The 57,671-nt window shown below is 45.3% G+C and carries 49 protein-coding genes and 2 pseudogenes (2 of these 51 only partly in view); 40 read left to right on the top strand and 11 right to left on the bottom strand.

What is annotated here, in order from left to right; translation table 11 throughout:
- A protein-coding gene (gene ppx, locus B7360_RS06810) for an exopolyphosphatase (RefSeq protein WP_085343056.1) crosses the window boundary here: on the bottom strand, nt 1-23 show its beginning. The gene continues 1,483 nt to the left of window position 1, outside the view; only the first 23 of its 1,506 coding nucleotides appear in the window; its start codon is at nt 21-23; its stop codon lies off the left edge, out of view.
- On the bottom strand, nt 7-2,097 hold the full coding sequence (gene ppk1 / locus B7360_RS06805; RefSeq protein WP_005391598.1) for a polyphosphate kinase 1: 2,091 nt from the start codon (nt 2,095-2,097) through the stop codon (nt 7-9). Before ppk1 ends, ppx begins: the two co-directional genes overlap by 17 nt.
- A gap of 207 nt (nt 2,098-2,304) precedes the next feature.
- Here ppk1 and B7360_RS06800 point away from each other — a divergent pair, with 207 nt between their 5' ends.
- The 5 genes and pseudogenes from B7360_RS06800 (at nt 2,305) to phoU (ending at nt 7,763) form a co-directional block, all read left to right on the top strand.
- Nucleotides 2,305-4,509, top strand: coding sequence for an ABC transporter permease subunit (locus tag B7360_RS06800; protein WP_085343054.1), 2,205 nt, complete (start codon nt 2,305-2,307; stop codon nt 4,507-4,509).
- Between the two features lie 30 nt (nt 4,510-4,539).
- Nucleotides 4,540-4,771: pseudogene (locus B7360_RS25370) on the top strand (phosphate ABC transporter, permease protein PstA); the annotation flags it as partial.
- Nucleotides 4,772-4,836: 65 nt separating this feature from the next.
- Nucleotides 4,837-6,213, top strand: a pseudogene (gene pstA, locus B7360_RS06795) (phosphate ABC transporter permease PstA); the annotation flags it as partial.
- 2 nt (nt 6,214-6,215) lie between these two features.
- Entirely contained in the window at nt 6,216-7,034 is an 819-nt protein-coding gene (pstB, locus tag B7360_RS06790; RefSeq protein ID WP_005381745.1) for a phosphate ABC transporter ATP-binding protein PstB, read from the top strand.
- A 30-nt stretch (nt 7,035-7,064) separates the two neighbouring features.
- Entirely contained in the window at nt 7,065-7,763 is a 699-nt protein-coding gene (phoU, locus tag B7360_RS06785; RefSeq protein ID WP_005381744.1) for a phosphate signaling complex protein PhoU, read from the top strand.
- A gap of 62 nt (nt 7,764-7,825) precedes the next feature.
- Here the strand turns inward: phoU and ppk2 are convergent, their stop codons facing one another.
- From ppk2 to B7360_RS06770, 3 genes are all read right to left on the bottom strand, one after another.
- The gene (ppk2, locus tag B7360_RS06780; RefSeq protein ID WP_085343051.1) at nt 7,826-8,602 is read right to left on the bottom strand and encodes a polyphosphate kinase 2; all 777 of its coding nucleotides are present in this window, start codon (nt 8,600-8,602) and stop codon (nt 7,826-7,828) included.
- A gap of 70 nt (nt 8,603-8,672) precedes the next feature.
- On the bottom strand, nt 8,673-9,416 hold the full coding sequence (locus tag B7360_RS06775; protein WP_101911810.1) for a copper homeostasis protein CutC: 744 nt from the start codon (nt 9,414-9,416) through the stop codon (nt 8,673-8,675).
- A 283-nt stretch (nt 9,417-9,699) separates the two neighbouring features.
- Nucleotides 9,700-10,311, bottom strand: coding sequence for a peroxiredoxin C (locus B7360_RS06770; protein WP_005381738.1), 612 nt, complete (start codon nt 10,309-10,311; stop codon nt 9,700-9,702).
- 199 nt (nt 10,312-10,510) lie between these two features.
- Here B7360_RS06770 and B7360_RS06765 point away from each other — a divergent pair, with 199 nt between their 5' ends.
- The 3 genes from B7360_RS06765 (at nt 10,511) to aceA (ending at nt 15,085) form a co-directional block, all read left to right on the top strand.
- Complete coding sequence (locus B7360_RS06765; protein ID WP_005383681.1) at nt 10,511-11,416, top strand: hydrogen peroxide-inducible genes activator; 906 nt, start codon at nt 10,511-10,513, stop codon at nt 11,414-11,416.
- Nucleotides 11,417-12,022: 606 nt separating this feature from the next.
- Nucleotides 12,023-13,651 carry a malate synthase A gene (aceB, locus tag B7360_RS06760; protein ID WP_085343047.1) on the top strand — a complete coding sequence of 543 codons (1,629 nt, stop codon included), beginning with the start codon at nt 12,023-12,025 and terminating at the stop codon, nt 13,649-13,651.
- A gap of 120 nt (nt 13,652-13,771) precedes the next feature.
- Entirely contained in the window at nt 13,772-15,085 is a 1,314-nt protein-coding gene (gene aceA / locus B7360_RS06755) for an isocitrate lyase (protein WP_005381733.1), read from the top strand.
- 124 nt (nt 15,086-15,209) lie between these two features.
- Here the strand turns inward: aceA and B7360_RS06750 are convergent, their stop codons facing one another.
- Nucleotides 15,210-15,659, bottom strand: a complete 450-nt coding sequence (locus B7360_RS06750) for a CBS domain-containing protein (protein ID WP_005391583.1) — start codon at nt 15,657-15,659, stop codon at nt 15,210-15,212.
- 323 nt (nt 15,660-15,982) lie between these two features.
- Here B7360_RS06750 and B7360_RS06740 point away from each other — a divergent pair, with 323 nt between their 5' ends.
- The 6 genes from B7360_RS06740 (at nt 15,983) to secF (ending at nt 23,107) form a co-directional block, all read left to right on the top strand.
- The gene (locus B7360_RS06740; protein WP_085343045.1) at nt 15,983-17,149 is read left to right on the top strand and encodes a trypsin-like serine protease; all 1,167 of its coding nucleotides are present in this window, start codon (nt 15,983-15,985) and stop codon (nt 17,147-17,149) included.
- A gap of 270 nt (nt 17,150-17,419) precedes the next feature.
- Nucleotides 17,420-18,472, top strand: a complete 1,053-nt coding sequence (gene queA / locus B7360_RS06735) for a tRNA preQ1(34) S-adenosylmethionine ribosyltransferase-isomerase QueA (RefSeq protein ID WP_085343043.1) — start codon at nt 17,420-17,422, stop codon at nt 18,470-18,472.
- Between the two features lie 150 nt (nt 18,473-18,622).
- Nucleotides 18,623-19,771, top strand: a complete 1,149-nt coding sequence (gene tgt / locus B7360_RS06730; protein ID WP_085343041.1) for a tRNA guanosine(34) transglycosylase Tgt — start codon at nt 18,623-18,625, stop codon at nt 19,769-19,771.
- A gap of 166 nt (nt 19,772-19,937) precedes the next feature.
- On the top strand, nt 19,938-20,267 hold the full coding sequence (yajC, locus tag B7360_RS06725; RefSeq protein ID WP_005381725.1) for a preprotein translocase subunit YajC: 330 nt from the start codon (nt 19,938-19,940) through the stop codon (nt 20,265-20,267).
- A 21-nt stretch (nt 20,268-20,288) separates the two neighbouring features.
- Nucleotides 20,289-22,145, top strand: coding sequence for a protein translocase subunit SecD (gene secD, locus B7360_RS06720; RefSeq protein WP_006741889.1), 1,857 nt, complete (start codon nt 20,289-20,291; stop codon nt 22,143-22,145).
- 14 nt (nt 22,146-22,159) lie between these two features.
- Nucleotides 22,160-23,107 (top strand): protein translocase subunit SecF, encoded by a 948-nt coding sequence (gene secF, locus B7360_RS06715; RefSeq protein ID WP_005391572.1) that lies wholly within the window; start codon nt 22,160-22,162, stop codon nt 23,105-23,107.
- Between the two features lie 197 nt (nt 23,108-23,304).
- Here the strand turns inward: secF and suhB are convergent, their stop codons facing one another.
- The gene (gene suhB, locus B7360_RS06710) at nt 23,305-24,108 is read right to left on the bottom strand and encodes an inositol-1-monophosphatase (RefSeq protein WP_012842115.1); all 804 of its coding nucleotides are present in this window, start codon (nt 24,106-24,108) and stop codon (nt 23,305-23,307) included.
- Nucleotides 24,109-24,339: 231 nt separating this feature from the next.
- Here suhB and trmJ point away from each other — a divergent pair, with 231 nt between their 5' ends.
- The 20 genes from trmJ to B7360_RS06610 all read left to right on the top strand — a co-directional run bounded on the left by trmJ (nt 24,340) and on the right by B7360_RS06610 (nt 43,125).
- The gene (gene trmJ / locus B7360_RS06705) at nt 24,340-25,059 is read left to right on the top strand and encodes a tRNA (cytosine(32)/uridine(32)-2'-O)-methyltransferase TrmJ (RefSeq protein WP_006741887.1); all 720 of its coding nucleotides are present in this window, start codon (nt 24,340-24,342) and stop codon (nt 25,057-25,059) included.
- A 125-nt stretch (nt 25,060-25,184) separates the two neighbouring features.
- Complete coding sequence (gene iscR / locus B7360_RS06700) at nt 25,185-25,691, top strand: Fe-S cluster assembly transcriptional regulator IscR (RefSeq protein ID WP_005381720.1); 507 nt, start codon at nt 25,185-25,187, stop codon at nt 25,689-25,691.
- Between the two features lie 28 nt (nt 25,692-25,719).
- Nucleotides 25,720-26,934, top strand: a complete 1,215-nt coding sequence (locus B7360_RS06695) for an IscS subfamily cysteine desulfurase (protein ID WP_005391556.1) — start codon at nt 25,720-25,722, stop codon at nt 26,932-26,934.
- Between the two features lie 38 nt (nt 26,935-26,972).
- On the top strand, nt 26,973-27,356 hold the full coding sequence (gene iscU / locus B7360_RS06690) for a Fe-S cluster assembly scaffold IscU (RefSeq protein ID WP_005381718.1): 384 nt from the start codon (nt 26,973-26,975) through the stop codon (nt 27,354-27,356).
- A gap of 70 nt (nt 27,357-27,426) precedes the next feature.
- Nucleotides 27,427-27,750, top strand: coding sequence for an iron-sulfur cluster assembly protein IscA (gene iscA, locus B7360_RS06685; protein WP_005391554.1), 324 nt, complete (start codon nt 27,427-27,429; stop codon nt 27,748-27,750).
- A 55-nt stretch (nt 27,751-27,805) separates the two neighbouring features.
- Nucleotides 27,806-28,321, top strand: coding sequence for a co-chaperone HscB (gene hscB, locus B7360_RS06680; protein WP_085343040.1), 516 nt, complete (start codon nt 27,806-27,808; stop codon nt 28,319-28,321).
- A gap of 21 nt (nt 28,322-28,342) precedes the next feature.
- Nucleotides 28,343-30,196 carry a Fe-S protein assembly chaperone HscA gene (hscA, locus tag B7360_RS06675; protein ID WP_085343038.1) on the top strand — a complete coding sequence of 618 codons (1,854 nt, stop codon included), beginning with the start codon at nt 28,343-28,345 and terminating at the stop codon, nt 30,194-30,196.
- Between the two features lie 13 nt (nt 30,197-30,209).
- On the top strand, nt 30,210-30,548 hold the full coding sequence (gene fdx / locus B7360_RS06670; protein WP_005391548.1) for an ISC system 2Fe-2S type ferredoxin: 339 nt from the start codon (nt 30,210-30,212) through the stop codon (nt 30,546-30,548).
- Nucleotides 30,549-30,591: 43 nt separating this feature from the next.
- A complete protein-coding gene (gene iscX, locus B7360_RS06665; protein ID WP_005391546.1) occupies nt 30,592-30,786 on the top strand; it encodes a Fe-S cluster assembly protein IscX in 195 nt (64 codons plus the stop codon).
- 161 nt (nt 30,787-30,947) lie between these two features.
- On the top strand, nt 30,948-32,246 hold the full coding sequence (gene pepB / locus B7360_RS06660) for an aminopeptidase PepB (protein WP_005391544.1): 1,299 nt from the start codon (nt 30,948-30,950) through the stop codon (nt 32,244-32,246).
- 94 nt (nt 32,247-32,340) lie between these two features.
- Nucleotides 32,341-32,766, top strand: a complete 426-nt coding sequence (gene ndk / locus B7360_RS06655) for a nucleoside-diphosphate kinase (protein ID WP_005391542.1) — start codon at nt 32,341-32,343, stop codon at nt 32,764-32,766.
- Nucleotides 32,767-33,144: 378 nt separating this feature from the next.
- Nucleotides 33,145-34,272 (top strand): bifunctional tRNA (adenosine(37)-C2)-methyltransferase TrmG/ribosomal RNA large subunit methyltransferase RlmN, encoded by a 1,128-nt coding sequence (locus tag B7360_RS06650; protein WP_005391540.1) that lies wholly within the window; start codon nt 33,145-33,147, stop codon nt 34,270-34,272.
- Between the two features lie 435 nt (nt 34,273-34,707).
- Nucleotides 34,708-35,658, top strand: coding sequence for a cytoskeleton protein RodZ (rodZ, locus tag B7360_RS06645; protein ID WP_074190947.1), 951 nt, complete (start codon nt 34,708-34,710; stop codon nt 35,656-35,658).
- 6 nt (nt 35,659-35,664) lie between these two features.
- Nucleotides 35,665-36,783 carry a flavodoxin-dependent (E)-4-hydroxy-3-methylbut-2-enyl-diphosphate synthase gene (gene ispG / locus B7360_RS06640; RefSeq protein WP_005391537.1) on the top strand — a complete coding sequence of 373 codons (1,119 nt, stop codon included), beginning with the start codon at nt 35,665-35,667 and terminating at the stop codon, nt 36,781-36,783.
- Between the two features lie 26 nt (nt 36,784-36,809).
- A complete protein-coding gene (gene hisS, locus B7360_RS06635) occupies nt 36,810-38,078 on the top strand; it encodes a histidine--tRNA ligase (protein ID WP_085343036.1) in 1,269 nt (422 codons plus the stop codon).
- A 126-nt stretch (nt 38,079-38,204) separates the two neighbouring features.
- Nucleotides 38,205-38,819 (top strand): YfgM family protein, encoded by a 615-nt coding sequence (locus tag B7360_RS06630; RefSeq protein ID WP_085343034.1) that lies wholly within the window; start codon nt 38,205-38,207, stop codon nt 38,817-38,819.
- 12 nt (nt 38,820-38,831) lie between these two features.
- On the top strand, nt 38,832-39,992 hold the full coding sequence (gene bamB / locus B7360_RS06625) for an outer membrane protein assembly factor BamB (protein ID WP_085343032.1): 1,161 nt from the start codon (nt 38,832-38,834) through the stop codon (nt 39,990-39,992).
- A 167-nt stretch (nt 39,993-40,159) separates the two neighbouring features.
- Nucleotides 40,160-41,656: a ribosome biogenesis GTPase Der gene (gene der / locus B7360_RS06620; RefSeq protein ID WP_046874335.1), complete on the top strand. Its 1,497-nt coding sequence runs from the start codon at nt 40,160-40,162 to the stop codon at nt 41,654-41,656.
- Between the two features lie 59 nt (nt 41,657-41,715).
- Nucleotides 41,716-42,591, top strand: a complete 876-nt coding sequence (locus tag B7360_RS06615) for a metal-dependent hydrolase (protein WP_085343067.1) — start codon at nt 41,716-41,718, stop codon at nt 42,589-42,591.
- 309 nt (nt 42,592-42,900) lie between these two features.
- Entirely contained in the window at nt 42,901-43,125 is a 225-nt protein-coding gene (locus tag B7360_RS06610) for a zinc ribbon domain-containing protein (RefSeq protein WP_012842112.1), read from the top strand.
- A 13-nt stretch (nt 43,126-43,138) separates the two neighbouring features.
- Here B7360_RS06610 and xseA read toward each other — a convergent pair whose 3' ends face one another.
- A complete protein-coding gene (xseA, locus tag B7360_RS06605) occupies nt 43,139-44,470 on the bottom strand; it encodes an exodeoxyribonuclease VII large subunit (RefSeq protein WP_085343030.1) in 1,332 nt (443 codons plus the stop codon).
- Nucleotides 44,471-44,701: 231 nt separating this feature from the next.
- On the opposite strand from xseA, the gene guaB reads away from it, so the two are divergent.
- From guaB to B7360_RS06580, 5 genes are all read left to right on the top strand, one after another.
- Nucleotides 44,702-46,168, top strand: a complete 1,467-nt coding sequence (guaB, locus tag B7360_RS06600) for an IMP dehydrogenase (RefSeq protein WP_005391524.1) — start codon at nt 44,702-44,704, stop codon at nt 46,166-46,168.
- Between the two features lie 99 nt (nt 46,169-46,267).
- The gene (gene guaA, locus B7360_RS06595) at nt 46,268-47,821 is read left to right on the top strand and encodes a glutamine-hydrolyzing GMP synthase (RefSeq protein WP_005391523.1); all 1,554 of its coding nucleotides are present in this window, start codon (nt 46,268-46,270) and stop codon (nt 47,819-47,821) included.
- Between the two features lie 166 nt (nt 47,822-47,987).
- Entirely contained in the window at nt 47,988-49,511 is a 1,524-nt protein-coding gene (locus B7360_RS06590) for a Na+/H+ antiporter NhaC family protein (protein WP_085343028.1), read from the top strand.
- 211 nt (nt 49,512-49,722) lie between these two features.
- Nucleotides 49,723-51,426 (top strand): chitinase, encoded by a 1,704-nt coding sequence (locus B7360_RS06585; protein ID WP_085343025.1) that lies wholly within the window; start codon nt 49,723-49,725, stop codon nt 51,424-51,426.
- Nucleotides 51,427-51,608: 182 nt separating this feature from the next.
- Entirely contained in the window at nt 51,609-52,199 is a 591-nt protein-coding gene (locus tag B7360_RS06580; protein WP_005391518.1) for a GPR1/FUN34/YaaH family transporter, read from the top strand.
- 99 nt (nt 52,200-52,298) lie between these two features.
- Here B7360_RS06580 and B7360_RS06575 read toward each other — a convergent pair whose 3' ends face one another.
- A complete protein-coding gene (locus tag B7360_RS06575) occupies nt 52,299-53,846 on the bottom strand; it encodes a sodium:alanine symporter family protein (protein WP_012842106.1) in 1,548 nt (515 codons plus the stop codon).
- A gap of 307 nt (nt 53,847-54,153) precedes the next feature.
- Nucleotides 54,154-55,410, bottom strand: a complete 1,257-nt coding sequence (locus B7360_RS06570) for a D-amino acid dehydrogenase (protein WP_085343023.1) — start codon at nt 55,408-55,410, stop codon at nt 54,154-54,156.
- Between the two features lie 106 nt (nt 55,411-55,516).
- On the opposite strand from B7360_RS06570, the gene B7360_RS06565 reads away from it, so the two are divergent.
- Nucleotides 55,517-56,434 carry a LysR substrate-binding domain-containing protein gene (locus B7360_RS06565; RefSeq protein ID WP_085343021.1) on the top strand — a complete coding sequence of 306 codons (918 nt, stop codon included), beginning with the start codon at nt 55,517-55,519 and terminating at the stop codon, nt 56,432-56,434.
- A 63-nt stretch (nt 56,435-56,497) separates the two neighbouring features.
- Here the strand turns inward: B7360_RS06565 and B7360_RS06560 are convergent, their stop codons facing one another.
- On the bottom strand, nt 56,498-57,671 hold the 3' portion of the coding sequence (locus tag B7360_RS06560; RefSeq protein ID WP_085343019.1) for an amidohydrolase. The gene runs 566 nt beyond the window's last position; only the last 1,174 of its 1,740 coding nucleotides appear in the window; its start codon lies off the right edge, out of view — the gene reads right to left on this strand; it ends in the stop codon at nt 56,498-56,500.

Below are 57,671 nucleotides of genomic sequence, written 5' to 3'. Positions count from 1 at the left end.
TCTTGTTCAAGTATTTGAGGCATCTGAATTTTGTTTTCTAGTTTGCTTTTCTATATTTTTAAGATAGTCATAGATAGCGATTTGAGAACGAACTTTTTTGCGATTACCTCGTGGTACATAAGCGTTGCTCATTTCCTTATCTATAAAACGAGCCTTTACTGTATCGGTAAAATGGATATTCGTTATATCAATAATTCTCTGTTTCAAACGTGGATCACGGACTGGCGCCGCCACCTCAATGCGGTGATCGATATTTCTTGTCATCCAGTCAGCGGAAGAGATATAGACTTGCGGATCGCCATCGTTATGGGTAATCACCACGCGCGGGTGTTCCAAAAAGCGGTCAACAATACTGATGATGCGAATATTGTCGCTGATCCCCTCAATGCCCGGTACTAATGAGCACATGCCGCGAATGATCATATTTATTTTCACTCCCGCCGTACTTGCTCCATATAGCTTATTGACGATGCCCTTATCGACTAGATTATTGACCTTGATCGTAAGAGCGGCTTTCTTTCCTAGCTTGGCATTCGCAATTTCATTATCAATTAAGCGGTAGATTTGGGTTCGAGAATTACGTGGAGATACCATGAGGTGGTTGAACTTCACTGGGCGGTATGGATTCTCAATATAACCGAAGACATTACGAACTTCGTTAGTGATTTCTTGATCTGCGGTAAGGAGAGAGAAGTCGGTATAAATTCGTGCCGTCTTCTCATGGAAGTTGCCTGTGCCGATGTGCGCGTAGCGAATAATCTCTTCACCTTCACGGCGACTGATCATCAGTAGCTTTGAATGAATCTTAAGGCCAGGCGCTCCGAAGATGACGTGCACACCAGCTTCGGTCAACACTTTTGACCATTCGATATTGGCTTCTTCATCAAAGCGAGCCTGCAGCTCCACGACCACGGTGACGTTTTTGCCGTTGTGCACGGCATCAATTAACGAGTTCATCAAGCGAGAATCTTTCGCGACACGGTAAATGTTAATCTTGATACTAAGCACTTTCGGATCGAAGGAGGCTTGGCGTACCAACTCACTAATGTGGTCAAAAGTGTGGTAGGGGTAATAGAGTAGAATATCTTTCGCTTTAATCGCATCAAAGCTGTTAGCGTAACCTTCGAAATCGGCGCATTTCATTGGCGGAAGCGGTTTATTTTCAAGGTACTCTCGCCCAACATTTGGAAACGCAATGAAGTCTTTAAAATTGTGATAGCGGCCGCCGGGAATAAGGTTATCGTAATTAGAGATATTGAGCTTGTTACAAAGAAACTCTAGCATTTGGGGCGGCATATCACGTTCGTAGACGAAGCGAACGGGCTTTGCTGTCAGTCGCTGATTGACACCCTCTGACATTTGTTCAAGCAAGCTGTACTCGATTTCATTGCGTAAATCGTATTCGGCGTCACGCGTCATTTTCATCGCATAGCCGCTAAGCTCATCATAATCAAAAAAGCCTTTGAACAGCTCGTCCAAACAATGGCGGATAATATTATCAAGTAAGATGATGGTTTTTCGACGCTTTCCTTTCTGTTCTGGTACCATCACAAAGCGGGGAAGGTGATCGGTCGGAATTTCGATCAGAGCGTATTGGTAATGTTCTTCTTTACGTAGCTCTACGGCGATGTAAGCGTACTCGTCTTTGAGAAATTGCAGAACATCGATCTCATCTTTCATTAGCAGAGGAGTGATATGCGGCATGACCTCTCTACGGAAGTATTTCGCGATCCACTTTTGTTGCGATTCATCCAGTTGTTGCTCGTTGACCAAGAAAATGCGACGTCGCGCCATTTCTCGAATCAATTCGCTGTAAAGCTCATCAAATTGTTCGTTAAGCTTGAGTGCTTTCGACTGCATTTTGGTTAACAGTCGTTTAGGGCTATCACTGCCACCGCGCTCTTGGCTGATTAAGATTCTGCGCTTCACGTCCGCAAAGCGTACTTTGTAAAATTCATCTAAATTGTTGGAAAAGATCCCAAGAAAGCGAATACGTTCGATCAAAGGGACGGTTTTATCGGCAGCTTCTTGTAATACTCGTTCGTTGAAAGACAACCAACTAAGTTCTTTTTCTATATATAGTTTTTCTGCGCTCATAACCTTACCTAGCCAAAAGTGAAGTAATACGTACTCATCTTGGAAAAATGGATGAGTGAGAACATTATGAGATTTTCATTACAGATTTATTTCATACCACGCATTGCATAAGAGTTGTATTCTTTTCAGGTGTTTAATGTGATCTGTAATATAATTGTCATCTTAACGACATATTCTAGTACTAAGTCAAAAAAGGTAGAGATTTAAATGGCACAAGCCGAGTTTTCATTGCAGGAAAAAGATAAGAAACGACTGATAAAAGATCGTTTAGTTCGACTTGCAGTGACATCCGGTGGTGTCGGCGTACTCGCGGCGCTTATTTTGATGTTTGTCTACCTCGCCATGGTGATCATTCCGCTTTTTTCTGATGCGGAGATCAAAACCAACCAAGCCATTCGAGCCACCCATATTGAAACACCACTGGCGATTTCGGTGGATGATTACGCTCAGCTCGCGTTCGTTCTAACCCAAAGTGGTGAGATTCAATATTTGTCGATGGACGATCCTACGAAACCTGCGGTGTATAAACAGCAAATCGTCCAGGAACCCGTCGCTTTCTCTCAATCTGCTCCTGGACTAGGTTGGTATGGGTTTGTTGATGGGCAGGGTAAAGCGCACCTTTTCAAGCCTGAATTTAATGCCACGTTGAGAGAAAATACACGTCCTCCGGAAGTGATTGAGCTAGACACCAGCATGGATCTGACGCTGAGTACGCCTCAAGATCCTGTGACTCAGTTTGTGTTTGCAGCTTCAACGCCGTTACCAACAATTGTTTGGCAGACACAAAGCGGTGAAGTGAAAGCTCGCTGGCAAGTGGCTTCGTCTTTGGGTACGCCTCCTACAACGATCGATTTTACGTTCTCTTCAGGCTTTAACACGCCTCAGCAAATGTTATTGACACCTGACGGTGAAACGCTTTATTTGCGCGATGGCTCTGAGTTGATCGTGTTAAAGAAAACCGCACGTAAATTTGCTGTGCGAGAGGTGGTCGATCTCACTCAAGGTGATAAGAAGCATTCCGTTCGTACGATAGACTTATTGGCTGGTGCTTACTCGCTTTTGGTGACGCACAACGATGGTCGGGTGTCGCAATGGTTTGATACGCTGCAAGAAGAGAAACGCACGTTAACGCATATTCGTGATTTTAAATTGGCATCAGAGCTTAAGTATTTGTTGCCGGATTCTCATCGAAAAGGATTTTATAGCTTTTACACCAACGGCACGTTGCAAAGCCATTATACAACCAGTGAAAAACTGGTGTTGTTTAAGCGTGCGTACAATCAAGCGCCCGCAATCGCAGCAATGTCTAACAATGAACGCTACTTAATCACTTGGCAAAATAATGCGTTAAATGTTGCGGAAGTGGACAATGCCTATCCAGAAATTTCATTGTCCTCATTATGGCAAGAAGTGTGGTACGAAGGGTATCCTGAGCCTGAATTTGTGTGGCAATCGACTTCGGCGAGCGATAACTTTGAGGCTAAGTTCAGCCTAGTACCTATTGCGTTTGGGACGATAAAAGCGGCGATGTTTGCGATGCTGTTTTCAGTGCCGCTCGCAGTGCTAGGTGCTATTTATACGGCTTACTTTATGTCGCCACGCATGCGTCGTGTCGTAAAACCGTCGATTGAGCTAATGGAAGCACTGCCGACGGTGATCATTGGTTTCCTCGCGGGATTGTGGTTCGCGCCTATTGTCGAAGATCACCTGATTACGATCGTCGTTATGCTGTTTGTTTTGCCCTTGAGCACCATAATTATGGGCGGGCTATGGGCATTAATACCGCAACCTTTGCGAAATCGTCTGCCTAATGGTTGGCATGCTTTAGTGCTCATGCCTGTCATATTGGTACTGATTGGGCTTGGAGTGTGGATTTCGCCTACGATTGAGCAGACGTTCTTTGGTGGCGATATGCGCTTATTCTTAACCGAGCATGGTATTGGATACGATCAACGCAATGCATTGGTGGTGGGGTTAGCGATGGGGTTTGCTGTTATCCCGACGATTTTTACCATTGCCGAAGATGCCATTTTCTCTGTACCGAAGCATTTATCGGATGGCTCTTTGGCATTAGGGGCCACGCCTTGGCAAACTTTAATCTATGTTGTCTTGCTTACCGCAAGCCCAGGTATTTTTTCTGCCATTATGATGGGCCTGGGACGCGCTGTTGGTGAAACCATGATTGTGTTAATGGCAACGGGCAATACGCCATTAATGGATTGGAATATTTTGGAAGGATTGCGCAGCCTGTCGGCGACCATCGCCGTTGAGTTGCCAGAGTCGGAAGTTGGAAGTTCGCATTATCGTCTATTGTTCCTAGCTGCATTGATTTTGTTTGTATTTACGTTTGCAGTAAACGCGCTTGCGGAATGGGTTCGTCAAAGACTGAGAGATAAGTACCGTGCGTTGTAATAATGGTTTGAATAAAGAGCGAGTAATGACGTGTTAAATTGGATTCGTTCTGGCGCACCGTGGATATGGCTAACAGGCGGTGCAGTCAGCATCAGTTTGTTGTCGGTATTAGGGTTGTTACTCCTTATCGGCTGGAAAGGCCTGACTTACTTTTGGCCAGCTCCCTTGTATCAGTGGAATGTTGCAGCATTGACGCCTGTACAAGGCGAAGTGCTACATGAAAATACTATTCTGATTGGCCAAGTGTATGAGCGCAGCTTTGTACCGAAGAGTTATCTGCCTGAAAGCGCAGCACAGCAGTTAGAAGACGATGAAGACTTTGCCACGCGACTCAGTATCAAAATCGCTAACCGAGAGTTGTATCCCGCCGATTTTATCTCCGTATTGCAAATGCAGTTGGACGAGCCCACGACGCCAAAAGAGTGGGCTGTGATCGAGCGCAGCAGCGGTGGTTATTTCTTTGGTAAGCTGGTGGCGTTTCAAGATGGCGATAATATATACACCAGTGATATTCAATCGGTACTAAATAAAAAGCTTGATGATGCAGAAACTCTGCGCCATGAGATTGATTCTTTGGTGGTCGATCAGCTTAAAGAGCTTGGTTGGAAGCTAGAGCAGTTGCGATTAGAAAAGCGCAAGCATGAATTGAATGACACGCTGACAGAAAGATTCTTAAAGGAAAATCAGACGAAAAAAGAGCAGATAGAGAAAGCGCTTGAGACGTTAGATTTGCAACTTGATGGTTTACGACTTCAGCTCTCTGACTATGCCTTGATTGTCGAGGATATGACGAGGTCACAAGTATCGATTCCGCTCGAAGATATTTTGGACTACTGGTATCCAAACCAAATGTCACTGCCTGATAAAGTCATGCATTGGGGAAAACAGGTTTGGAAGTTTTTATCTGAAGATCCAAGAGAGTCAAACTCCGAAGGAGGCGTGTTCCCTGCGATATTTGGTACGGTTTTCTTAGTACTTATCATGTCGATCATTGTGATGCCACTTGGGGTGATCGCCGCTATCTATCTACATGAATATGCTAAGAATAACGCTCTAACCAGGGTTATTCGTATTGCGGTTATAAACCTAGCGGGTGTTCCATCGATTGTTTATGGCGTATTTGGTTTAGGCTTCTTTGTTTATACGATTGGTGCCTCTATCGACAACGTATTCTATGCGGAAAAGTTACCGGCACCAACCTTTGGTACTCCGGGTTTGTTGTGGTCTGCACTAACTCTTGCCGTGCTGACGCTTCCAGTTGTGATTGTGACAACAGAAGAAGGTTTAACTCGTATTCCGAGTTCAGTACGACATGGTTCTCTGGCGCTTGGTGCAACTCAGTTCGAAACCCTATGGCGTGTGGTTTTGCCTATGGCGACGCCAGCTATTATCACAGGGCTGATCCTTGCGATTGCGCGTGCAGCTGGCGAAGTAGCGCCACTGATGCTGGTGGGGGTCGTGAAATTGGCATCCAGTTTACCGGTTGACGGGCAATTCCCTTATGTGCATTTGGATAGAAAGTTCATGCATTTAGGTTTTCACATTTACGATGTTGGCTTTCAAACCTCCAACATCGAAGCGGCGCGACCATTAGTTTATGCCACCTCTTTCTTACTCGTGACAGTGATTGTCGGGCTAAACTTAACAGCAATCAGTATTCGCAATAATTTACGAGAAAAATACAGAACGTTAGGACAAGATTAAGTATGTTTAATTTTGATAGTACATTAGGTTATGAGCCACCATTGGACGTTCATAATTTAACGGATGAACAAACAGCAATCTCAATCGAGAACCTTAATCTGTTCTATGGTCAAACTCAGGCGCTGCATGATATTTCGATGCGAATTCCCAAAGGGCGAGTCACCGCTTTTATCGGTCCTTCAGGGTGTGGAAAGTCGACGTTATTACGTTGCATCAATCGCATGAACGACTTAGTGGAAGGGTGTCGAGTCACAGGCAAAGTGCGTCTACATGGCAAGAATGTTTATCATCCTAATGTCGATGTTGCGACACTTCGACGCCGAGTGGGGATGGTGTTTCAAAGACCCAATCCATTTCCTAAGTCTATTTATGAAAACGTAGTTTATGGCTTACGCTTACAAGGTGTAAAAAACAGCCGCAGTTTAGATGACGCAGTGGAGCGATCCTTGCGCTCGGCGGCGTTGTGGGATGAGGTCAAAGACCGCTTGCATGAGAACGCATTTGGTTTATCTGGTGGTCAGCAACAGCGCTTGGTCATTGCGCGCGCGGTGGCGATTGAGCCGGAAGTCCTGTTATTGGATGAGCCGACATCAGCGTTGGATCCAATCTCAACTTTAACTATTGAAGAGCTTATCAATGAGCTGAAGACTCAATATACTGTCGTTATCGTTACCCATAACATGCAGCAAGCGGCGCGAGTGAGTGATCACACCGCATTCATTCATATGGGTAAGTTAATTGAATACTCTGACGCGGACTCGATCTTCACCTCGCCAATGAAGAAACAGACCGAAGATTACATTACGGGTCGCTACGGTTAAGTCGCGACTCTATACGGAATAAGGAACATCATGCACTTTGGACGTCATATTTCAGGACAATTTAACGTAGAGCTAGAATCGATTCGTACTCATGTATTAACCATGGGTGGCTTGGTAGAACAGCAGCTTTCGTATGCTATTCAAGCCTTGCATAAAGAAGACATCGAACTGGCGCGTAAGGTTGTGCGTGACGATCATAAAGTGAATGCGATGGAAGTCTCGATCGATGACGCCTGCACACGCATTATTGCTAAGCGTCAGCCAACGGCAAAAGACTTGCGCTTAATCATGGCTATCATCAAAACGATCACTGATTTAGAACGTATCGGTGACGTGGCGACACGCATTGCTTACGTTGCCATTGAAAGCCCATCATCAAAAGAACGACAATTCCAAGTGTCGTTAGAGCCTCTCTGCCGTCAGGCAATTAATATGCTGCATCAGGTTTTAGATGCGTTTGCCCGCATGGATGTAGAAGCGGCAGCAGAGGTGCACAAACAAGATGACAAACTAGACGCCGAATATGAAGCGGTGATTCGTCAGTTGATGACTTATATGATGGAAGACCCAAAAAATATCCCCAACATTCTGCAAGTGATGTGGTCGGCACGCGCGATTGAACGCGTGGGGGACCGTTGCCAGAACATCTGTGAATACATTATTTACTTCGTGAAAGGGAAAGATGTACGCCACCTAGGTGATCAAAGCATTGATGACGTACTGAAGTAACTGATTTCAATAAATAGACCAGCTTTTAGGCTGGTCTATTTATTAGGGAGAGGGAAAGTACATCAATATTTATCGGGCACGAAGGTCTGATCATCAATGGGCGCTCTGACATAACCTTCTTTATTGAGATCAGGTAATTCAATCGGTGGGTACTCAAGCGCTTTGTAATCAATCTGGCTAAGTAAATGGCTGATACAGTTCAAGCGCGCTTTCTTTTTCGAGTCAGAGGGCACGACCCACCAAGGACAGCTCTTCGTATCTGTGTAAGCGAACATTTTATCTTTTGCCTCAGAATACTCGACCCAGCGATGACGTGACTCCAGATCCATTGGGCTGAATTTCCAACGTTTGATCGGCGTATTAATTCGACCTAGAAAACGTTTTTCTTGCTCTTCGTCTGAAACCGAAAACCAATACTTAATCAGAATAATCCCAGAGCGTTGCAACATTCTTTCGAATTCAGGACAAGAGCGTAAAAACTCTTCGTATTCGTCTGGAGTACAGAACCCCATGACTTTTTCGACACCTGCTCGGTTATACCAACTTCGGTCAAATAAAACGATTTCACCAGCAGATGGCAAATGAGCGACGTAACGTTGGAAGTACCATTGCGTTTTTTCTTTTTCTGTCGGTGCAGGCAGAGCGACCACGCGACAAACACGCGGGTTTAGCTTTTCTGTGATGCGTTTAATCACCCCGCCTTTGCCCGCAGCATCACGGCCTTCAAACAGAACCACCACTTTTAACCCTTTGTGTTTGACCCACTCTTGAAGTTTTACGAGCTCAACTTGAAGGTTTTTGAGCTCCTTTTCGTATTCCTTTTTCTTCAATTTAGACATACACCTTTCCTCACTCCTTGATAAACAATATGTTAGCACTCAAAAGCTATGCGTGTGAGGTTACGGTCGTCTATTTGAGAGCTGCTACGACATCGGTAATGGCTTGTGTACTTGTGATGGGGATTAAGAAATCATCGACATCAGTTGCGCCCATTTTGCTTTGTTCAGCAACAAAGTTCATTTTACTAGGTCGAGTCGTTTTGCCTGACAGATGGATTTCAGGAACTTGAGTGTCTTCTACTAATGCACGTACGTTACTCGCATTAACGCCAGCACCCGCCATGATTGCAATGCGTCCTTGGGCTTGTTCAACAAGAGATTTAAGTACTTTCTGGCCTGCTGGCGCAGAAGGTGCGAGCCCTGAAGTGAGAATGCGTTCGCAGCCCAAACTGATGACCTCTTCCAATGCTAATTGAGCGTTTCTACATTGATCAAAAGCACGATGGAACGTTATGCCCAGCCCTAATTCCTGTGCGAATTCGCACAGTGCTGTTGCAAAGGGCATGTGAATACCCCCCTCTTGAGTGAGTACACCTAAAACCACACCATCCAAGCCCGATTGGTGAGCAGCTTCAATATCCCAACGCATCATTTCGATCTCTTCTTCACAGTAGAAGAAGTCACCTTGGCGTGGGCGGATCATGGCATAAACTGGAACACTAGAAAGCTTAGCCGCTTGCTGCATAAAGCCATAACTGGGTGTTAGCCCGCCTAAAGCCAAAGAGGAGCAAAGTTCAATCCGAGTGGCGCCGCCAGCAATGGCGTAGTGCAGAGATTCAATATTATCGATACAGACTTCTAGGTGAGTAACCACGTTCATTCATCCTGCTAACGTTACAAATAAGTGTTGTGGCTAAGATATTAACAGGGCCAGTAAGCAGAATCTGTATGGAGGGCATGAGAAATAGAGGTAAAGTTTACGCTGCAGCGTTACCTCATTTTGGCGGTTTATCTGAAGGTAAAAGAAAGCCCAGAGCATTTGCTCTAGGCTTTGATAGGACTTTACTTAGACTGATTGGCGTTTGCGGTTTTCCGCATTAGCTTTTTGCTTTATATACATCCAACCATCACACCCGTTGAGCTAGGGTGAAGGTCTATTATTTTTTGCCTAGGTCAGCTGCGTGCTCAGATAGGAACGCTGCAACACCTTTTGGAGATGCGTCCATACCTGCTTTACCTTCTTCCCATTGTGCAGGACATACTTCGCCGTGCTTCTGGTGGAAGTTAAGAGCGTCAACCATGCGTAGCATTTCGTCGATGTTACGGCCTAGTGGTAGGTCGTTAACTACTTGGTGACGTACAACGCCTTCTTCGTCGATTAGGAAAGAACCACGGAAAGCAACGCCTGCTTCTGGGTGCTCAACGTCGTAAGCTTTACAGATTTCGTGCTTAACGTCAGCAACTAGTGGGTACTTAACTTGACCGATACCGCCATCTTCGATAGCAGTGTTACGCCATGCGTTGTGAGAGAACTGAGAATCGATAGAAACACCGATTACTTCAACACCTTTAGCTTGGAAATCAGCTAGACGGTTGTCGAATGCGATTAGCTCAGATGGGCAAACGAAAGTGAAATCTAGTGGGTAGAAGAATACTACTGCTTTCTTACCTTTAGTGAACTCTGCAAAGTTGAAGTTTTCAACGATTTCACCGTTACCTAGAACAGCTGCTGCAGTAAAATCAGGGGCTTGACGACCTACTAGTACCATTTTTTTGCTCCTAAAAAGTATGGTTAGTTCCAAACCGAATTCAGTTGTGTCGGTTTGGTCCGTGTTTGTACGAGACAAACTATAGTACAGATTGTAGTATTGAAAAAAGCGAAATAAATAGATTGAGTTAATCGAAAAAAACGATAATAGCAAAACTCTTAACTCGATCACTGGAACGGCGGTAGATACAAATACAATTATGAATAAATGGCCCAGTTTGAAGCAGTTGCACTACTTAGTCACACTGCATGAAACAAGACATTTTAGTGACGCTGCAGAGCGTTGTTTTGTCAGTCAGTCGACTTTAAGTAAAGGTATTCAAAACTTAGAGGAATTGATTGGTTGTCCATTATATGAAAAGAAAGACAAGAAAAGTCCACTGGTTTTTACCCAAACAGGAGAAATGGTAGTAAAGCAGGGGCGAGAGCTGTTAGCAAAAGGGCAAGATTTGGTCGAGCTTGGACGTATGTGCCAAGGCGACGATATGCAAGGCCAGCTAAAAGTAGGATGTATACCAACAATTGCTCCGTTTTTACTGTGTGATTTGGTACAAGAGGTGAACTACCGTTTTCCACAACTGAATCTTTTATTAAGAGAAGACACGACGACAAACTTACTTCAAGCGCTCAGACATGGTGAGCTGGATGTGCTTATTTTAGCGTTACCAGTCGAAATTGATGGGATGGAAAGCCGAGTAGTGGGTAAGGATCCGTTTCGAATGGTTATAAGCGCTAATCAAGCCCAATCGGTCCCTGTGCCGATTCGTTACGCGGATTTACCTGACGAATCCGTCTTTCTACTAGAGAAAGAACATTGCTTAACGGAACATGCGGTATCAGCGTGTAAATTAACAGACAAAGAAAAAATCAATCCGTTTACGGCAACCAGCCTCCATACACTGGTGCAAATGGTTGCGAATGGTTTGGGAACAACGTTCATTCCTCAAATGGCTATCGACCATGGCTTGCTGCATAACCAGAATTTAGTCGTGATCGATCCTCCAGGTAAACAAGCTTATCGCGAAATCGGCTTAGTTTGGCGTCCGAGCTCGTCAAGAACGAAAACATTTAATCAACTTGCAGAAGTCGTTTCAGAGCTGCTTTAGCTATTAGTATTAGCCCTTACTTCTCCATTATTTATCTAAAAGCGCACTGGAAACAGTGCGCTTTCTAGTATTTTATTCTGCTGGTAAACTTTGACTTGTAAAATTTTACAGCTCTTCTTTGATGAAGCTTTCATAAAATAGTGAAATTTCACAATGTTAATTTTACACAAAGCCCTGCATGTCTTGTTTGACCCCTGTTTAAATCCATCTCTTCAGCCCTTGTGAGTACAAGGTGTTTGTTTACCTGTCAATATTCATACGCTTGTTTGAAATTATAAAGCGACTTTAAATTTAATGTAATTTTATTACGTAATAACTTACAAAATAAGGCGCTTGATAGATGGTTTTTACCTTGCGGAATAAAACTTTGAATTTTCTGTTTTGTTTATATTAGGGGTTTCACTAAACCCTTTGTTGATATAGCTTATTTAAAGGCCGATACGACTTATGTCTAGATTGAAAATACACGTAGCATTACGCAATCTATCGGCATGGCTAGACGAGTTGAACACAAAGTTAAAGGATGTAATTTGTTGTTCATAACTTACAAATGTAGCTTTACGCTGACTGCCCAAGATTGATAAAGCACGTTAAGGATGAATGATTATGCTTGCTCAGACAGAACAAAAAACACAACAACTAAAGCAAACCCAAGGCATGCTTGAGGTGAATGGAGTCGTTGCTCCAGAACATCAAGCAATTTTCCCTGTTGAAGCCCAAACCTTTTTATCTCTACTGTGTGAAAAATTTGCCGGACGTGTTGAACAGTTGCTGGAAGCAAGAGAAGAGAAGCAAGCACGTATTGATGCTGGTGAGCTACCAGATTTTCTACCAGAGACACAAGACATCCGTGAAGGAAGTTGGAAGATCCTAGGAATCCCACAAGATCTGCAAGATCGCCGTGTGGAGATTACCGGACCAACTGACCGCAAGATGGTGATTAACGCACTGAATGCGAATGTAAAAGTGTTCATGGCAGACTTCGAAGATTCAATGTCTCCTGCATGGAGTAAAGTGCTAGATGGTCAAATTAACTTGCGCGATGCTGTTAATGGCACCATCAGTTACACCAATCCTGGCAATGGCAAACATTATCAGCTGGAAGATGACCCAGCGGTGTTGATCTGCCGTGTTCGCGGCCTTCATTTAAAAGAAAAACACGTTACGTGGCACGGTCAGATCATTCCAGGTGCGCTATTCGATTTCGCTCTGTACTTCTATAACAACTACAAAGCCTTACTTCAAAAAGGCAGCGGCCCTTATTTCTACATTCCAAAACTGCAATCGCATCACGAAGCGAAGTGGTGGAGCGAAGTGTTCCATTTCACGGAAGACTATTTCGGTCTTGATACAGGCACCATCAAAGCGACTGTGCTGATTGAAACTTTACCAGCCGTATTCGAAATGGATGAGATTCTGTTCTCACTTAAAGAACACATCGTTGGTTTGAACTGTGGTCGCTGGGATTACATCTTTAGCTACATCAAAACCTTGAAGAAGCACCCTGAACGCGTACTGCCAGATCGCCAAGTGGTCACTATGGACAAGCCATTCTTGAACTCTTACTCGCGATTATTGGTGCGTACTTGTCATAAACGAGGTGCTTTCGCGATGGGAGGAATGGCCGCCTTTATCCCAGCGAAAGACCCGCAAGAGAATCAAAAAGTATTAGACAAGATCCAGACTGACAAATCGCTAGAAGCAAACAACGGTCACGACGGTACTTGGGTAGCTCATCCAGGTTTGGCTGACACCGCGATGGAAGTTTTTAGTGCTGTACTGGGCGAGCGCACCAATCAATTGGATGTGAGTCGTTCAGAGGATGCACCTATTACAGCGGCTGAACTACTCGAGCCTTGTGAAGGCGAGCGTACAGAAGCTGGAATGCGCCACAATATTCGTGTTGCGCTGCAATACATCGAAGCTTGGATCTCTGGCAACGGTTGTGTGCCGATTTACGGACTGATGGAAGACGCAGCAACGGCAGAAATCTCTCGCGCTTCGATCTGGCAATGGATTCAACACGGCAAGTCGCTAGACAACGGGTTAAAGGTCACTAAAGAGCTGTTCGAGCTCTATCTAAAAGAAGAGATTGAAGTCGTGAAGCAAGAAATTGGCGAGCAGCGCTACCATGCGGGTCGATTTGAAGAAGCAGCAGACTTAATGGCAAGGCTCACGACGAGCGATGAGCTGACCAACTTTTTGACAGTTCCTGGTTATGACTACCTGGATTAATAAAGAATAACTGTAACACCAATAACGTGAAGGATTTTCAAGGCAGATAGGGAAGTACTGCCTGAGAACGGAAACTCAACGCACACGCATAAAGTGCAAATTATAAAGAGGGATAGACCAATGACTAACTTAACTCGCCGCCAACAAATTGAAGCTCTGGAAAAAGACTGGGCAACTAACCCACGCTGGAAAAATGTGAAGCGTACTTACACTGCCGAGGAAGTGGTGGAACTGCGTGGCTCTATGGTGCCTGCAAACACAATTGCACAACGTGGTGCAGACAAACTTTGGTCACTGGTCAACGGTAGTGCGAAAAAAGGTTACGTAAACTGTCTTGGTGCGCTAACGGGTGGTCAAGCCGTTCAACAAGCTAAAGCAGGTATTGAAGCGATTTATCTGTCAGGCTGGCAGGTAGCGGCGGATAACAACACCGCTTCGACGATGTATCCAGACCAATCTCTTTACCCAGTAGATTCTGTACCGTCAGTAGTAAAGCGTATCAACAACTCATTCCGTCGTGCAGACCAAATTCAGTGGGCTGCTGGTAAGACGCCTGAAGATGAAGGTGGTATTGATTACTTCCTACCTATCGTAGCGGATGCTGAAGCGGGCTTTGGTGGTGTGCTTAACGCTTACGAACTAATGAAATCGATGATCGAAGCCGGTGCCGCGGGCGTTCACTTTGAAGACCAGTTAGCATCGGTGAAAAAGTGTGGCCATATGGGTGGTAAGGTATTAGTTCCTACGCAAGAAGCGGTACAAAAGCTCGTTGCAGCTCGTTTGGCTGCTGACGTAGCGGGAACAACAACATTAGTTATTGCTCGTACTGATGCGAATGCGGCGGATCTCATTACTTCAGATTGCGACCCATATGATAAAGATTTTATTGAAGGTGAGCGCACTCAAGAAGGTTTCTACCGCGTTCGCGCTGGTATCGACCAAGCGATTTCTCGTGGCCTGGCTTACGCACCATATGCAGATTTGATTTGGTGTGAAACGGCTACGCCATGTTTGGAAGAAGCACGTAAGTTTGCAGAAGCAATTCACGCTGAATACCCAGATCAATTGTTGGCGTACAACTGCTCGCCTTCATTCAACTGGGAGAAAAACCTAGATGCAGAAACCATTGCTAAGTTCCAACAAGAGCTTGCAGACATGGGCTACAAGTACCAATTCATCACGCTAGCAGGCATTCACAACATGTGGTTCAACATGTTCGAACTGGCACACGCTTATGCTCAAGGTGAAGGTATGCGTCATTATGTTGAGAAAGTTCAGCGTCCTGAATTCCAGGCGGCAGAAAAAGGCTATACATTTGTTGCACACCAACAAGAAGTAGGTACAGGTTACTTCGATAGAATGACCAATACTATCCAAGGTGGTAACTCTTCAGTGACCGCATTGACAGGTTCGACCGAAGAAGACCAATTCTAATTGGCAGAGAAACACTTCCTTAATCAGCGTCAGTAATGGCATTTTGAGCGGCAACCCTGCCGCTCTTTTTTCGTTTAAAACGTTTAAGAAACGAAATTTACACCCAAGATAACGCGTTTGCGTATTATTCTTCTGGCTCGATTTCTTCGGGTTCCACTTCTTCTTGCAGTTCCAATAAGTTAATCGCAATGGTCACAAAGTCACTGTCAGTAATGATGCCTACCAATCGACCCTTGGTGACAACAGGTAAACAGCCAACTTTGTGCTTTTGCATGTAGATAGCGCTCTCTTTAAGCCCCGCGATGGGTTCGGCCGTCATGATGTTAGTGTGCATCATTTCGTAGAGCGGTGTATCTAGAGTAAAAGATTGTTCAGCCTCATCTGGGTGCAAGCTCGATTCTTGAGCAGCAAGAATGTCGCGTTGAGTCACCAAGCCTTGTAAGTGGTTATTGGCATCAACAACCGGAATATGTCGAATATCAAGCGCATCCATCATGCTTTTTGCATCACGCAAGGTGTGCGTGCGCAGTAAGGTATGAGGATTACGAGTCATCATGTCTTCAACCTTGATCATAGAGACCTCCAGCGGCATTGTCCTTCTCTTAAATATAGAGAATATTTTTCTGTATATCTGGGAGCTAACTCGTTTTTCATCAATTAAATAGCACAATACACTTGCGCTTCTTTTTGTCTGCGTAATCTGTGTCTTATCGACGTTTTTATTAATTTGAATAAGTCGGTTTGCGTGCGAGTCAGTTGGCATTTTTGATTGATATTGAATGTGTACCCAAGGTAATCCAATGAATTGAATCGCACATTTTTATTCGTTGGATTTTCCAAGATTCGTCTCTCGAAGAAGATACGCTCAGGCTTACCAAATTGAAGACAGCAACCTAAATGAAAAGAACAACGTGTAACAAACTCATTGCGCTGGCAGTGGCGGCATTCAGTGTGCAATCAGCACAGGCGATTGTGTTAGGAGATGAACTAACCGACTCTGTTGACCGCGTTACTTTACGAGCAAGTAATATGGCAGAGTTCCCACTGTGTGGCGGCACCATGCTGACGGAGCAGTGGGTGTTGACTGCGGCACACTGCGTGGTAATGGGGCAGAGAACGAACGAAGCAAGCTACTATGTGACCCCGCCGGGCGAGTTGTCGGTGAATGCGAATGTGCATGAACTTAATTCAGCAGGGCTTGATAACTTCTATCCGGTGTCTCACGTTGTGGTTCACCCTGATTACACGCGGATTTCAAAAGCTGAGACCGACAGTAATGGTAACGTGAAACCTATACAAACCGGTTTAGACTCAGACATCGCGTTGCTGTATCTCACGCGCCCAGTGGCAAATGCGAGCTTTGCTGATTTAGCAAACAAAGCCGACATGGAGAGTATCGAAGCGCGTTTGGCAGCGGATTGGAACGATAATTACCTGACCAATCAACGTGTCGAAAATGTGCAAGTGTTTGGGTGGGGGACCACTCAGCCGGATGCTTCTGAACCTTCCAATACGCTCAAAACCACCATTAGTACATTTTTACCCATCGACAAATGTTATGAACGTTTAGAAATTGGCAGCAGTTTTCCGGGGATCATCGACTCAAGAGAAAACCAAACCAAAATTTGTACGCTACCAACGAAAAACCGAGTATTAGAGCCGGATAGCCACACCCAATATGGTAACTCTGCATGTAAAGGTGACAGTGGGGGGCCGCTGGTCGATGTGGCTACGGGAAAACAGATTGGTATTGTTAGCGGTGGACCTCTCATTCTTCCGACTTGTGGCTCTTTGACGATTCCAAGTTTCTACACCAAGGTGAGCCAATATTACGACTGGGTACAGTCTTACATTACTGCCGATGCGCCACCAAGTAGCTACATCATTGCACCGAACTTTATTAAAGAGGCTAATAACGAAGTCGGCGGAGATAAAGAGTGTCACGACGGTATTGCAACCAATAACTGTGATTTCAAAGGGTCAGATGATGATGGTGGCAGTCTGGGTCTGTGGCTATTGGGTCTATTCGTACCCTTGGCGTGGTGGCGAAGGCGTGAGGTTTGATAGGGCGATTTGAATACCAAACGAGTAAGCAGCGTTATGCGCTGCTTTGCTTTTTAATGTTCCATTTCTTTCGACTTAAACTGAAAAATAATGCCAAGTGATCGCGGTTTTTCACGTTTTATTACACTCTTCATCATGGCTTTTACAGTGATATTCTGGGGATTTGCTTGCTATTGCAGCATGTAAACATATACTAGTCTGCTGCGAAAAACTCGTCGCAATTTTATCCTCGTCCTAGACGTGATTTGACCAATATATAAGACAAGTAACATGCAAGTATCAGATTTCCATTTCGACCTTCCAGATGAACTTATCGCTCGTTACCCTCAGCCAGAGCGTACCGCTAGCCGACTATTACAAATGGACGGCAATACCGGAGAGCTAATTGATGGCACATTTACTGATGTATTGGGCCAAGTTCAACCCGGTGATCTCGTGGTGTTTAATAATACTCGTGTTATACCTGCTCGTCTTTTTGGTCGTAAAGAGTCGGGTGGTAAGCTAGAGGTGCTGGTGGAGCGCATGCTTGACGAGAAAAGCATCCTCGCGCACGTTCGCTGCTCTAAATCTCCAAAACCAGGTACAACCATCATTGTTGGCGAGAATGATGAATACTCAGCAGAAATGGTGGCGCGTCATGACGCTCTATTTGAACTGAAATTTAACGCTGATAAGACGGTATTAGAAATTTTGGAAGAAATCGGCCACATGCCACTTCCTCCTTACATTGACCGCCCAGATGAAGATGCAGATAAAGAGCGTTACCAAACCGTATATAACCAGAAGCCAGGCGCAGTAGCGGCGCCGACAGCGGGTCTTCATTTTGATGATGTTCTACTAGAGAAAATCAAAGCGAAAGGCGCAGAGTTTGCTTACGTCACTTTGCACGTTGGTGCTGGTACATTCCAGCCAGTAAAAGTAGAAAACATCAACGATCACCATATGCACGCTGAGTACGTAGAAGTACCGCAAGAAGTCGTCGAAGCAATTCAAGCGACGAAAGCGCGCGGTGGACGAATTATTGCTGTTGGTACTACATCGGTACGCTCACTTGAAAGCGCAGCGCAAGACGCATTGAAAAAAGGGACTGAGTTGGTCCCATTCTTTGGTGATACAGAAATCTTTATTTTTCCTGGCTACGAATATCAGCTTGTGGATTGCTTGATTACCAATTTCCACCTGCCAGAATCCACACTGATCATGTTGGTGAGTGCATTTGCAGGTTATGAGAACACCATGAATGCTTACAAGCATGCGGTAGAAAACAAATATCGCTTTTTCTCATATGGTGATTCAATGTTCATCAAGAAGAAAACGATTTAGTAAAAAATAAGATTTACGAGTGCTAGCAGTAAGCTAGGAAATAGAGCAGAACCTCTGCTTTATCTCTCGCAAGGAAAAGCGACCGCTCCTTAAAGTAGGGTTGAGCCCTAAACACTCAGTCAGACTGTTTCTCTGACACCCGGAGGCATCGTGAAATTAAAATTCGATCTTAAGAAGAAAAACGGCAATGCGCGTCGTGGTCAACTGACTTTCGAACGTGGCACTGTTCAAACCCCAGCGTTTATGCCAGTTGGTACTTACGGTACGGTTAAAGGCATGACGCCAGAAGAAGTTAAAGGTACGGGCGCAGAAATCCTACTAGGTAACACGTTCCACCTTTGGCTGCGTCCTGGTCAAGAAGTCATGAAAATGCACGGCGACTTGCATGATTTTATGAACTGGCACGGTCCTATTCTTACTGATTCAGGCGGCTTCCAAGTATTCAGCCTTGGCAAGATGCGTACTATTACCGAAGAGGGTGTGCACTTCCGTAACCCAGTTAATGGTGACAAGATTTTTATGGACGCAGAAAAGTCGATGGAAATTCAAAAAGACCTAGGTTCTGACATCGTCATGATTTTTGACGAGTGTACGCCATACCCAGCGACACACGATGAAGCGAAGAAATCGATGGAAATGTCACTACGTTGGGCACAGCGCTCACGTGATCACTTCGAGAAGCTAGAAAACCCGAACAACCTGTTTGGTATTGTTCAAGGTGGTGTTTACGAAGATCTACGTGATGTGTCGGTAAAAGGTCTAACGGAAATCGGTTTTGACGGTTACGCGGTTGGTGGCTTGGCAGTAGGCGAGCCTAAAGAAGACATGCACCGTATTCTTGAGCACACTTGTCCGCAGCTTCCAGAAGACAAGCCTCGCTACCTAATGGGCGTGGGTAAACCAGAAGACTTGGTTGAAGGTGTTCGCCGCGGTATCGACATGTTTGACTGTGTAATGCCAACGCGTAACGCGCGTAATGGTCACCTGTTTGTGACTGGTGGTGTGATCAAGATCCGTAATGCGAAACATAAAACGGATACAACCCCGCTGGATCCGCACTGTGACTGTTACACTTGTCAAAACTACAGTAAATCGTACCTTCATCACTTAGAGCGTTGTAATGAAATTCTAGGTGCTCGTCTGAATACGATCCACAACCTACGCTACTACCAGCGTCTGATGGAAAGTATTCGTAAAGCGATTGATGAAGATCGTTTCGATGAGTTTGTTGCTGAGTTCTATGAGCGTCGTGGCCGTGAAGTGCCACCACTAGCAAAAGAACAGTCATTGACGGACTAAAAAGAATTAAAGCCTTTGGCATGTCGCCAGAGGCTTTTGCTAATAAAGTAGGCTAACGCACGTTATTTTTGAGAGAGTGATCGCTATTAGTTACTCTCAGACTTGAATCTAAAATGCGAAAGCCCAACTTGTTGGATTATCAATAAAATATAATGAGGATGTTTTAATGTTTATTTCTCAGGCTCACGCAGCAGCAGAAGGCGCGCCAGCAGGCGGTGGTTTTGAAATGCTAATCATGCTTGGCATGTTCGCAGTGATCTTTTACTTCATGATTTACCGCCCACAAGCGAAACGTGTAAAAGAGCACAAGAACCTAATGGCTTCTATGGGCAAAGGCGACGAAGTTCTAACTAGCGGTGGCCTAGTGGGTAAAATCACTAAGATTGCTGAAGACAATGACTACATTTCAATCGAGCTTAACGCGAACAATGAAGTGGTAATCAAGAAAGACTTCATCACTGCAGTGTTGCCAAAAGGTACGCTTAAGTCTCTATAAAACAGCTAAAGGATCCTCGCTGTGCTAAACCGTTATCCATTATGGAAGTACTTGATGGTATTTTTTGCCATCATCACCGCTGCGTTATACGCACTTCCAAATATCTACGGTGAAGATCCGGCTATTCAAGTTACAGGGGCGCGTGGCGCCTCTGTAGATATGTCAACGCTGGATGCTGTCACTACTGCTCTTGATAAAGAGCAACTCTCTCATAAATCCATTGCTCTCGAGAATGGATCAATTCTTGTTCGTTTTAACGACACTGACACGCAAATCAGTGCTCGTGATGTCATCAGCGAAGCGCTTGGCAAAGACACAATTGTTGCACTTAACCTTGCTCCTTCTACACCCGATTGGCTAGAAGCGATTGGCGCGTCACCATTAAAGCTGGGTCTTGACCTTCGTGGTGGTGTCCACTTCTTAATGGAAGTAGACATGGACGCTGCGATGGAAAAGCTCGTTGGTCAGCAAGAAGAAGCTTTCCGTAGCGAACTTCGTGAGGCAAAAATTCGTTATCGTGCTATCCGCCCTTCTGGCAAAGAAGCGGTAGAAGTTCTGCTACGTAACGAAGAGCAATTAGCAGAAGCGAAAGCAATGCTAGAAAAGAATCACCCGGACATGCTCTTTGTCGAATCTGATTCAAATGGCCGTTACGCTCTTACAGCGACCTTTACCGAGCAACGTTTACAAGAGATCCGTAACTACGCTGTTGAGCAAAACATTACGATTTTACGTAACCGTGTAAACGAGCTAGGTGTTGCAGAGCCTCTTGTTCAACGTCAAGGTGCAAGCCGAATTGTTGTTGAGCTTCCTGGTGTTCAAGATACTGCTCGTGCAAAAGAGATTCTAGGTGCGACTGCGACGCTAGAATTCCGTGAAGTTGACGATAAAGCTGACCTATCAGCGGCTGCAAATGGTCGTGCGCCAGCAGGCAGTGAAATCAAAATGGACCGAGACGGTCGTCCGGTTGTGCTTAAGAAGCGTGTTATTCTTGGTGGTCAAAGCATTACGGATGCAAGCTCAAGTGTCGATGAATACGGTCGTCCACAAGTTAACATCTCGCTAGACAGCGAAGGTGGTAACAAGATGTCAGCGTTCTCTAAGAAGAACATCGGTAAGCTAATGGCTACCGTGTTTGCTGAGTACAAAGACAGTGGTCGTCGTACGCCAGAAGGCAAAGTCATCCTAGATAAGCATGAAGAAGTCATCAACCAAGCGACGATTCAATCGGCTCTTGGACGTAACTTCCGTATCACGGGTATAGACTCTGCAGCTGAAGCGCACAACCTTGCACTTCTATTACGTGCTGGTGCACTGATCGCACCTATCTCTATCGTTGAAGAGCGTACTATTGGTCCATCAATGGGCCAACAAAACATCGATATGGGTATCCAAGCGTGTATCTGGGGTATGGTTGCGGTAATGCTGTTTACACTGCTTTACTACCGTGGCTTTGGCTTGATTGCCAACATCGCTCTAATGGCTAACTTAGTGTTGATCATTGGTGTTATGTCGATGATTCCAGGCGCCACCATGACGCTTCCGGGGATTGCCGGTATCGTGTTAACAGTCGGTATGGCGGTCGATGCGAACGTACTGATCTTCGAGCGTATCCGTGAAGAGCTTCGCGATGGGCGTAGTCCACAACAAGCGATTCACCAAGGTTACGCGAATGCATTCAGTACGATTGCCGATGCGAACATCACGACACTGATTACTGCAATTATCCTATTTGCAGTCGGTACTGGTGCAGTGAAAGGTTTCGCGGTTACTCTATCTATCGGTATCTTAACTTCAATGTTCACCGCCATTATTGGTACACGTTGTATCGTGAACCTGATTTACGGTGGCAAACGCGTTGATAAATTGTCGATCTAAGGCTGGGAATTAATATGTTTCAAATTCTAAAAGCAGAGAAGACGATCGGCTTTATGCGTTGGTCGAAAGTAGCATTCGTTTTTTCAATCTTTATGATTGCTGCTTCTATCTTCACTTTGTCAACTAAGTGGCTAAATTGGGGCCTAGACTTCACTGGCGGTACGCTAATTGAAGTTGGCTTTGAAAAACCTGCGAACCTTGAAAAAATCCGAACCGCTTTAGATGCGAAAGGTTTTGGTGATGCGACAGTACAAAACTTCGGTAGTGCTCGTGAAGTAATGGTTCGTCTTCGTCCACGTGACGACGTTTCTGGTGAAACGCTGGGCAACCAAATCATTGGTGCTATCAAAGATGGTACTGGCGAAAGCGTAGAAATGCGTCGTATTGAATTCGTAGGTCCTAACGTTGGTGATGAGCTAACAGAAGCTGGCGGTCTAGCGATCCTCGTGTCGCTGATCTGTATCCTGCTTTATGTCTCGATGCGATTTGAATGGCGTCTAGCGGCTGGTGCGGTTATGGCATTGGCTCACGATATCATTATCACGTTAGGTGTTTTCTCATTCCTACAAATCGAAGTTGACCTAACCATCGTCGCAGCACTATTAACGGTAGTCGGTTACTCGCTCAACGATACCATCGTTGTGTTTGACCGTATCCGTGAAAACTTCCGCAAGATGCGTAAAGGTGAGCCAGCCGATATCATGGACGCTTCAATCACCCAAACGTTGAGCCGTACGTTGATTACCTCGGGTACAACATTGTTCGTGGTAATTGCACTGTTCATGCAGGGTGGTGCGATGATTCACGGCTTCGCAACCGCACTTCTACTTGGTATCACTGTAGGTACTTACTCTTCTATCTACGTAGCATCAGCACTAGCGCTAAAACTGGGCATCCAGAAAGAGCACTTGATGCCACCTCAAGTAGAAAAAGAAGGCGCAGAGTTCGACGAAATGCCATAAGGCAGGTTGAGAGTCGAAAACAAAAACCGCTGAGCAATCAGCGGTTTTTTTGTATCTGAATCGAGTTGTGTGCTTGCAGAACCTCACTGTATGGTGCAGCTAAGTAGATACGGTTCAGTAGATACAAAAAAGCCCCGCTCATTGAGCGGGGCTTTTTAAAGTCATCAGCGTGACGGGCTAAATATGACTTTAAAATCTTACTTAAGGATCGCGCTGTTACCGTTTTCGCGGATGTGTTTAAGGATAGATTTTACGCCACGAGCGCTTGAAGCAACAATGTTACCAGACTTCATGTACTCAGTGCCGCCAGCAAAGTCAGTTAGGATTGCGCCAGCTTCACGAGCAATAAGCTCACCTGCTGCCATATCCCAAGGTTTTAGACCTAGCTCGAAGTAACCATCAACACGGCCAGCAGCCACGTAACATAGGTCAAGAGCAGCAGAGCCGCTACGACGGAAATCAGCACATTCAGTGAATAGCGCACCAACGATCTTGATGTAAGACTCAGCGTGTTGTTTCTGCTTGAATGGGAAGCCTGTTGCTAGAACAGTACCTTGAAGGTCTTTTAGTTGAGCAACACGGATACGCGCACTGTTTAGTTGAGCGCCTGCACCACGTTGTGCAGTGAATAGCTCGTTTTGCATTGGGTCGTAAACACAAGCAACTTCAGTTTTGCCTTTGATACGAACAGCGATAGAAACCGCGAAGTGTGGGTAACCTTTTACAAAGTTAGTGGTGCCATCCAGTGGGTCGATGATCCATTGTACGTCTTTATCTTTACCTTCGATAAGACCTTGTTCTTCAGCAACGATACAGTGCTCAGGGTAAGACTGCTTGATAGTATCGATGATGATGTATTCTGCTTCTTTATCTACATTAGTGACAAAGTCATTAGTGCCTTTAAGAGTAGATTCTACTTTATCAGTGTTTTCTAATGATTTAGCAATATGATTGCCTGCCTTTCGCGCAGCGCGAATAGCAATGTTTAGCATTGGATGCATACGAATTTCCCAACGGATGTTAAAGAACAAATGAAAGCGGCGGCGAGTATACCAGAGATCAGTAAAAAGGGAAGTGGTTATTTTTTGTTCTAAAGTCAGTGGTTTTATTGTATTTAGCTTGAGGCGAACGAGAACAATGACCAAGAATGAGAAGAGAGGCCTGCTTCGCCCTAGGGAGTGTTAAAAAACTATGGTAACATTCTGCGGTTTTAATTTAGGTAGCAAACACAGATGTTGGATCAAGTAAAAATTGTACTCGTAGGTACCTCTCATTCAGGCAATATTGGCTCAGCAGCTCGAGCTATGAAAGTGATGGGTTTAAGCCAACTAGTATTAGTCGATCCACAATGTGAAGTGGATGAACAAACTCTTGCTTTGGCTGCGGGTGCTGGTGATATTGCTCAAAATGCAAAGATTGTCGGCACATTAGAGGAAGCGGTTGAAGATTGCAGCCTTGTGGTGGGCTCCAGTGCTCGCTCTCGTACATTAGAATGGCCAATGCTTGAGCCACGTGAATGTGGTGAGAAATTTGCGGTTGAGGGTAGAAAACACCCTGTCGCGCTCGTGTTTGGTCGTGAAAGAACTGGTCTAACAAACGAAGAGCTGCAAAGGTGTCACTACCATGTTTGCATTCCTGCTAACCCTGAATATAGCTCGCTTAACCTAGCGATGGCCGTACAAACTCTGAGTTACGAAGTACGAGTTGCGCATTTGAACTTAGAGCAAAGCCAGTTTGCCCCAAATGAGCCGGAAGAGTACCCACGTCATAGAGAGCTCGAAATGTTCTTCGAGCATCTTGAAAAGGTGATGGTTGAGACCCAGTTTATCAATAAAGAGCAACCAGGACAGGTGATGAATAAATTGCGTCGCTTGTTCTCTCGTGCTCGGCCAGAAACCCAGGAGCTCAATATTCTACGCGGCATTTTGACCTCGATAGAAAAGAAGTTCTGAATAAAGAATAACCACTTTAGGTGTGAGGATGAATACCTGAGTAAAATGGTCAAATAAATACTTGACCAAATTACTCAGGTATGGAAAAATCTTAACCATTACAAACCATGTGGATACGGTGTGGTATGAAACTTACATCTAAAGGAAGATATGCGGTGACAGCCATGCTGGATGTGGCACTGCATTCGCAACAAAACCCTGTACCTCTTGCTGACATCTCAGAGCGTCAGGGGATCTCGCTCTCTTACTTAGAGCAGCTATTTTCAAAATTGCGTAAAGCAGGTCTCGTTGCCAGCGTTCGTGGTCCTGGTGGTGGTTACCGACTTGGTGCCGACGCACACAGTATCGCTATTGGTACCGTGATTGCAGCCGTTGATGAGTCAGTCGATGCAACCAAATGCCAGGGCAAAGGAGATTGCCAAGGTGGAACACGTTGCCTTACTCACACGCTATGGCGAGACTTAAGCTCTCGCATTAGTGACTTCTTGAATAACATCACTCTTGGTGAGTTGATGACAGACAATGAAGTCCTCGAAATTTCTGATCGTCAGGACATTGATCTGGCGGTAACCCATGGGCTATCAAACAAAAATACAACCGCCGCGCCCATCGGTGTAAACGTCCGCTCTTAGCGGTCAGCTTTTTACATTGGAGTAGAGAATGAAACTGCCGATTTATCTTGATTATTCCGCTACATGTCCAGTTGATCCACGTGTTGCTGAAAAAATGGTTCAGTACATGACAATGGATGGCACATTTGGCAACCCAGCGTCGCGTTCGCACCGTTACGGCTGGCAGGCAGAAGAAGCGGTCGATACTGCTCGTGAGCAAATTGCTGACCTTCTAAATGCAGATCCTCGCGAAATCGTATTTACATCTGGTGCGACAGAATCAGACAACCTTGCTATTAAAGGTGCAGCGCACTTTTACTCGAAGAAAGGCAAGCACGTAATCACTTGTAAAACAGAGCACAAAGCCGTTCTTGACCCATGTCGTCAACTTGAGCGTGAAGGCTTTGAAGTGACTTACCTTGAGCCAGAATCAAATGGCTTGATCGATCTAGAGAAGCTTAAAGCGGCAATGCGTGATGACACAGTGCTTGTGTCTATTATGCACGTAAACAACGAGATTGGTGTGGTTCAAGACATTACTGCGATCGGCGAATTGTGTCGTGAACGTAAAATCGTTTTCCACGTGGATGCAGCGCAATCTGCAGGTAAATTACCAATCGACGTTCAAGAGATGAAAGTTGACCTAATTTCGCTTTCTGCTCACAAAGTTTATGGCCCTAAAGGCATCGGTGCACTTTACGTTCGTCGTAAGCCTCGTATTCGTCTTGAAGCGCAAATGCACGGTGGCGGCCATGAGCGTGGTTTCCGCTCTGGTACACTTCCTACCCACCAAATCGTTGGTATGGGTGAAGCATTCCGCATTGCAAAAGAAGACATGCAAAAAGATTACGATCACGCTTTAGCGCTTCGTAACCGTCTTTTTGATGGCGTGAAAGACTTAGAAGCAGTGACGGTAAACGGTGACCTTGAGCAACGTGTACCACACAACCTAAACATCAGCTTCGCATTCGTAGAAGGTGAATCACTACTAATGTCGCTTAAAGATCTAGCGGTATCTTCTGGTAGTGCTTGTACGTCTGCAAGTCTTGAGCCTTCTTACGTTCTTCGTGCCCTAGGCATGGATGATGAATTGGCTCACAGCTCGGTTCGTTTCTCGTTTGGTCGTTTCACGACTGAAGAAGAAATTGATTACGCAATTGAACAAATCCGCGTTGCAGTGACTAAGCTACGCGACATGTCTCCTCTATGGGATATGTACAAAGAAGGGATTGATTTGAGCACTGTTGAATGGGCTCACCATTAATCTCAGGGATTGAAATAGAGGATTCGAGGTAATTTATCATGGCATACAGCGAAAAAGTAATTGATCACTACGAGAACCCACGTAACGTTGGTTCATTCGATAAAGAAGACCCATCAGTAGGTAGCGGCATGGTTGGCGCTCCAGCTTGTGGTGACGTAATGAAGCTTCAAATCAAAGTGACACCTGAAGGTATCATCGAAGATGCGAAGTTCAAAACATACGGTTGTGGTAGTGCAATCGCATCAAGCTCACTAGTAACTGAGTGGGTAAAAGGCAAGTCAGTTGATGAAGCAGCAGCAATTAAAAACTCTGAAATTGCTGAAGAGCTAGAGCTTCCACCAGTGAAAGTTCACTGTTCAATTCTTGCTGAAGATGCAATCAAAGCAGCGGTTGCAGACTACAAGAAAAAACACCAAGAATAATTATTCCGTAATATAATGGGAGCTTTGACGCTCCCATTCCAATCGAAATTTAGACAGACTAAGGTGCAGTATGGCCATCACAATGACAGAATCAGCGGCAAGTCGCGTAAGAGCATTCCTAGATAACCGAGGCAAAGGTATCGGTTTACGTCTTGGAGTGAAGACGACTGGTTGTTCAGGCATGGCATATGTACTTGAGTTTGTTGATGAGCTTAACGAAGAAGATGAAGTTTTTGAACTCTCTGGAGTGAAAATCATCATCGACAAAAAAAGCTTAGTGTACCTAGACGGTACCGAATTGGATTACGTGAAAGAAGGGTTGAATGAAGGTTTTGAATTCAACAACCCTAACGCGAAAAGTGAATGTGGTTGTGGTGAAAGCTTCAACGTCTAATTGATTGTCCTTCTGGGCAAGCGAGTCCGGAAGGCTTTACTAGGACCCGAACTTAATGAATCACTTTGAATTATTTGGGCTACCAAGTCAGTTTAAGCTGGATGGTAGCCTTCTTTCTTCTCAGTTCCGAGAACTACAAAAACGCTTCCACCCGGATAACTTTGCAACGGGATCTGAACGTGACCGTTTGATGGCGGTGCAAAAGGCAGCGCAAATCAACGATGCCTATCAAGTTCTGAAAAATCCTATCTCCCGTGCCGAGTACATCCTCGCAGAGCAGGGAGTTGAGGTCCGAGGTGAACAGCAGACAATGCAAGATCCAATGTTCTTAATGGAGCAAATGGAGCTGCGCGAAGAACTGGAAGAAATTGCTGACAGCACCGATCCTGAATCGGCTCTTTTTGACTTCGATTCTAAGGTCAGCAAAATGTACAAACAGCATCTGGCAAGCGTCGAGCAAGAGCTTGATGATGGTCTTTGGGCTGAAGCCGCAGACCGAGTTCGTAAGCTAAAATTCATTGCCAAACTAAAGAACGAAATTGAACTAGTCGAAGACAAACTCCTCGGCTAGTTAGCGTGACAAGGACCTATCATGGCACTACTTCAAATCGCAGAACCGGGCCAAAGCTCGGCACCTCATGAGCATAAGTTAGCAGCGGGTATCGACTTAGGTACTACCAACTCTTTGGTTGCTTCTGTACGTAGCGGCGATGCAACTCCACTTGCGGACGAGCAGGGCCGTACTATTTTACCTTCAGTCGTTAATTACACTGAGGAAACGTTAACGGTTGGCCACGAAGCCAAAGCCAAAGCAGAGCTTGAACCAGAGAACACTATTATCTCTGTAAAACGTTTGATCGGTCGTTCATTAAAGGACATTCAGTCCCGTTACTCTTCACTTCCTTATCGTTTTAGAGAGAGTGAAAATGGTCTTCCAATCCTGCAAACGCCTCAAGGTGACAAAAACCCGATTGAAGTATCTGCGGACATTCTAAAAGCGCTAGGTAAGCGAGCAGAAGAAACGTTAGGTGGTGAGTTAGCGGGTGTTGTGATCACTGTTCCTGCTTACTTTGATGATGCTCAGCGTGCAGGTACGAAAGACGCCGCGAAATTAGCAGGTCTTCATGTGCTGCGTCTGCTTAACGAACCAACCGCCGCGGCAATTGCTTATGGCCTAGACTCAGGCCAAGAAGGGGTGATTGCGGTTTACGATCTAGGTGGCGGTACTTTTGATATCTCTATCCTACGTTTATCGAAAGGCGTATTTGAAGTATTAGCAACAGGTGGCGATTCTGCGTTAGGCGGTGATGACTTTGACCATCTGTTAGCGGATTACCTAATGGAGCAAGCGGGTCTCGAAGCCCCACTTTCTGCTGAAAAAAACCGTACGCTACTGAACATTGCTACTGCGACTAAGATTGCTTTCTCTGAGCAAGACAGCGTTGATGTTGATGTGTTTGGCTGGAAGGGCACCGTTACTCGTGAGCAGTTCGAAGATCTGATTCGCCCACTAGTGAAGAAAACACTAATGTCTTGTCGTCGTGCATTAAAAGATGCTGATGTTGATGCAGAGAAAGTACTCGAAGTTGTCATGGTTGGTGGTTCAACACGCACATTGCTGGTTCGTGAAATGGTAGGCGAGTTTTTTGGCCGCACACCGCTAACAAGCATTAATCCTGATGAAGTTGTCGCAATCGGCGCGGGTATCCAAGCCGACATTCTAGCGGGTAACAAGCCTGATTCAGAAATGTTACTTCTTGACGTGATCCCACTGTCGCTTGGTATTGAAACCATGGGTGGTTTGGTTGAGAAGATCATCCCTCGCAATACCACGATTCCTGTTGCGCGTGCGCAAGAATTTACCACATTCAAAGATGGCCAAACGGCCATGAGTGTTCATGTGGTACAAGGTGAACGTGAAATGGTTGATGATTGTCGTTCACTGGCTCGTTTCTCATTGAAAGGCATTCCACCGATGGCGGCGGGTGCAGCACATATTCGTGTGACTTACCAAGTTGACGCTGACGGTCTTCTTTCTGTTACGGCAATGGAAAAGAGCACCGGTGTTCAGTCAGAGATTCAAGTAAAACCTTCTTACGGGTTAAGCGATAATGAAGTGGCGGATATGCTGCGTGATTCAATGACTCACGCTAAAGAAGACATGCAAGCTCGTGCGCTAGCTGAGCAGCGTGTTGAGGCCGACCGTGTGATAGAAGGCTTGATTGCAGCCATGCAAGCTGATGGTGACGAACTACTATCAGAACAAGAGAAACAAGACCTGATAAAAGCCATCGAAGCCTTGATTGAGCTGCGTAATGGTGATGATGCAGATGCGATTGAGCAAGGCATTAAAGATACCGATAAAGCGAGCCAAGATTTCGCATCGCGCCGTATGGATAAATCGATTCGAGCTGCGCTGTCAGGTCAATCAGTAGACGATATATAAGAGATAAGTAGTTATGCCTAAGATTATTGTATTACCACACGACGATTTGTGCCCAGAAGGCGCAGTGTTGGAAGCAAACACTGGTGAAACCGTTCTGGACGTAGCGCTAAAAAATGGTATCGGTATTGAACATGCGTGTGAAAAATCATGTGCTTGTACCACCTGCCACGTGATCATCCGTGAAGGTTTTGATTCGCTAGAAGAAAGTGAAGAGCTGGAAGACGACATGCTGGATAAAGCGTGGGGTCTAGAGCCTGAATCACGTCTAGGGTGTCAGGCGAAAATTGCTGATGAAGACTTAGTGGTAGAAATTCCTAAGTACACGCTAAACCACGCTTCAGAAGATCACTAAACTATCTTCCCAATATAGGGAAGAAGCAAAAGGAAGATGGGCAATGAAATGGACAGATTCTCGCGATATCGCGATTGAACTTTGTGACAAGTTTCCAGATGTTGATCCGCAAACGGTGCGTTTTACCGATCTTCATCAATGGATCATGGAGTTAGATGAGTTTGAAGATGACCCAAACCATTGTAACGAAAAGATTCTGGAAGCCGTTATCATGTGCTGGATGGACGAAGCAGACTAAGTCTGTAAAACACAGCCTAGTTAACAATTCTTACTAAAAAAAGCGGACCTTTAGGTCCGTTTTTTTATCCAATTGACATTTTTGCCCTACATAATGCTAACATCCGTGAGTTATTAAAAAGAAGCAGCGTAGGCAACGCTGCTATAAGACAAGGAGAAACCATGTCTACACAGATGTCTGTATTTTTAAGTCAAGAGTCGGCAGCACCACATTGGGGTGAAAAAGCACTGCTTTCATTCGCTGAAAACGGCGCAACCATTCATTTAGGTGAAGGTCACGATCTTGGTGCAATTCAACGTGCAGCTCGTCAGCTAGATGGCCAAGGAATTCGTTCTATTTTTCTTTCCGGTGATAACTGGGATTTAGAGAGCGTTTGGGCTTTCCACCAAGGTTACCGTAACCCAAAAAAACATGGCTCAGTTGAGTGGTCTGCATTGTCTGAAGAAGATCAAGCAGAGCTTCAAGCGCGTATTACTGCGACTGATTTTACCCGCGATATCATCAATAAAACCGCAGAAGAAGTTGCCCCTCGTCAGCTAGCGACAATGGCCGCTGAATTCATCAAATCTGTTGCGCCTAAAGGCACAGTGACAGCTCGTATCGTCAAAGACAAAGACTTGTTGGCAGAAGGTTGGGAAGGCATTTACGCAGTAGGCCGTGGTTCGGAGCGTACTTCTGCGATGCTCCAGTTAGACTACAACCCGACAGGTGACGAGAACGCACCAATATTCGCGTGTCTTGTCGGTAAAGGTATCACCTTTGATTCGGGTGGTTACAGCTTGAAGCCTTCTAACTTCATGAGCGCAATGAAAGCAGACATGGGTGGCTCAGGCACCATCACCGGTGGTCTTGCACTGGCGATTCTTCGTGGTTTGAACAAGCGTGTAAAACTGATCCTTTGTTGTGCAGAGAACATGGTTTCTGGTCGCGCACTCAAGCTTGGCGACATCATCACCTACAAAAACGGTAAAACCGTTGAAATCATGAACACCGATGCAGAAGGTCGTTTAGTGCTTGCTGATGGCCTTATCTACGCCAGTGAACAAAAACCTGAGTTAATCATTGATTGTGCAACACTAACAGGTGCGGCGAAGAATGCTTTGGGTAATGATTACCACGCACTAATGAGTTTCGATGACGAGTTATCGCATCAAGCGCTCACTGCGGCAAACCAAGAAAAAGAAGGTTTATGGCCGCTACCACTTGCTGACTTCCACCGTGGAATGCTGCCGTCAAACTTTGCTGACCTATCGAATATCAGTTCTGGCGACTACTCTCCGGGTGCAAGCACAGCAGCAGCATTCTTGTCTTACTTCGTAGAAGACTACAAAAAAGGCTGGTTGCACTTCGACTGTGCGGGTACATACCGTAAAGCCGCGTCTGATAAATGGGCTGCGGGAGCTACGGGTATGGGCGTTCGTACACTTGCTCGTTTCCTCAATGAGCAAGCTGGTAAATAAGATTGATTGCAGCACTCCTTGTTTGAGTGCTGCTCTTACCCAGTAAGTCACTTTAAAAACACAACTATTATTACAAGTACAGAAAGGAAATTTTATGGCTCTAGAAAGAACATTTTCAATCATTAAGCCGGATGCGGTAGAGCGAAACCTAATTGGTGAAATCTATAACCGTATTGAAAAGGCTGGCCTACGTATTGTCGCTGCTAAAATGGTTCACCTGACTGAAGATCAGGCAAGCGGTTTTTATGCAGAGCATGAAGGCAAAGAGTTTTTCCCTCCACTAAAAGAGTTCATGACATCTGGTCCTATTATGGTTCAGGTACTGGAAGGTGAAAATGCGATTGCACGTTACCGTGAACTGATGGGTAAAACTAACCCAGAGGAAGCGGCATGCGGTACGCTTCGTGCCGATTACGCACTTAGCATGCGTCACAATTCAGTTCATGGTTCCGATAGCCCTGAATCTGCAGCGCGTGAAATTGAGTTTTTCTTCCCTGAGTCAGAGGTTTTCTCTCGCTAATTAGGCGTGATACTTCACTTGTTAGTGATGCTCTGATACAGAAAAGCCTCGGAACTTTCCGAGGCTTTTTCATTTCATATACCTAAGTTGAGTGGCAATGTTGACTGCATAAGTGATCTCTTACACGCTAACTAGTCTGACTATATAATGGGCTTTAAAGCCCAGTAACGTGAGTTATTTTTAGTCTTTTCCCTTTACGATTTCTACGCTTTTACTTTTGATAGTGTAATAGCCACTTAATAGCGTAAGGGGTGCTTAAAATTTAATCATTTTGAATTTAATGCCTTAGCAAACTCAGGGTTTTACACCCCTTGTTGTGGCTGCATAAAGGCTGTACAATTCGCGCCCTTATTCTTGTTTCAGTCATTGAGAGGCAACATGACCACTGAAAAAATCAATCTACTCGACTTTGATCGCAAAGGCATGCGTCAGTTTTTCGCAGAAGAACTCGGCGAGAAAGCGTTTCGTGCCGATCAGGTTATGAAGTGGATCTACCATTTCGGTGTAGATGACTTCGAAAAAATGACAAACATTAACAAGAAGCTGCGCGAAAAGCTTTTACACAAGTGCGAAATCAAGGCACCAACAGTCGCAGAAGCTCAGCACTCTTCTGATGGTACAATCAAGTGGGCGATGAACGTTGGTGATCAGGATGTGGAAACGGTTTACATTCCAGAAGATGATCGTGCAACGCTTTGTGTGTCTTCTCAAGTAGGTTGTGCGTTGGAATGTAAGTTCTGCTCAACAGCACAGCAGGGCTTTAACCGTAACTTGAAAGTTTCAGAGATCATCGGTCAGGTGTGGCGCGCTGCACGTGAAATTGGTCTTGAGAAAGAAACAGGTCGCCGCCCAATTACTAACGTCGTGATGATGGGGATGGGTGAACCGCTTCTAAACATGAAGAACTTGATCCCGGCATTAGAACTAATGCTGGACGATCTTGGCTTTGGTTTGTCAAAACGTCGTGTGACTGTATCTACATCAGGTGTGGTTTCTGGTCTTGATCAGATGACAGGCAAAATCGATGTCGCGTTGGCAATTTCCCTTCATGCGCCAAACGATAAGTTGCGTAGTGAAATCATGCCAATTAACGATCGTTGGGATATTCAAGATTTCCTAGCATCAGTTCGTCGTTACATCGCTTCATCGAATGCAAACCGCGGTAAGGTAACGGTTGAGTACGTACTTCTTGATCATGTGAATGATGACATGGACCATGCTCGTGAACTGGCTGAGCTGATGAAAGACACACCATGTAAGATTAACTTGATTCCGTTTAACCCGTATCCTGGTTCACCTTACAAGAAACCAAGTAACTCACGTATCGATCGCTTCCAAAAAACATTGATGCAATATGAGCATACAGTAACGGTTCGTAAGACTCGTGGCGATGACATTGATGCAGCGTGTGGTCAGTTAGTCGGTGATGTGATTGACCGAACTAAACGTACTGCAATGTTAAAAGCGTCGCGCGGTGCTGATACCATTGAAGTAAAAGCGGTATAAACGACCGGAATTCAAAAATAGCCAGAGCCATTTGCTCTGGCTATTTTGTTTATCGATAAGAGCATTTCTGCCAAGATTTATGACGACAACTCTCCAACTCGAGGTTATTTGGGTATAATTTCGAATTCCTTTGTCAAAGTTTGGACAAAAGCTTGAGCTATCTGTTAGTTTGAGTGTAAAGAGTTTTTGTCTTCGTTACACATTCGCTTATCATGATATGTGACATTAACGATGACACCGATAATTCTCAGCATTTTCTCACATACGCTTTGCTGATTTTTGCAAAACGGGTATTCACACTCAAATCGCTGAGAGTTTCTTAAAATTATTATTTTGGTTAACGCGTTTAGGCTAGCTATCTTTTAAAGAGGCTTAAGAACAATAACGAAAATACATAACCACGTTAGCCACTAAAACAGATTAAATACCACCATTATGACAGAACACGAAAATACGAATGAAGTGCCACTTTCTATTGAAGCTGGCACATTACTGAAAAACAAACGCGAATCTCTTGGGATGAGTCAAAAGCAAGTTGCTGATCGCCTGAGGCTTCGCGTTTCTGTTATTGAAGATATTGAAAATAACCGATTTGAGTCTCAACAAGTTGCGACATTTACGCGTGGTTACTTGCGTTCTTACGCGAAGTTCGTGGGCCTTGATGAGAAGATGGTTTTGACTGCGTTAGAGCAGACAGCAGATGTACAGCCACAAGAGCAAGAAATTGAAATGCAGAGCTTCTCTCGCAAAACAAAAGATGAGAAGCACAATAGCCGTATTATGCTTCTGACTTGGGTTATCGGGTTGGTCATTATTGGTATTTCTGCAGCTTGGTGGTGGCAAAACCAGCAAGAGAATAGCCTAACGAAGGAAGTTACTGATTCAAGTGTTGAAGCGCCGAAGCCCACAGCGCAAGAGTTAGCTGATATCGATTTAATGACGGCTGAGGAGTTAATCGCAAGTACTCCTGAAGACGTTGTTTCAACAAGTAATGATGTTGTTGAAACGAGTGAAGTACCAGTCGAGCAGGGTAGCGATCCTCTGCTTGCTGAAACTGAAAATACAACAAGCGTAGATTCTGAAGAACCTGTTGCCGTGATTGAAACTGCGGAAGAGGAACAGCCTGCGCCAGTCGTACCTGAAGGCATGACACTTCTTACTATGAAGTTTAAAGCGGACTGTTGGATTCAAGTAAAAGACACCAATGGTAAAACGCTGGTAAGTGGTACTCATAAACCAGGACAAGATGTAGAACTTACCGGAAAAGCGCCGTTTAAAGTGATATTAGGCGCACCGGAAGGGGTTACAATGACATTTGCAAGTGAACCTGTCGACCTTTCTGGGTATACTTCAGGCAAAGTAGCTAGATTCACTCTACCGTTATAAAAAATTATGCAACACGAATCTCCAATTATTCGTCGTAAATCGACGCGTATTTATGTGGGTGATGTGCCAATTGGTGATGGTGCGCCAATTGCCGTACAGTCAATGACTAACACTCGCACGACTGACGTAGAAGCGACAGTCGCTCAAATCCGAGCACTAGAAAAAGTCGGTGCAGATATCGTTCGAGTTTCTGTACCTACCATGGACGCAGCAGAAGCTTTCAAACTGATTAAACAGCAAGTTTCTGTACCATTAGTGGCTGATATTCATTTCGACTATCGTATCGCGCTGAAAGTGGCGGAGTACGGTGTTGACTGTTTACGTATCAACCCAGGTAACATCGGCAATGAAGAGCGCATTCGCGCTGTTGTTGACTGTGCTCGCGATAAAAACATCCCAATCCGTATTGGTGTCAACGGTGGATCTTTGGAAAAAGATTTACAGATGAAATACGGTGAACCAACGCCAGAAGCTTTGGTTGAATCGGCGATGCGTCACGTAGATCATCTCGATCGTCTTAACTTTGACCAATTTAAAGTTAGCGTGAAAGCTTCAGACGTCTTCCTTGCGGTGGATTCATACCGTCTGCTAGCGAAGAAAATCGATCAGCCTCTTCACTTGGGTATTACAGAAGCGGGTGGTGCTCGTGCTGGTGCTGTTAAGTCATCTGTTGGCTTAGGTATGCTGTTATCTGAAGGGATCGGTGATACGTTGCGTATCTCTTTGGCTGCCGATCCAGTTGAAGAAATCAAAGTCGGTTTCGACATTCTTAAATCTCTGCGTATTCGCTCTCGAGGCATCAACTTTATTGCTTGCCCAAGTTGCTCGCGCCAAGAATTTGATGTGATTGGCACAGTGAACGCACTTGAGCAGCGTTTAGAAGACATCATCACGCCAATGGATGTGTCTATCATCGGTTGTGTGGTAAACGGCCCTGGTGAAGCAGAAGTTTCTCACTTAGGTCTAGCAGGTAGTAACAAGAAGAGCGCATTCTACGAAGATGGTAAACGCCAGAAAGAACGCTTTGATAACGATGACCTTGTGAATCAGCTAGAAGCTAAGATCCGTGCGAAAGCAGCCATGATGAATGGCGAAAACCGCATCGAAGTTAAAGTACAAGATTAATCTCAACGAGAATTACGGTAAGTATTGTGGCAAAAACAATTCAAGCAATTCGAGGCATGAACGATTGCCTCCCAACTCAGTCTCCACTGTGGCAGAAACTAGAAAACACAGTGAAAAATGTAATTAGCGCATACGGTTATAACGAAGTGCGCATGCCAATCGTTGAAGAAACAAACCTATTCAGCCGCGCTGTTGGTGAAGAGACAGACGTCGTTTCAAAAGAAATGTACACCTTTGATGATCGTAACGGAGACAGCCTAACACTTCGCCCTGAAGGTACGGCGGGTTGTGTACGTTCATGTATTCAAAACAGCCTGATCAACCGTGACGAACAGCGTCTGTGGTACATGGGGCCTATGTTCCGCCATGAACGTCCGCAGAAAGGTCGTTACCGTCAATTCCATCAGTGTGGTGTTGAGGTGTTTGGTCTAAATGGTCCAGATGTTGATGCAGAGCTTATCATGATGACGGCGCGCTTATGGCGTGAACTGGGTATCAATGAACATGTTCGTCTTGAGCTTAACTCTATCGGTTCTCAAGAAGATCGCGCAGACTACCGTACTGCACTGGTTGCGTTCCTTGAGCAACATATTGATGTGCTAGACGAAGATTGTAAGCGTCGCATGCACACGAACCCACTGCGTGTTCTGGATACGAAGAACCCTGACGTTCAAGCTATTTTAGGTGATGCACCTCGCCTTTCAGATTACTTAGGTGAAGAATCTAAAGCACACTTCGCAGGTCTATGTGAACTTTTAGACGCCGCAGGTATCGAATACACAGTTAACGAACGTCTAGTTCGTGGTCTGGATTACTACAACCGCACGGTATTTGAATGGATCACTGAAAGCCTAGGTGCTCAAGGCACAGTATGTGGCGGTGGTCGTTACGATGGCCTTGTAGAGCAATTAGGTGGTAAACCAACACCAGCCGTTGGCTTTGCAATGGGCCTAGAGCGTCTAGTACTGATGCTAGAAACGTTGGAACTGACAGACGTTCGTCGCAGTGTTGACGTGTACGTAGTCACAGCGGGTGAAGGCACCATGATGGCAGGAATGAAGCTAGCAGAGCAGCTTCGTGAGTCTATCCCTGGCGTTCGTGTGATGAATCACTTCGGTGGCGGTAACTTCAAGAAACAGTTTAAACGCGCAGACAAAGTTGGTGCTGTTGTAGCATTAGTTCTGGGTGAAAACGAAGTTGCGGATAATACCGTAGTACTGAAAGATTTGGCCGATGGTGAGCAAGAGACTTACAACCAAGCAGAAGTTGCAGAAAAGATCGCAGCACTGATTTAAGTCTTTTAGTAATCTAACAAAATTACATCCTAGTTCGTAAGCTAAGGCTCCCAAATGTGGAGCCTTTAAACGAAATAGGAACAATGGCAGCTAAGCTGCCATTTACATGTTTTAAGAGGACAGGAAGTGGAACTTTACGATACTGAAGAACAACAAGTTGAAGCCATTAAAGACTGGTGGAAGGAAAACGGCAAAGCCGTCATCATCGGTGCGGTTGTTGGCTTAGGTGGTCTATTTGGCTGGCGTTACTACCAGGATTCTGTGATTCAGGCGAGTGAAGCAGCTTCTCAAAGCTACACGACAGCAATGAATGCTTTGCAAGATAAAGGTACTGATGCTCAAGCTGACGTGAAAGCTTTCATTGAGTCAAATGAAGTAAAAGAATATTCAGTATTGGCTGCGCTACAACTTGCTAAAGCACAAGTTGAAGCTCAAGATCTTTCTGCTGCATTAGAGCAATTGAAGTGGGCGCAAAGCAACACTCAAGATGCTGCGCTGTTACCATTGATTAGTTACCGCATTGCGCGCATTGAAACGGAAATGGGTAACTTTGACGCTGCAACGGCAGAGCTAAGTAACGTCACTGATGCAGCATGGACAGGTCGTATTGCTGAACTTCGTGGCGATATTGCGATTCGCCAAGATGACAAAGATGCCGCATACGCTGCGTATACTGAAGCTCAGCAAGCGGCAGACGCAAGCCCGACACTACAAATGAAATTGGACGATCTGGCGAAATAAGGACCGCATTGGATGAAAAGAGTCTTTAACAACGCCTTGTTAGGGGCGTTAACAATGGGAATTCTTGCCGGTTGTGCTGGTGAGAAAGATACCATTGTAATGGCGCCACTACCTCAGGTAGACAGTGAGTTTACAACCAGTAGTGAGTGGAGTACATCGGTTGGCGATGGTGTTGGTCATTACTTTTCAAAGCTATCCCCTGTATTTGCGAATGATACATTGTTCGTGGCAAGTCGCGATGGCTTAGTAAAAGCGCTGGATCCTGAAAACGGTAAACAACGTTGGCAAACGGACCTAGAAGAAGATGTCATTGCTCGTCTCTCTGGTGGTATCACAGCAGCATACGGAAACCTTTACATTGGCTCTGAGAATGGTGAAGTCATCTCTCTTGACCAAGAAACAGGTGAAATTGCTTGGCGTGTAAAAGTTGGTGGTGAGGTACTGGCGAAGCCAGTTGCAGATTCAGGCCTTATTATCATCAATACGAGCCGAGGCATGTTGATTGCCCTCAATGAGAGTACAGGTGAGCAACGCTGGGCATTGAGTACAGAAGTGCCGAACCTAACTTTACGTGGCGACAGTACTCCGACTGCAATTGGCGGCGGTGTATTTTGGGGAACGGCAAATGGCCGACTCGCAGCTGCTATCGTTGAGCGTGGTCAGCTGATTTGGCAACAGCCTGTTGGTACGCCAAAAGGCGCGACAGAAATTGATCGTTTGGTTGATGTTGATTCATCGCCAATTGTGCTAGGCGGTACTCTTTTCACCATTGGATACAATGGTCAACTTATCGCCATTGATTTGCGTTCAGCGAACCCGATTTGGAAGCGTAATTACTCATCTGCAACAGACATTTCTACAGATGGTAGCCGCATCTTTGTGATAACGGAAAAAGATCATGTTGTTGCCGTTGATTCACGAAGTGGGACTGAGTTGTGGGAAAACAGCTTGCTTGAGCACCGACAACTTACTGCGCCAGTTATTGTCGGCAATTACCTCGTTGTCGGTGACACGCTTGGTTACCTTCACTGGATGGATCGTTCAACGGGCGAATTTGTTGCGCAGCAGTTTATCGATGATAGCGGCTTGGCCGTTGGCCCGACGTTATTGTCGGATGGTTATGTGATTACAACTCGCAACGGCGATGTAAAGAAACTAACCATTAACGAATAATATCGTGATATAATTCACATTCGGCTCCTGGCTGGTGACAGCTAGGAGCCGTTTTGTTGTTTGAATTTATTAACCCTGACGTGGTTATAGGTAAAAAGCTGGTTTGATTTGGCATCGAGCAAGTCGTTACCTATAACTACAGAAGAAAGATTATTGTAGAGGTTGTTATGGTACCTGTTGTAGCTCTTGTAGGGCGTCCGAACGTAGGTAAATCTACACTATTTAACCGATTGACTCGCACTCGTGACGCGTTGGTTGCGGACTTTCCAGGCCTAACGCGAGACCGTAAGTATGGCCAGGCGAGACTTGGTGAAGAGCACGAATTCATTGTGATTGATACCGGCGGTATTGATGGCACAGAAGAAGGCGTGGAAACAAAGATGGCAGAACAGTCATTAGCCGCGATTGATGAGGCTGATGTTGTATTGTTCCTTGTTGACGGTCGTGCTGGTCTGACACCTTCAGATGCAGCAATTGCTGCGCATCTGCGTAAAATTGAAAAGCCAGCGATGCTGGTGGTAAACAAAATAGATGGTATTGATGCCGATGCGGCGTGTGCTGATTTTTGGCAGCTCGGCGTGGATGATATGTACCAGATTGCGGCCGCTCATGGCCGTGGTGTGACCGCTTTGCTTGAGCGTGCTTTATCTCCATTCTTTGATGATCTATTAACAAGTGAATCTGAAGACGGTGAGATTGAAGACCTGACTGGATTCGAAGACGAAGAGCCTCTTGTTGAAGATTACACTGAAGAAGACGCAGAAGCTGAATTCAAGCGCCTTCAAGAGCAGCCGATTAAGTTGGCGATCATCGGTCGTCCTAACGTAGGTAAATCGACACTGACTAACCGTATTCTGGGTGAAGAACGTGTGGTTGTATACGATATGCCTGGTACGACGCGTGATTCTATCTACATCCCGATGGAGCGTGATGGACGCGAATACGTACTAATTGATACCGCAGGTGTTCGTCGCCGTGGTCGTATCAATGAAACGGTTGAAAAGTTCTCTGTTGTTAAGACGCTGAAAGCGGTAGAAGATGCAAACGTCGTTCTACTGGTGATTGATGCACGTGAAAATATTTCAGACCAAGACCTAAGCTTGCTTGGTTTTGCACTGAATGCTGGCCGCTCAATTGTCATCGCCGTTAACAAGTGGGATGGCCTAGACAGTGACGTGAAAGAAAGCGTGAAGAAAGAACTGGACCGCCGTTTAGGATTCGTCGACTTCGCGCGTATCCACTTTATCTCTGCGCTGCACGGTACTGGCGTTGGTCACTTGTTTGAATCTATCCAAGAAGCATATAACTCGGCGACAACGCGTGTGGGTACGTCAGTACTGACGCGTATCATGAAGATGGCAGTGGATGATCACCAGCCGCCAATGGTTCGTGGTCGTCGTATCAAACTCAAATACGCACACGCAGGTGGTTACAATCCACCGATCGTTGTTATCCACGGTAACATGGTTCGTGAATTGCCAGATTCGTATAAACGTTATCTGATGAACTACTTCCGTAAGTCTCTGGAAATTATGGGAACACCGATTCGCATTAACTTCCACAACAGTGATAACCCATACGAGAACCGTACGAATAAGCTTACGCTATCACAAGAGCGTAAACGTAAGCGTATGATGTCGATGGTGAAAAACCGCAATAAATAATGAAATTCGAATACCCAAGTTTCTACTTGGGTATTTTTTTATCAAAAGTAATCGTAAAAATGACTATCACAGCAACAAAGACTCGTTTTTGTCATCAAACATGGCAATTAGAAGCACAAATACAGCTCGTTCAATCTACGGAAGAAGTGACTTACGTTATTACAGATGTCACGCCGTTCCATCCCGTTAGTCACATATGGCCGGATCACCCTGCAGACAAAGGAACGTTGAAGGTGAATGGGGCTGAGCATGAAGTGATAGATTGCCAAGTGGGCGCAGTAGAGCAGAAAAGTGGTGCTCTGTATGTGGGTAGTGACATCCCTGTAAAGCGTGATGCTGAAGGTTGGGTGTTTGTCGTCGTGCATATTTTATCACGCACGGAATCACTTGCAATTAATGACTGGGTGACATTAGCGGTAGATAAAGACTATCAAAATGCTTTGAGCCGAGGCCACACTGCAGGACACTTAGCGTATTTGGCGTTGAATAAAGTGCTAGCGAAAGGCTACTGGCGAAAAGACGCAGACCGCAAAGACCCGCATGGTTATTATGACTTTAATAGCTATGCGCAAGTTACGAGTTATGTCACTCCAGACAAGTGCCTCGATACGTACCGTTTAGGCAAAACACTCCGTAAAAGAGGATTAAACAGTGCAGATATGCTGAATGACCTCCAGGCGATTGCAGAAAAAGTGAATAGCCAACTGGTGGAATGGCTTCGACGAGATGTGATGATCACCATGGAATGCCACGGCGATAGATTAACGGATTCTCGCTATTGGAAGTGCGATTTAGGGGAAGGTCAATTAGCGGTAATCCCTTGTGGTGGAACGCATGCGAGCCATTTAAATGAGTTTGCTTTTATCCAAGTTAAACTCGTTGAGCTCGACGCTCAAACTATCGAAATGCACACCAATGTAAACGCGGCTTTCTGAATAAGATCTTTTTATTAAATTCTGATTTTTTGTTTATTTAAATTAACTTAAGGATTTTTATCCTGTGTTAAATTGAGATGCAGAATATGTAACTTATGCTTTCGGTGTGTGGTTATATAAATATTCTTTTAAGGGGTGATCGCTGATCAAGGAGTAAATATCAGACGATCAGTATAAGATCCTACGTATCAAGTATGGTTAGCGCCTCGTGAAACTTGTTGGGGCGGTGATGAAGATCAACATACTTGTTCGTTATTTTGAGTAGCATGCGTTACTCGAAATTGCTTAGTTTAGAGAGAGGAACGGGATATGCAGCAGAACATTTGCCCGACTTGCAATGTCGAACTGGAATGGACAGGACAATACCATTGTGCACAGTGTGAATCGGATTTTAAAAAAGTAGGTTTTTGCCCTGATTGTGAGGCGGAGCTGGAGAAGCTGCAAGCATGCGGTGCTGCGAGCTACTTTTGTAATGTGTGTAATGAACTCAAATCAAAATCACGTGTCCGATTTGAGTTCCAGAAAATCAGTTAACCAGAGTTTGTATTCAGTTAACGGTAGAACGAACGTCGCCTTCGGCTAATCGAGTAATCAATACATCTCCCGACTTAACATCTGAAGATTGCGTAATTACTTTACCTTGCTCAGTTTGAGTTATTGAGTAACCTCGTTTCAATGTCGCTAGTGGGCTGACGGTGTCTAACTTCTCTGCAGCAATCGCGAGTTGATGGCGCATAGTCAGTAATTTGCGATCCATTGCATCCATCAGCTTTTGCTCAACACGTTCTAGCTTCGACTTCTGCTCGGCAAGGCGTGTTACAGGAGAATTTAATTGCAGCCGATAATGTTGACGCTCGATTCGCTGTTGGCGCAAGGCAATAAAACGACTCATCGCTCGCTGTAAGCGCATGTCCAAATCATCTAACTGTTGCGTCTGACGTTGCAAGCGATAGCTTGGGTGCTGTCTCTCTAGACGGTGCATTAATTGCGCAGATTGCTGCTTTTGTTGTGCTAGGTAGTAACGCATCGCGCTCGCTAACTTATGCTGGCGGGTAACTAAAGCTTGATCTTTGTGGCTGTTATCACGGCTTACTAGCTCAGCGGCTGCTGATGGAGTAGGCGCGCGTACGTCGGCGACAAAATCAGCTATTGTCACGTCAACTTCATGTCCAACGGCGCTAATAATAGGAATTTGGCTTGCTGCAATCGTGCGAGCTAATATCTCGTTGTTAAAGCACCATAAGTCTTCCAATGAACCACCACCTCGGCCCACAATTAGCACATCACATTCATCACGGCTGTTAGCGCGACCAATGGCTTGTGCGATTTGAATGGCTGCATCTTCACCTTGTACCACTGTCGGATAAATCACAACGGGTAGGGAAGGATCACGACGTTTCAATACGTCTAAGATATCGTAAAGCGCGGCACCAGTTTTCGATGTGATGACGCCAACACGTTTTGGGTGTTCAGGCAAAGGTTGCTTATTGGTTTGAGCAAACAAACCTTCTGCGGCAAGCTTCATTTTCAGCTCTTCAAACTCTTGCTGAAGACGGCCGTCACCTTCCGGTTGCATGCTTTCGATGATCAATTGGTAGTCACCGCGAGGCTCATAAAGAGAAAGACGAGCTTTTACTAGGACTTGATTACCGTTAGCGGGCTTGAAAGTAACGCGGCGATTGTTACCACGAAACATGGCACATTTAACTTGAGCGCGAGAGTCTTTAAGAGTGAGGTACCAGTGACCAGAGACAGGAGCTGAAAAGTTGGATATCTCTCCGACGAGCCAAACGATCCCCATTTCGTTTTCAAGGAGTAAACGAACTTCTGCGTTGAGACGAGAAACAGTAAAGATGTTTTGATTGGTCTTGGAGAGCACAGCTAATCTCTTAGACGTGAGTATGGAAATTAGCGGCAATATAATACATAGCAAGGGGGTAATTGCAAGAAAAAAATTAAAAAATTTGTGGTCAAGCGATTGCGTTAACCGTATAATCCCTCCGCAATATCTAATCCAAATGTAGCTTGTTGCTAACACAGGTTACCCTCATTATGCGAAACGATGAGATTGGATTGTTCTTTTTACTCCTCTAATTGTGAGATATTGCAAATGCTAAGAATTGCCAAAGAAGCGCTGACATTTGATGACGTACTACTTGTGCCAGCACACTCCACCGTTCTCCCAAACACAGCTGATCTTCGCACTCAGCTAACTAAGAACATCACCCTAAACATCCCAATGATTTCAGCGTCTATGGACACTGTTACTGAAGCTCGTCTAGCGATCGCGCTAGCGCAAGAGGGTGGCATTGGCTTTATCCACAAGAACATGTCTATTGAGCAGCAGGCAGCCGAAGTTCGTAAAGTTAAGAAGTTCGAAGCTGGTATGGTGACTGACGCGGTTACAGTAAACCCTGACGCGACCATCGCTGATGTTGTTGCACTCACTGAAAAGCATGGTTTTGCAGGTTTCCCTGTTGTCACTGAGAGCAATGAGCTTGTTGGTATTATCACTGGTCGTGACGTTCGTTTTGTGACGGACCTTTCTAAGAAAGTATCTTCAGTAATGACGCCAAAAGAGAAGTTGGCAGCAGTTAAAGAAGGTGCAACACGAGAAGAAGTGCAAGAGAAAATGCACGAAGCTCGCGTAGAGAAAGTATTGGTTGTGAATGATGAGTTCCAACTAACCGGTATGATTACTGCGAAAGACTTCCACAAAGCAGAACGTAAACCAAACGCATGTAAAGATGAGCGTGGTCGCCTACGTGTTGGCGCAGCAGTTGGTGCTGGTGCTGGTAACGAAGAGCGAGTTGCTGCACTAGTTGAAGCTGGCGTTGACGTTCTACTTATCGACTCTTCACACGGTCATTCTGAAGGTGTTCTAAGCCGCATTCGTGAAACACGTGCAGCTTACCCAGATCTAGACATCATCGGTGGTAACGTAGCAACAGGTGCTGGTGCTAAAGCACTAATCGAAGCTGGCGTAAGCGCAGTGAAAGTTGGTATCGGCCCTGGTTCTATCTGTACAACTCGTATTGTAACGGGTGTGGGGGTTCCACAAATCACTGCAATCGCAGATGCGGCAGAAGTTGCTAATGATTATGGTATTCCAGTTATCGCTGACGGTGGTATCCGTTTCTCAGGTGATATCTGTAAAGCAATCGTAGCGGGCGCATCATGTGTGATGGTTGGTTCTATGTTTGCAGGTACTGAAGAAGCGCCAGGTGAAGTGATTCTATACAACGGCCGTTCTTACAAGTCTTACCGTGGCATGGGTTCTCTTGGTGCAATGTCTCAAGGTTCTTCTGACCGTTACTTCCAGTCTGACAACGCAGCGGACAAGCTAGTACCAGAAGGTATCGAAGGTCGTATCGCATACAAAGGCCGTCTAAAAGAGATCGTACACCAACAAATGGGTGGTCTACGTTCAAGCATGGGTCTAACTGGCTCTGCAACTATCGAAGATATGCGTACGAAAGCTGAATTTGTACGTATCTCTGGTGCAGGTATGCAAGAGTCTCATGTACACGATGTTCAAATTACTAAGGAAGCGCCGAACTACCGTCTAGGGAACTAATTACCCGACGGAAACGTTTGCTTTTTCCTTGAAGCATTAAGAAGAGGCGAGTACACTCGCCTCGGTTTTAATCACTTAGCCTTAAAAAGACTGCTCAAAATGACTAAAAATATCCATGACCAACGTATTCTGATCTTGGACTTCGGTTCTCAGTACACTCAATTAGTAGCACGCCGCGTACGTGAAATCGGCGTTTACTGTGAACTATGGAGCTGGGATGTAGAAGAAGCGGATATTCGCGAATTCAACCCAGATGGCATTATCCTATCTGGTGGTCCAGAAAGCGTAACGGAAGAGAACTCTCCACGCGCGCCTCAATATGTGTTTGATTCTGGTGTTCCTTTACTTGGCGTATGTTACGGCATGCAAACTATGGCGGAACAACTAGGTGGCAAAGTAGCAGGCTCTAACGAACGTGAGTTTGGCTACGCTCAGGTTAAAGTTTCTGGTGAATGTGCCTTATTTAAAGATCTTGAAGCAACTCAAGACGTTTGGATGAGCCACGGCGACAAAGTAGTAGAGATCCCAGCCGATTTCGTAAAAGTTGGTGAGACAGACACTTGTCCTTACGCTGCGATGGCGAACGAAGAGAAGAAATACTACGGCGTTCAGTTCCACCCAGAAGTGACACACACAAAAGGTGGCTTACAAATGCTTGAGAACTTTGTTCTTGGCGTATGTGGCTGTGAGCGTCTATGGACATCGGAATCTATCATCGAAGACGCGGTTGCTCGCATTAAAGAGCAAGTGGGTGACGACGAAGTTATCCTAGGCTTATCTGGTGGTGTGGATTCATCTGTTGTTGCGATGCTGGTGCACCGCGCAATTGGCGACAAGCTAACGTGTGTATTTGTCGATAACGGTCTACTTCGTTTAAACGAAGGCCAACAAGTGATGGATATGTTTGGCGATAAGTTCGGCCTAAACATCATCAAAGTTGATGCAGAAGATCGTTTCCTTGAAGCTCTGAAAGGCAAGTCTGACCCAGAAGAGAAGCGTAAGACTATCGGTCACGTATTCGTAGATGTATTCGATGAAGAGTCTAAGAAGCTGAAAAACGCGAAATGGCTAGCTCAAGGTACGATTTACCCTGATGTAATCGAGTCTGCGGCATCTAAGACTGGTAAAGCGCACGTGATCAAATCGCACCACAACGTGGGCGGTCTACCAGATGAAATGGAAATGGGTCTTGTTGAGCCACTACGTGAGCTGTTCAAAGATGAAGTACGTAAGATTGGTCTAGAGCTAGGCCTGCCTTATAACATGCTTTACCGCCACCCATTCCCAGGTCCAGGTCTAGGTGTTCGTGTTCTTGGTGAAATCAAGAAAGAATACTGTGACTTGCTACGTCGTGCTGATGCTATCTTCATTGAAGAGCTTCACGCTGCAGACCTTTATGACAAAGTATCTCAAGCGTTCACGGTATTCCTACCTGTTCGCTCTGTAGGTGTAATGGGTGATGGCCGTAAATACGACTGGGTTGTATCACTGCGTGCAGTAGAAACCATCGACTTTATGACGGCACACTGGGCGCATCTACCATACGACTTCCTAGGTAAGGTATCTAACCGTATTATCAACGAAGTTGATGGCATCTCACGTGTTGTTTACGATATTTCAGGTAAGCCACCAGCGACAATCGAGTGGGAATAATTTTCCTCTAGACTGTTGAGTTTATAAGAACCAGCCTCCGGGCTGGTTTTTTTGTGCTTCAAATTTGTGAAGAGGGGGACTCAACTTTTTTATAGGAGATATATACATGCGGTAAAATTAAATATATATTCATTTTAATTGTTTAAATATTATAAATGGTATTGCTATGGAACAGGCTGATGTTACCTCTCTCATTCCCATCCTTATTACTCTTTTCCTCGCTCTGACGACGAGAAATGTCGTCGTTGGTTTATTCGCTGGTGTGGTCAGTGGCGTCGCTATGCTTGAAGGGACATTTGTCGAAAAAGGACCACTAGACTCGTTTAGTGCGTTGATGAAAAGCTATCTACTGCCGCAACTTACCGATAGCTACAACGCTGGTGTGATTTTGTTATTAGTGTTCATTGGTGGTTTCGTTGCGCTGATGGAAAAGTCTGGTGGTGGTGTTGCTTTTGCTAAAAAGGTTACTCAATGGGTGGCGAGTAAATGCCAAGCTCAACTGTCCGCATGGTTTGGTGGTGTGGTTATTTTCTTCTCTGACCTTGGTACACCCTTGATTGTTGGCCCGGTGTTCCGGCCTTTATTTGATAAGCTAAAAGTATCACGTCAAAAATTAGCTTTTATTATCGATTCCACATCCTCTCCCGTCGCAATCTTGATCCCTTTTATCGGGTGGGGCGTTTACATCATGGGTTTGATTCAAAAGGAGTTTACGGCTCTAAATGTCACGATGAGTGATTGGGATGCTTTCATTGGTGCCATTCCGTACCAGTTTTACGCCTTTCTAGCGATTGCGATTGTACCGATTGTCTCTTTCTTCAAGTTGGACTTCGGCCCGATGGCGAAGGCCGAACGGTTAGCTGAACAAGGTTCCGACTTTGGAAAAGTTCAAGAATCGATGAATGTATTTACGCATAAAAATGCAAAATCCAGTTTTGTCTGGGCGCCTTTGCTCGTTATGCTGGTGGTCCTATGTACCATCCTCGTACCACACGGTTTTCCTTTTCAAAAAGTGGCGGGCTCAACGTTTAGGGCTGCGCTGTCTTCTGCATACTTCTTCGCCGCCTTCACTTTAATTGCGCTGATGGCGTTTTATGGCGTCAGAAAGCTTTCCGATGGTATCCAAGTCTACCTGAAAGGCATGTCAAACATGATGTCGGTTGCGGTTATCTTGGTATTGGCTTGGGCGCTTAGCTCTGTTGGGAAAGAGCTGGGCGCGGCAGCATACATTGCTGAACAAGCTCAAGCGGGTTTCCCTTATTGGCTATTGCCAGCGGTTGCCTTTTTGCTTGCTGGTATTATCTCGTTCGCGACGGGATCGTCGTGGGGAACGTTCGCCATCATGATGCCATTAGTGATCCCAACCGCTGTTGCGATTGATGCTCCATTGTTAGTTTGTATTGGTGCGGTGTTATCTGGTGGCCTGTTTGGCGATCACTGCTCGCCAATCTCTGAAACGACGATTTTGTCGTCGACAGGGGCAGGGTGTGAGCAGTATGAGCACTTCCGTACACAGTTGCCTTACGCATTACTCAATGGAATGATTGCATTAGGGTGTTTCCTTTTAGCTGGAATCAACGCCTCGCCAGTGATTGTGCTTGCCGCCATTGTTGCCCAGTGTGTGGTTTATTTTGTGTTGTCTAAACAAAAATCAACCGCGAAGCTAGACGTGGTTTCGGCAGAACAATAAAGATAGAAATATCATAAAGCGGAGGCTCATTGGGTCTCCGCTTTTCTTTTGAGTCAAGGTAACATTTTTCTTGTGACAAAATGTGTGCGAGGACTTATTTATTCATTTTGTCTCGCAGAATGAACTCACTTCGCTCGGCGTTTTTTATATATGATCCACTATATGTCTAGTTATTCCTTGTATATTGTATTGTTAAACCCGGAGACTAGACATGTTTGCACTCAAACATCTTCCTATTGCATTGAGTTGTGTCCTAGCGGCACAAGCGAATGCAAGTATGAATATCCAGCCTGATCCGCAAAATCCGAATGGTTATGTCATTGCTCGTGGTGACGTTCAAGCTATGGAGCAAAGCAAAACCTCTGACCCTATGTATGCCATTTGGTCACAAGCACTAGAGACGCGTCCAAACTCAGTCGTCGAAGCGATTGTTCCTGGAGCGGCAACCAACCCAGAAAACGTGAAGCGTGTAGAGCGTGTGTTCCCTGAAAGTGAGTGGGACTTCCTGACTCAAATGGCCGCACCTGAATACACTTACACGCGTTTCCTACGTGCGATTGGTAAATTCCCAGCATTCTGTGGTGAGTACACTGATGGCCGTGATTCGGATGCGATTTGTAAAAAATCGATCGTGACAGCCTTTGCTCACTTTGCGCAGGAAACCGGTGGTCATATTTCGATTGATAACGTATCGGATAACCCTCTTGGATTGGAAGAGTGGCAGCAAGCTTTGGTTCACGTACGTGAAATGGGCTGGTCAGAAGGTCAAGAAGGTTACACGACAGGTTGTGGTCAGAATGACTGGCAAAACAAACGTTGGCCATGTGAACCGGGACAAGGTTACTTTGGACGTGGTGCTAAACAGCTTTCTTACCACTTTAACTATGGCGCGTTCTCTGAAGTGATGTTTGATGGCGATGCATCTGTATTGCTAAAAAATCCAGGCTTGGTTGCGGATTCATGGCTGAACTTGGCATCGGCTATCTGGTTCTTCCTAACGCCACAAGCACCGAAACCTGCAATGCTGCATGTGATTGACCGTACTTGGGTGCCTTCACAGCGTGAGCTTGATGCTGGCATTGGTTACGGCTTTGGTACCACCATCAACGTGATCAATGGTGGTATTGAGTGTGGTGAGCAAAACAAGGATAAAGGTCAACCTGTTAACCGTATTCGTTATTGGGAAGGTCTTGCCGCCCATTATCAAATTCCAATTGAAGCTGATGAAACAAACACTTGTTGGCAGCAGACGCCTTACGGCAGTCTGAACCTAAATGGTGCGACAGACGTGCTTTACACCAACTGGGATGGTAACTGGAAATACTACTCAGATCGCCCTGGAGGCCATTCGTTTGAATGTGAGTTGGTTGGTTTCCAAACGGCTTACTCTGCGCTAGTTGCGGGTGATTACGAGAAGTGCGTAACTAACTTCTACCAATCTCATGCGGGGTGGCCTGAAGTTCGTGTGGTTGACAAGTTAGATCCTGTAGATCCGGTCGATCCGCCTGTAGGTGGCGTGGCAGCTTGGGATGCAAGCAAAGTGTACAACACTGGTGATCAAGTCTCTTACCAAGGTGCTGTTTACGAAGCGAAATGGTGGTCACAAGGTAATGAGCCAACGAAAGGCGACCCGTGGAAGCTGGTCTCAGGCACTCCGACAGAGCCGCCTACAACGGAACCTGAACCACCAGTGACTGAGCCAGAGCCGCCCGTCACAGAACCGGAGCCACCAGTAACCGAGCCAGAACCACCAGTGACAGGTAATTTTATTCAGTGGGAGCCGGGCGTAACGCAAGTCGCTAACGGCGATAAAGTGACGTACCAAAACAAATGCTTTGTCGCAAAAAACGGCCCTGGAGTGTGGGAAAGCCCAACGCAAAGTAACTGGTTCTGGGACGAGATCTCTTGCCTGTAGTTGATTGAAAAGTAGTCTAACCATCTATAAAGACTCTGCTTTTTAGCGGGGTCTTTTTTTATTTGAGCGGTTGCTTATTTATGGAATCTAAGTTTTCAATAACAGTTTTTCTCTTTTGTTCTGGGGCCCATTAAAATTCGCGCGCATTTTTTATCAACATTTTTGAAAAAAGGTATTTGTACATGTCGACAAAACTGGCTAACCCAGCACCGCTAGGTCTAATGGGTTTCGGTATGACCACTATTCTGCTTAATATTCATAACGCAGGATTTTTCCCAATTGACTCTATGATTCTAGCGATGGGCATCTTTTACGGTGGCCTTAGCCAAGTAATCGTTGGCATCATGTGCTTTAAACGCGGCGACACGTTCGGCACAACTGCGTTTACTTCTTACGGTCTATTTTGGCTAACACTAGTAGGCTTGATCGTAATGCCTCACATGGGTCTTCCTGCAAGCCCAGCAAGCTTTATGGGCTGGTACCTAGCGCTTTGGGGTATCTTCACTGGTTTCATGTTCATTGGTTCTCTATGCTACCCAACAGCGAAGCAAGTGGTATTTGGTTCTCTAACTATCTTGTTCTTCCTACTCGCAGCTCGTGACTTTACTGGTAGTGAAGTGATCGGTGCTATCGCTGGTTTCGAAGGTATCTTCTGTGGTGCAAGCGCGATTTACTTCGCAATGGCGCAAGTACTAAACAACGAATTTGGTCGTGAAGTTCTACCTGTAGGTAAAGCAAAAATCGCTCGTAAAGTTGAAGCTGTCGCTGCTTAATCTTTTACACATAATGCAGAAAAGGGGATTAACCAATGGTTAATCCCCTTTTTTATGCCCTTAAACGGACCACTGCTTTTTCTTGTTTATGCGTTAAGGCTATGTTGATGGTTGTTCAACAGTTTCTGTAGTACTGTTGTCTGCCGTTGGTGCCTTACCCGTTTTACGCTTGTACTTATCTTCCCAGTAATCTGCGCCTTTAATGCCTAGCGCTACAGGGTTGAATGTAAAGTCGGTCACACCACGTTTTTGTTGTTCTTCGTAATCGTTCAATGCTTTGAGAGCTGGTTTCGACATAAAGAAGATGATCAAAATACCGACGATGTTAAGCCATGCCATTAGACCTACACCTACATCACCCATCGCCCAGGCTAAGTTGGCGGTTTTCACGGTTCCGTAGAACACGGATGAAATAATGATGACTTTCAGAATAAACATCAGCCCATTTACTTTGAATGTACGACGAATGTAAGCAATGTTCGTTTCTGCAATGTAGTAGTAAGCCAGAATGGTTGTAAACGCAAAGAAGAAAAGTGCGATTGCGATGAATGGTTTACCCACGCCAGGTAGTGCACTTTCGATCGCCATTTGCGTAAATACAGGACCATTAGCACCAATATCAGCTGGGAGGTTTTGAATTAGGAACGTGCCTTCAACTGCACCATTTACGTTGTACGCGCCAGTGATAAGAATCATAAACGCGGTTGCTGAACACACAAGTAGTGTATCGATGTAAATAGAGAAAGATTGAACAAGACCTTGCTGAGCTGGGTGATCAACACTCGCTGCAGCTGCAGCGTGAGGACCTGTACCTTGACCTGCTTCGTTGGAGTAAACGCCACGTTTTACACCCCAACCGATTGCCGCACCAACACCTGCCATTGGTGTGAACGCGTCACCAATGATCATGCCGAAAATGCGTGGAACCTCACCAATGTTTAGTAGGATGATGACAAATGCAGTGATGATGTAAGCCAGCGCCATAAATGGCACAACGATTTGGGTAAAGTTTGCAATACGTTTTACGCCACCGAAGATGATGAAGGCCAGAATGACACAGACAACCGTACCAGTGAAAATTTTAGCAAAACTGAAGGTACCAATAGCGGTTTCAATCATGTCACCTGAGCCAAATGCTGCTTCTACTGCGTTACCGATGCTGTTCGATTGAACGCCAGGAAGTAGAACACCACATGCAAAGATGGTCGCGATAGCGAAGATCCAAGCGTACCATTTTTGTCCCATTGCTTTTTCAATGTAGTAAGCAGGACCACCACGGAATTCACCTTCGTCTTCTTCTTTATAGATTTGCGCAAGTGTCGACTCTGCGTATGCGGTTGCCGCGCCAAAAAAGGCAACGACCCACATCCAGAATACGGCGCCTGGGCCTCCGAAACCGATAGCGGCAGCAACACCAGCAATGTTACCTGTACCTACACGGCCAGATAGTGAAACGGCAAGTGCCTGAAATGATGATATCCCTTTTGTTGAACTCTTCCCTGAAAGTAATAAGCGCCACATCTCAAAGAAGTGACGAATTTGTACAAAACGCGTCATGATTGAATAGAACAAACCTGCACCAAGGCACAAATAGATCAGTACCGGGCTCCAAATAATTCCATTCAGAAAATCAACTAATGACTGCATGAGTATTTTCCCTGTTAGTTGTGTTTGTGGTTGTTTTTCACACAATACATTACCCTTTATGTAATGCAATTGTTAACTTTTTTGGCTATAAATCCTTTGTAGCGTGATGGTGAACACAGAATGGAGAGTGATTGTTAAAATTTAGTTCTTGTTGCTTATTTGCTCCTTTGGGGTGGAAGATTTGTCTGGTGATTAAATATGCAGCACATTGTCATTAAAATGTGCTGCATATTTGATGAGTTGAAAATGCCAAATATTATGCATTTTGTGGAGTAAAGGCCTGTTTGTTTTTTATGCAGATATGCCCTTATGCATAACGGCAAAGGTTAAGCTCTGTGTCATCCATCACTTTCGCTTTTTCACCAGCCATAATGCTCGCTAGCAAGTGGCCAGAACCACAAGCCATCGTCCAACCCAGAGTGCCGTGTCCGGTGTTAGTAAAAAGGTTATCGTATTTAGTTGCGCCAATAATCGGTGTGCCATCAGGCGTCATTGGTCTAAAGCCACTCCAAAACTCGGCTTGGTTAAAGTCGCCGCAGCGAGGGAAAAGATCACGGATGACCATTTCGATGGTATTTTTTCGTTTTTGCGGAAGGGAGGCATCAAACCCTGCTAATTCTGCGGTGCCCGCTACGCGAATTCTGTCATCAAACCGAGTCATGGCGACTTTATAGGTTTCATCCATCACAGTAGAGCGAGGAGAGAAGTGCTCATCTTCCATTGGGATGGTGAGCGAATAGCCTTTTACTGGATAGACAGGAATCTCAATGTCGAGTTGCTTGAGTAGCGCTGTAGAATAGCTGCCAGAGGCAACCACATATTGGTCCGCTTTAAACTGTCCTCGATTCGTTTGGACACCTATGATCTTTTTGCCTACTGTAACCCAATTGCTTACTTCGGTGTCGAACTCGAACCTCACGCCATGGGCCTTAGCGAGCTCTGTTAGTTGTTGGCAAAACTGATAGCAATCGCCTGTTTCGTCATCTGGCAGATGCAAGCCACCAACCAGTTTATCTTTCACAAGATCCAGTCCAGGTTCTTGTTCAATGCAGCGTTCTACGTCCATCAACTCAAACCGAGTCCCGCTTTGCTCTAGAAGCTGCATATCCTTTTCAATGGCTTGCAGCTGTTGAGGCGTTCGAAATACTTGCAAGGTGCCGAACTGGCGACCTTGATATTCAATGGCATGTTCTTGACGTAATTGTTCCAGACACATACGACTGTGGTTAGCTATCGAAAGCATGCGAGCTTTGTTGACTTGGTAGCGAGACAGGGTGCAGTTGGCCACCATCTTACTTGCCCAACTGATCATATCGGCATCGAGGGTTGGTTTGATTTTGAGTGGAGCATGCTCTTCCATTAACCACTTTATGGCTTTAACAGGAACACCAGGCGCAGCCCAAGGCGAAGAATAGCCGTACGAGATCTGCCCAGCATTGGCGAAACTTGTTTCCATTGCACTGCTTGGTTGACGGTCAATAACAGTAACTTGATAGCCTGCTTGAGATAAATACCAAGCAGAGGTTAAGCCGATGACGCCGCTGCCTAATACGATGACTTCCATTGATGTACTCCACACATTTATCTGAGTGGTTAGTTTCTTTTCTTTACCTTTTGTTAACAATCGATATAAATTACATACAGCGTTTAGAAAAACTATAGGCTCAAGGATGAGAAGTAATTTAATAAGTGGCTTGTGTCTGTTTAGCCAAGTCGCGGAACACAGCAGCTTTACTGGCGCGGCTAAGTTTTTGCACCTCACTACGGGAGCCGTGAGCCAACAAATTATTCATTTGGAAGCGTTATTAGGTTTTACTTTATTTGAACGCCATTCCCGCGGTATTCGTTTAACCGCTAAAGGCACTCAGTTACACCAAGCAACGCAGTTTCACTTTTCTGAGCTGAGCAAACTGCTTGATGAGCTCAAAGTAGAAAAGCACACCAATGAGATCCGCTTAAAATTAACGCCTTCTTTTGCTTTTAAATGGTTAGTCCCAAAGCTGGAAAGTTTTCATCACGAGAACCCGGATATCCAAGTGCAAATCTTCGCGGAAGGGGCGTTAGTGAATAGTGAGATAAAAGATTATGACGTCGCGATAGACTATGGTCTTCATCCTTACCGAAATGCTAACGCGGAGTTGATTTTGGATGAGCAACTGCTGCCGGTGATGAGTCCAAAATACCTTGAGGATCATGGTTGGCTAAAAGTGCCTTTTGATGAACAAGAATCCTCAATGTCAGTGAAGAAATGGCAGGAGGCGACGCTACTACACGATGCGATGCCATGGGAAAAAGCGACGCGTGACTATGAGTGGCTATATTGGGCGTCAGCAATGGGATTAGACTTTAAAACCGATGTTGGACACTTTTTCAATAGAACGGATATGGCGATGTCTGCGGCGGAAGCAGGAGTTGGGATTGCAATGGCACGAATGGCACTGATTGAGGATGAATTGACGACGGAGCGTTTAGTCTCTCCCTTTCAGCCGGTTCCAGCCAATGCAGGGTACTACTTGATCATGAACACACGAAGCCAGTCCACAAACAAGTTTCGTACTTGGTTATTACAGCAAGTGGAGAGTAAATAGATATAGTGCTTGGTGAGTCAGATAGAAAACACCGCCTCGATGACGGCGGTGTTTTATTTTGGATTACTGTCGTTGATAAACCGACTCGCCTCGGCTGATGGTTTCTTCCACGTTTAGGTCTTTTAGCGCCTTAGGTTCAATCTTCATCGGGTTGTTATCGAGGATGATTAAATCCGCATTCTTACCCACCTCGATAGAACCTTTATACGACTCCTCAAAGTGTTGGTAAGCCGGCCAAATGGTCATGGCTTGCAGCGCGGTATACGTGTCAACACGCTGATCTGGTCCCAGTACTTTATCGGTTCTGGTGGTGCGATTGACGGTCGCATCTAATACTCGGAATGAACTTGGCAGCGCCACAGGTGCGTCATGGTGTGTACTGAATTTTAACCCCGCCTTTCTCACCGCTTGAGTTGGTGAAATGAAATCGGCACGAGGATGGCCGAGTACCGAGTCCACATGCCAGTCACCCCAATAAAAAGTATGCATTGGAAATAGAGAAGGGAAGATGCCTTGCGCAGCTAAGCGATCTACTTGGTCTTGGCGCATGGTTTGGCCGTGAATGAGAACAGGTCGGCGGTCTTGTTTTCCTAGCTTTTCATTTGCTTTGGTTACCGCATTGATAAATTGCTCGATCGCCGCGTCACCATTGGCATGCGTCAGCACTTGCCATTCATTTTTAAAGGCTGTTTCTACGTAATCGTAAGCTTGTTGATCTTCGAAAGTTGGGTAGCCAGCGTAGTCTTTATCTTGTCCATGTGGTGGGTGGAAGTAAGGCTGACTTAGCCATGCCGTTTTACCTTGTGGAGAGCCATCAAAGTTCAGCTTTACGCCACCGATGCGGAAATGGTTGGTGTACTCTGGCGTGTTGTATTCCGAGTCCATAAAATCACTGCTCGATACCATATCGGCGTACGCAACCAAGTCGATCATCAGTTTGTCGTTTTTCGACGCGCGTTTCATCGCTTCATAACCTTCTGATGTTGCTCGTCCTTCTTGAGCCGTGGTATAGCCATATTTCGCGTACATACCTTGCGAGGCTTCTAACATGCGATCTTGAAGTTCAGAATCAATCAACTTATTGAGGTTGAACAGCATTGCAAAGTGCGCGTTTTCTTCTAGGACACCATTTGGCTCTTGGCTGTTTTCCATTCGGCGGATAATGCCACCTTTTGGATCTTCCGATTCTGCCGTGATACCTGCTAGCTCTAACGCTTTACTGTTCGCGACACTCAAA

Source organism: Vibrio sp. ArtGut-C1, from assembly GCF_002105475.1.
In the GTDB taxonomy this organism is placed as follows: Bacteria; Pseudomonadota; Gammaproteobacteria; order Enterobacterales; family Vibrionaceae; genus Vibrio; species Vibrio diabolicus.
The sequence above is the reverse complement of the archived record's forward strand: the minus strand, read 5'-3'. Positions and strand labels throughout refer to the sequence as shown.

Excerpts from the sequence above, each read along its gene's own strand:
- ppk2 (WP_085343051.1), bottom strand. The coding sequence starts at position 8,602 with ATGTCTAAATTGAAGAAAAAGGAATACGAAAAGGAGCTCAAAAACCTT.
- secF (WP_005391572.1), top strand. The coding sequence starts at position 22,160 with ATGTTTCAAATTCTAAAAGCAGAGAAGACGATCGGCTTTATGCGTTGG.
- guaB (WP_005391524.1), top strand. The coding sequence starts at position 44,702 with ATGCTAAGAATTGCCAAAGAAGCGCTGACATTTGATGACGTACTACTT.
- rodZ (WP_074190947.1), top strand. The coding sequence starts at position 34,708 with ATGACAGAACACGAAAATACGAATGAAGTGCCACTTTCTATTGAAGCT.
- B7360_RS06770 (WP_005381738.1), bottom strand. The coding sequence starts at position 10,311 with ATGGTACTAGTAGGTCGTCAAGCCCCTGATTTTACTGCAGCAGCTGTT.
- ppk1 (WP_005391598.1), bottom strand. The coding sequence starts at position 2,097 with ATGAGCGCAGAAAAACTATATATAGAAAAAGAACTTAGTTGGTTGTCT.
- phoU (WP_005381744.1), top strand. The coding sequence starts at position 7,065 with ATGCACTTTGGACGTCATATTTCAGGACAATTTAACGTAGAGCTAGAA.
- B7360_RS06590 (WP_085343028.1), top strand. The coding sequence starts at position 47,988 with ATGGAACAGGCTGATGTTACCTCTCTCATTCCCATCCTTATTACTCTT.
- ispG (WP_005391537.1), top strand. The coding sequence starts at position 35,665 with ATGCAACACGAATCTCCAATTATTCGTCGTAAATCGACGCGTATTTAT.
- B7360_RS06765 (WP_005383681.1), top strand. The coding sequence starts at position 10,511 with ATGAATAAATGGCCCAGTTTGAAGCAGTTGCACTACTTAGTCACACTG.
- trmJ (WP_006741887.1), top strand. The coding sequence starts at position 24,340 with ATGTTGGATCAAGTAAAAATTGTACTCGTAGGTACCTCTCATTCAGGC.
- hscB (WP_085343040.1), top strand. The coding sequence starts at position 27,806 with ATGAATCACTTTGAATTATTTGGGCTACCAAGTCAGTTTAAGCTGGAT.
- der (WP_046874335.1), top strand. The coding sequence starts at position 40,160 with ATGGTACCTGTTGTAGCTCTTGTAGGGCGTCCGAACGTAGGTAAATCT.
- B7360_RS06750 (WP_005391583.1), bottom strand. The coding sequence starts at position 15,659 with ATGATCAAGGTTGAAGACATGATGACTCGTAATCCTCATACCTTACTG.
- ndk (WP_005391542.1), top strand. The coding sequence starts at position 32,341 with ATGGCTCTAGAAAGAACATTTTCAATCATTAAGCCGGATGCGGTAGAG.
- hscA (WP_085343038.1), top strand. The coding sequence starts at position 28,343 with ATGGCACTACTTCAAATCGCAGAACCGGGCCAAAGCTCGGCACCTCAT.
- aceA (WP_005381733.1), top strand. The coding sequence starts at position 13,772 with ATGACTAACTTAACTCGCCGCCAACAAATTGAAGCTCTGGAAAAAGAC.
- B7360_RS06740 (WP_085343045.1), top strand. The coding sequence starts at position 15,983 with ATGAAAAGAACAACGTGTAACAAACTCATTGCGCTGGCAGTGGCGGCA.
- B7360_RS06585 (WP_085343025.1), top strand. The coding sequence starts at position 49,723 with ATGTTTGCACTCAAACATCTTCCTATTGCATTGAGTTGTGTCCTAGCG.
- iscU (WP_005381718.1), top strand. The coding sequence starts at position 26,973 with ATGGCATACAGCGAAAAAGTAATTGATCACTACGAGAACCCACGTAAC.
- B7360_RS06695 (WP_005391556.1), top strand. The coding sequence starts at position 25,720 with ATGAAACTGCCGATTTATCTTGATTATTCCGCTACATGTCCAGTTGAT.
- suhB (WP_012842115.1), bottom strand. The coding sequence starts at position 24,108 with ATGCATCCAATGCTAAACATTGCTATTCGCGCTGCGCGAAAGGCAGGC.
- B7360_RS06615 (WP_085343067.1), top strand. The coding sequence starts at position 41,716 with ATGACTATCACAGCAACAAAGACTCGTTTTTGTCATCAAACATGGCAA.
- yajC (WP_005381725.1), top strand. The coding sequence starts at position 19,938 with ATGTTTATTTCTCAGGCTCACGCAGCAGCAGAAGGCGCGCCAGCAGGC.
- aceB (WP_085343047.1), top strand. The coding sequence starts at position 12,023 with ATGCTTGCTCAGACAGAACAAAAAACACAACAACTAAAGCAAACCCAA.
- B7360_RS06575 (WP_012842106.1), bottom strand. The coding sequence starts at position 53,846 with ATGCAGTCATTAGTTGATTTTCTGAATGGAATTATTTGGAGCCCGGTA.
- bamB (WP_085343032.1), top strand. The coding sequence starts at position 38,832 with ATGAAAAGAGTCTTTAACAACGCCTTGTTAGGGGCGTTAACAATGGGA.
- fdx (WP_005391548.1), top strand. The coding sequence starts at position 30,210 with ATGCCTAAGATTATTGTATTACCACACGACGATTTGTGCCCAGAAGGC.
- queA (WP_085343043.1), top strand. The coding sequence starts at position 17,420 with ATGCAAGTATCAGATTTCCATTTCGACCTTCCAGATGAACTTATCGCT.
- B7360_RS06800 (WP_085343054.1), top strand. The coding sequence starts at position 2,305 with ATGGCACAAGCCGAGTTTTCATTGCAGGAAAAAGATAAGAAACGACTG.
- guaA (WP_005391523.1), top strand. The coding sequence starts at position 46,268 with ATGACTAAAAATATCCATGACCAACGTATTCTGATCTTGGACTTCGGT.
- B7360_RS06565 (WP_085343021.1), top strand. The coding sequence starts at position 55,517 with ATGAGAAGTAATTTAATAAGTGGCTTGTGTCTGTTTAGCCAAGTCGCG.
- pstB (WP_005381745.1), top strand. The coding sequence starts at position 6,216 with ATGTTTAATTTTGATAGTACATTAGGTTATGAGCCACCATTGGACGTT.
- iscX (WP_005391546.1), top strand. The coding sequence starts at position 30,592 with ATGAAATGGACAGATTCTCGCGATATCGCGATTGAACTTTGTGACAAG.
- B7360_RS06580 (WP_005391518.1), top strand. The coding sequence starts at position 51,609 with ATGTCGACAAAACTGGCTAACCCAGCACCGCTAGGTCTAATGGGTTTC.
- iscR (WP_005381720.1), top strand. The coding sequence starts at position 25,185 with ATGAAACTTACATCTAAAGGAAGATATGCGGTGACAGCCATGCTGGAT.
- iscA (WP_005391554.1), top strand. The coding sequence starts at position 27,427 with ATGGCCATCACAATGACAGAATCAGCGGCAAGTCGCGTAAGAGCATTC.
- pepB (WP_005391544.1), top strand. The coding sequence starts at position 30,948 with ATGTCTACACAGATGTCTGTATTTTTAAGTCAAGAGTCGGCAGCACCA.
- B7360_RS06650 (WP_005391540.1), top strand. The coding sequence starts at position 33,145 with ATGACCACTGAAAAAATCAATCTACTCGACTTTGATCGCAAAGGCATG.
- B7360_RS06610 (WP_012842112.1), top strand. The coding sequence starts at position 42,901 with ATGCAGCAGAACATTTGCCCGACTTGCAATGTCGAACTGGAATGGACA.
- B7360_RS06570 (WP_085343023.1), bottom strand. The coding sequence starts at position 55,410 with ATGGAAGTCATCGTATTAGGCAGCGGCGTCATCGGCTTAACCTCTGCT.